The sequence below is a fragment of the Naasia sp. genome, assembly GCF_025465545.1.
GTDB lineage: Bacteria > Actinomycetota > Actinomycetes > Actinomycetales > Microbacteriaceae > Naasia.
In genome coordinates this window covers 1-57,671 of sequence record NZ_JAODMK010000045.1, presented here as the reverse complement: position 1 = coordinate 57,671, position 57,671 = coordinate 1, and the positions used below count along the sequence as shown (strand labels likewise).

48 protein-coding genes and 1 tRNA gene (1 of these 49 running past the window's edge) are annotated in these 57,671 nt (G+C 71.8%); 14 read left to right on the top strand and 35 right to left on the bottom strand.

Features of this window, described 5'->3' with window-relative positions; all coding sequences use genetic code 11:
• The 3 genes from JWR33_RS12065 to JWR33_RS12055 all read left to right on the top strand — a co-directional run.
• On the top strand, positions 1–556 hold the 3' portion of the coding sequence (locus tag JWR33_RS12065) for a serine/threonine-protein kinase (RefSeq protein ID WP_297412165.1). It extends 890 nt beyond the left edge of the window; 556 of the gene's 1,446 nt are visible here — the last part of the coding sequence; its start codon lies off the left edge, out of view; it ends in the stop codon at positions 554–556.
• Complete coding sequence (locus tag JWR33_RS12060; protein ID WP_297412164.1) at positions 553–1,194, top strand: hypothetical protein; 642 nt, start codon at positions 553–555, stop codon at positions 1,192–1,194. Before JWR33_RS12065 ends, JWR33_RS12060 begins: the two co-directional genes overlap by 4 nt.
• 68 nt (positions 1,195–1,262) lie before the next feature.
• Positions 1,263–2,921, top strand: coding sequence for a serine/threonine-protein kinase (locus tag JWR33_RS12055; RefSeq protein WP_297412163.1), 1,659 nt, complete (start codon positions 1,263–1,265; stop codon positions 2,919–2,921).
• Here JWR33_RS12055 and dxr read toward each other — a convergent pair.
• Together dxr and JWR33_RS12045 are read right to left on the bottom strand one after the other, a co-directional pair.
• A complete protein-coding gene (dxr, locus tag JWR33_RS12050) occupies positions 2,918–4,003 on the bottom strand; it encodes a 1-deoxy-D-xylulose-5-phosphate reductoisomerase (protein WP_297412162.1) in 1,086 nt (361 codons plus the stop codon). The genes JWR33_RS12055 and dxr overlap by 4 nt on opposite strands.
• A 139-nt stretch (positions 4,004–4,142) precedes the next feature.
• Entirely contained in the window at positions 4,143–4,610 is a 468-nt protein-coding gene (locus JWR33_RS12045; RefSeq protein WP_297412161.1) for an OsmC family protein, read from the bottom strand.
• Between the two features lie 75 nt (positions 4,611–4,685).
• Between JWR33_RS12045 and gabT the strand changes: the two genes are divergently transcribed.
• The 3 genes from gabT (at position 4,686) to ald (ending at position 8,316) form a co-directional block, all read left to right on the top strand.
• Positions 4,686–6,056, top strand: a complete 1,371-nt coding sequence (gene gabT / locus JWR33_RS12040) for a 4-aminobutyrate--2-oxoglutarate transaminase (RefSeq protein WP_297412160.1) — start codon at positions 4,686–4,688, stop codon at positions 6,054–6,056.
• A 41-nt stretch (positions 6,057–6,097) separates the two neighbouring features.
• Complete coding sequence (locus JWR33_RS12035; RefSeq protein WP_297412159.1) at positions 6,098–7,090, top strand: asparaginase; 993 nt, start codon at positions 6,098–6,100, stop codon at positions 7,088–7,090.
• A 107-nt stretch (positions 7,091–7,197) separates the two neighbouring features.
• Positions 7,198–8,316 (top strand): alanine dehydrogenase, encoded by a 1,119-nt coding sequence (gene ald, locus JWR33_RS12030; protein WP_297412158.1) that lies wholly within the window; start codon positions 7,198–7,200, stop codon positions 8,314–8,316.
• Here the strand turns inward: ald and JWR33_RS12025 are convergent.
• From JWR33_RS12025 to JWR33_RS11985, 9 genes are all read right to left on the bottom strand, one after another.
• Complete coding sequence (locus JWR33_RS12025; RefSeq protein ID WP_297412157.1) at positions 8,283–10,907, bottom strand: FtsK/SpoIIIE domain-containing protein; 2,625 nt, start codon at positions 10,905–10,907, stop codon at positions 8,283–8,285. The two genes, ald and JWR33_RS12025, sit on opposite strands and share 34 nt — an antisense overlap.
• An 88-nt stretch (positions 10,908–10,995) precedes the next feature.
• Positions 10,996–11,646 (bottom strand): zinc-ribbon domain-containing protein, encoded by a 651-nt coding sequence (locus tag JWR33_RS12020; protein WP_297412156.1) that lies wholly within the window; start codon positions 11,644–11,646, stop codon positions 10,996–10,998.
• Complete coding sequence (locus JWR33_RS12015) at positions 11,643–13,955, bottom strand: transglutaminase-like domain-containing protein (RefSeq protein WP_297412155.1); 2,313 nt, start codon at positions 13,953–13,955, stop codon at positions 11,643–11,645. Before JWR33_RS12015 ends, JWR33_RS12020 begins: the two co-directional genes overlap by 4 nt.
• A complete protein-coding gene (locus JWR33_RS12010; protein ID WP_297412154.1) occupies positions 13,952–15,400 on the bottom strand; it encodes a DUF58 domain-containing protein in 1,449 nt (482 codons plus the stop codon). Before JWR33_RS12010 ends, JWR33_RS12015 begins: the two co-directional genes overlap by 4 nt.
• A complete protein-coding gene (locus tag JWR33_RS12005) occupies positions 15,397–16,362 on the bottom strand; it encodes a MoxR family ATPase (protein WP_297412153.1) in 966 nt (321 codons plus the stop codon). Before JWR33_RS12005 ends, JWR33_RS12010 begins: the two co-directional genes overlap by 4 nt.
• A gap of 31 nt (positions 16,363–16,393) precedes the next feature.
• Positions 16,394–22,354 (bottom strand): Ig-like domain-containing protein, encoded by a 5,961-nt coding sequence (locus JWR33_RS12000; protein WP_297412152.1) that lies wholly within the window; start codon positions 22,352–22,354, stop codon positions 16,394–16,396.
• Positions 22,355–23,782 (bottom strand): serine/threonine-protein kinase, encoded by a 1,428-nt coding sequence (locus JWR33_RS11995; protein ID WP_297412151.1) that lies wholly within the window; start codon positions 23,780–23,782, stop codon positions 22,355–22,357.
• Positions 23,783–24,082: 300 nt separating this feature from the next.
• Positions 24,083–24,922: a protein phosphatase 2C domain-containing protein gene (locus JWR33_RS11990; protein WP_297412150.1), complete on the bottom strand. Its 840-nt coding sequence runs from the start codon at positions 24,920–24,922 to the stop codon at positions 24,083–24,085.
• Between the two features lie 55 nt (positions 24,923–24,977).
• Positions 24,978–26,360 (bottom strand): FHA domain-containing protein, encoded by a 1,383-nt coding sequence (locus JWR33_RS11985; RefSeq protein WP_297412149.1) that lies wholly within the window; start codon positions 26,358–26,360, stop codon positions 24,978–24,980.
• Positions 26,361–26,604: 244 nt separating this feature from the next.
• On the opposite strand from JWR33_RS11985, the gene JWR33_RS11980 reads away from it, so the two are divergent.
• The 5 genes from JWR33_RS11980 to JWR33_RS11960 all read left to right on the top strand — a co-directional run bounded on the left by JWR33_RS11980 (position 26,605) and on the right by JWR33_RS11960 (position 31,260).
• Complete coding sequence (locus JWR33_RS11980) at positions 26,605–27,087, top strand: Lrp/AsnC family transcriptional regulator (RefSeq protein ID WP_297412148.1); 483 nt, start codon at positions 26,605–26,607, stop codon at positions 27,085–27,087.
• On the top strand, positions 27,084–28,520 hold the full coding sequence (locus JWR33_RS11975) for an aspartate aminotransferase family protein (protein WP_297412147.1): 1,437 nt from the start codon (positions 27,084–27,086) through the stop codon (positions 28,518–28,520). The genes JWR33_RS11980 and JWR33_RS11975 overlap by 4 nt, the downstream gene beginning before the upstream one ends.
• Complete coding sequence (locus JWR33_RS11970; RefSeq protein ID WP_297412146.1) at positions 28,517–29,878, top strand: FAD-binding oxidoreductase; 1,362 nt, start codon at positions 28,517–28,519, stop codon at positions 29,876–29,878. The genes JWR33_RS11975 and JWR33_RS11970 overlap by 4 nt, the downstream gene beginning before the upstream one ends.
• A 97-nt stretch (positions 29,879–29,975) precedes the next feature.
• A complete protein-coding gene (locus tag JWR33_RS11965) occupies positions 29,976–30,530 on the top strand; it encodes a TspO/MBR family protein (protein WP_297412145.1) in 555 nt (184 codons plus the stop codon).
• A 121-nt stretch (positions 30,531–30,651) separates the two neighbouring features.
• Positions 30,652–31,260, top strand: a complete 609-nt coding sequence (locus tag JWR33_RS11960) for a DNA-3-methyladenine glycosylase I (protein WP_297412144.1) — start codon at positions 30,652–30,654, stop codon at positions 31,258–31,260.
• Positions 31,261–31,339: 79 nt separating this feature from the next.
• On the opposite strand, the gene yaaA is transcribed toward JWR33_RS11960, so the two are convergent.
• The 12 genes from yaaA to JWR33_RS11900 form a co-directional block, all read right to left on the bottom strand.
• A complete protein-coding gene (gene yaaA, locus JWR33_RS11955; RefSeq protein ID WP_366074201.1) occupies positions 31,340–32,077 on the bottom strand; it encodes a peroxide stress protein YaaA in 738 nt (245 codons plus the stop codon).
• Between the two features lie 13 nt (positions 32,078–32,090).
• Positions 32,091–32,351, bottom strand: a complete 261-nt coding sequence (locus tag JWR33_RS11950; protein WP_297412143.1) for a F0F1 ATP synthase subunit epsilon — start codon at positions 32,349–32,351, stop codon at positions 32,091–32,093.
• Positions 32,352–32,355: 4 nt separating this feature from the next.
• Positions 32,356–33,819: a F0F1 ATP synthase subunit beta gene (gene atpD, locus JWR33_RS11945; RefSeq protein WP_297412142.1), complete on the bottom strand. Its 1,464-nt coding sequence runs from the start codon at positions 33,817–33,819 to the stop codon at positions 32,356–32,358.
• A gap of 22 nt (positions 33,820–33,841) precedes the next feature.
• Positions 33,842–34,741: a F0F1 ATP synthase subunit gamma gene (locus JWR33_RS11940; protein ID WP_297412141.1), complete on the bottom strand. Its 900-nt coding sequence runs from the start codon at positions 34,739–34,741 to the stop codon at positions 33,842–33,844.
• 91 nt (positions 34,742–34,832) lie between these two features.
• Positions 34,833–36,470, bottom strand: coding sequence for a F0F1 ATP synthase subunit alpha (gene atpA, locus JWR33_RS11935; RefSeq protein ID WP_297412140.1), 1,638 nt, complete (start codon positions 36,468–36,470; stop codon positions 34,833–34,835).
• A 33-nt stretch (positions 36,471–36,503) separates the two neighbouring features.
• Positions 36,504–37,292: a F0F1 ATP synthase subunit delta gene (locus JWR33_RS11930; RefSeq protein WP_297412139.1), complete on the bottom strand. Its 789-nt coding sequence runs from the start codon at positions 37,290–37,292 to the stop codon at positions 36,504–36,506.
• Positions 37,292–37,864 carry a F0F1 ATP synthase subunit B gene (locus JWR33_RS11925; protein WP_297412138.1) on the bottom strand — a complete coding sequence of 191 codons (573 nt, stop codon included), beginning with the start codon at positions 37,862–37,864 and terminating at the stop codon, positions 37,292–37,294. Before JWR33_RS11925 ends, JWR33_RS11930 begins: the two co-directional genes overlap by 1 nt.
• Before the next feature lie 28 nt (positions 37,865–37,892).
• Entirely contained in the window at positions 37,893–38,132 is a 240-nt protein-coding gene (gene atpE, locus JWR33_RS11920) for an ATP synthase F0 subunit C (RefSeq protein WP_297412137.1), read from the bottom strand.
• 44 nt (positions 38,133–38,176) lie between these two features.
• Entirely contained in the window at positions 38,177–38,956 is a 780-nt protein-coding gene (atpB, locus tag JWR33_RS11915) for a F0F1 ATP synthase subunit A (RefSeq protein ID WP_297412136.1), read from the bottom strand.
• Positions 38,957–39,072: 116 nt separating this feature from the next.
• A complete protein-coding gene (locus tag JWR33_RS11910; RefSeq protein ID WP_297412135.1) occupies positions 39,073–39,531 on the bottom strand; it encodes a hypothetical protein in 459 nt (152 codons plus the stop codon).
• On the bottom strand, positions 39,528–40,781 hold the full coding sequence (locus JWR33_RS11905; RefSeq protein ID WP_297412134.1) for an MraY family glycosyltransferase: 1,254 nt from the start codon (positions 40,779–40,781) through the stop codon (positions 39,528–39,530). Before JWR33_RS11905 ends, JWR33_RS11910 begins: the two co-directional genes overlap by 4 nt.
• Positions 40,778–41,443, bottom strand: coding sequence for an L-threonylcarbamoyladenylate synthase (locus tag JWR33_RS11900; protein ID WP_297412133.1), 666 nt, complete (start codon positions 41,441–41,443; stop codon positions 40,778–40,780). The genes JWR33_RS11905 and JWR33_RS11900 overlap by 4 nt, the downstream gene beginning before the upstream one ends.
• 101 nt (positions 41,444–41,544) lie before the next feature.
• Here JWR33_RS11900 and JWR33_RS11895 point away from each other — a divergent pair, with 101 nt between their 5' ends.
• On the top strand, positions 41,545–42,207 hold the full coding sequence (locus tag JWR33_RS11895; RefSeq protein ID WP_297412132.1) for an HAD family phosphatase: 663 nt from the start codon (positions 41,545–41,547) through the stop codon (positions 42,205–42,207).
• Positions 42,208–42,363: 156 nt separating this feature from the next.
• Here the strand turns inward: JWR33_RS11895 and JWR33_RS11890 are convergent, their stop codons facing one another.
• The 10 genes from JWR33_RS11890 to argS all read right to left on the bottom strand — a co-directional run bounded on the left by JWR33_RS11890 (position 42,364) and on the right by argS (position 55,460).
• Positions 42,364–43,473, bottom strand: a complete 1,110-nt coding sequence (locus JWR33_RS11890) for a FecR family protein (protein WP_297412131.1) — start codon at positions 43,471–43,473, stop codon at positions 42,364–42,366.
• Between the two features lie 107 nt (positions 43,474–43,580).
• Positions 43,581–44,429 (bottom strand): peptide chain release factor N(5)-glutamine methyltransferase, encoded by an 849-nt coding sequence (gene prmC, locus JWR33_RS11885; protein ID WP_297412130.1) that lies wholly within the window; start codon positions 44,427–44,429, stop codon positions 43,581–43,583.
• A 64-nt stretch (positions 44,430–44,493) separates the two neighbouring features.
• Entirely contained in the window at positions 44,494–45,573 is a 1,080-nt protein-coding gene (gene prfA / locus JWR33_RS11880) for a peptide chain release factor 1 (protein ID WP_297412129.1), read from the bottom strand.
• Positions 45,574–45,576: 3 nt separating this feature from the next.
• Positions 45,577–47,961, bottom strand: coding sequence for a transcription termination factor Rho (rho, locus tag JWR33_RS11875; protein WP_297412128.1), 2,385 nt, complete (start codon positions 47,959–47,961; stop codon positions 45,577–45,579).
• Between the two features lie 132 nt (positions 47,962–48,093).
• Entirely contained in the window at positions 48,094–49,035 is a 942-nt protein-coding gene (thrB, locus tag JWR33_RS11870) for a homoserine kinase (protein WP_297412127.1), read from the bottom strand.
• Positions 49,032–50,129 (bottom strand): threonine synthase, encoded by a 1,098-nt coding sequence (gene thrC, locus JWR33_RS11865; RefSeq protein WP_297412126.1) that lies wholly within the window; start codon positions 50,127–50,129, stop codon positions 49,032–49,034. The genes thrB and thrC overlap by 4 nt, the downstream gene beginning before the upstream one ends.
• 2 nt (positions 50,130–50,131) lie before the next feature.
• Positions 50,132–51,454: a homoserine dehydrogenase gene (locus tag JWR33_RS11860; RefSeq protein WP_297412125.1), complete on the bottom strand. Its 1,323-nt coding sequence runs from the start codon at positions 51,452–51,454 to the stop codon at positions 50,132–50,134.
• Entirely contained in the window at positions 51,451–52,896 is a 1,446-nt protein-coding gene (gene lysA / locus JWR33_RS11855) for a diaminopimelate decarboxylase (protein WP_297412124.1), read from the bottom strand. Before lysA ends, JWR33_RS11860 begins: the two co-directional genes overlap by 4 nt.
• 120 nt (positions 52,897–53,016) lie before the next feature.
• On the bottom strand, positions 53,017–53,718 hold the full coding sequence (locus JWR33_RS11850) for a DUF2993 domain-containing protein (RefSeq protein ID WP_297412123.1): 702 nt from the start codon (positions 53,716–53,718) through the stop codon (positions 53,017–53,019).
• Positions 53,719–53,783: 65 nt separating this feature from the next.
• Entirely contained in the window at positions 53,784–55,460 is a 1,677-nt protein-coding gene (gene argS, locus JWR33_RS11845; RefSeq protein WP_297412122.1) for an arginine--tRNA ligase, read from the bottom strand.
• 131 nt (positions 55,461–55,591) lie between these two features.
• Here argS and JWR33_RS11840 point away from each other — a divergent pair, with 131 nt between their 5' ends.
• The gene (locus tag JWR33_RS11840) at positions 55,592–56,188 is read left to right on the top strand and encodes a hypothetical protein (protein WP_297412121.1); all 597 of its coding nucleotides are present in this window, start codon (positions 55,592–55,594) and stop codon (positions 56,186–56,188) included.
• A gap of 7 nt (positions 56,189–56,195) precedes the next feature.
• On the opposite strand, the gene JWR33_RS11835 is transcribed toward JWR33_RS11840, so the two are convergent.
• Positions 56,196–56,993: a transglutaminase family protein gene (locus JWR33_RS11835; RefSeq protein WP_297412120.1), complete on the bottom strand. Its 798-nt coding sequence runs from the start codon at positions 56,991–56,993 to the stop codon at positions 56,196–56,198.
• Positions 56,994–57,207: 214 nt separating this feature from the next.
• Here JWR33_RS11835 and JWR33_RS11830 point away from each other — a divergent pair.
• A tRNA-Arg gene (locus JWR33_RS11830) sits at positions 57,208–57,282 on the top strand.
• 40 nt (positions 57,283–57,322) lie between these two features.
• Here the strand turns inward: JWR33_RS11830 and JWR33_RS11825 are convergent.
• On the bottom strand, positions 57,323–57,671 hold a 349-nt coding region (locus tag JWR33_RS11825; RefSeq protein ID WP_297412119.1), incomplete at its 5' end, for a tyrosine-type recombinase/integrase.

Sequence of the window (57,671 nt, the reverse complement as noted above, 5' to 3'; positions counted from 1 at the left end):
CACGCAGCCGCTGAGCGCGCCGTTCGATCCCCGGACCGCCACCGACGCCACGGCGCGGATCCCCACCGGGGGCATGCCCGCCGCAGCGCCGACGGCGTACCAGGCGCCGGGCGCCTGGACGGGCCAGCAGGATGCCACGGCGCGGCTGGGGACCTCGGACTTCCCCGCGGCGACCGGCTACCCGACGGGCGGCGTCTATCCCACCGGCGGCGTCTATCCCACGGGCGGCGTCTATCCCACCGGCGGCGTCTATCCCACCGGCGGCATCCCCGCGACCGGTGCGCTCGCTGCCCCCGGCTACCCCTCGACGGCCGAACAGTATGCGGTGGCCGGTCCTCCGACCACGGGCTCCATGCGGGTGGCGCGCAAGCGCCGCCGCCGCGGCCTCCTCATCTTCCTGATCGTGCTCGCGGTGCTGCTGCTGGCCGCCGTGCTCGCGGCGCCGTTCCTGATCGACGCCCTCACCGCGTCGAGGGCCGGCGACGTTCCGTACCCGCAGGTGACCGGCGAACTCGGCGACCTGCTCAAGGACCTGCAGAAGAGCGTGGACGGATGAGACGGACAGCCGTGGCGATCGCCCTCGCCCTCACCCTCGGCCTCGCCGGGTGCGCCGGTCAGGGCGACATCGCCGACGCGACCGCGGGCCGCCTGCAGACCGCAGTCCTCGCCGTCAGCACGGCGGCGGCCGGGAACGACCTGACGGACGCCCTCGCCCGACTCGACGACGTCGAGGCCGAGCTGAAGGCGGCCCGCGACCGGGGGGAGATCACCGCCAAGCGCTATGACCAGGTCGAGTCCGCCATCGCGGCGCTGCGGGACAAGCTGAAGGCCGAGATCGAGAAGGCGAAGGACGGCGACCCCAAGGATCAGCCGTCGGCGAGCACCGACTCGAGCGGCGACACGACGGGCGGCACAGAGAGCTCAGCCCCCGCCCCGAGCTCCGACGCTCCGTCCGAGGAGCCGGCCTCGGACGCGCCCTCGAAGGACACGACCGGCGGCGGCGACTCCAGTGGTGACGAGAAGACGCCGGAGCCGTCCAAGTCCCCCGACCCCCAGCCCACCCCGTCCCCGACTCCGGTTCCGTCCGACACCCCGCATCCTTCCACGACCCCCTCACCCACCGCCCCGGCGAAAGCCGAGGGCGACACGACCACAGGCGACCAGCTCACCGCCGCGGACACGAGCACACCGTGACCGGTCTCTGAGGACCATGCCGGGCTCCGCATGGTAGGCATGGTTCTTCGCATAGGGATCGGGATCGCGTGACGGACACCAGGCTCCTCGCCGCGCCCGGCACGCTGCTCGGCGGCAGGTACCGCCTCGGCTCGCTCCTCGGTGCGGGCGGCATGGCCACCGTCTACCGGGCGCACGATGAGCGACTCTCCCGGGACGTCGCACTCAAGCTGTTCCGGCCGGACATCGCCGACGCCCAGGACCTGCGCCGGATCCGCTCCGAGATCCGGATGCTCGCCGGCCTCAATCACGCCTCTCTGGTGACGCTGCACGACGCCAGCGAGGGCGGGACCGGCGAGGCTGCCTACCTCGTGCTCGAGCTCGTCGACGGCCCGACCCTCGCCGACCTCTTCGCCGACGGCGCCCTTTCCCCCGTGGACGTCTCCGCCCTGCTCGAGCAGGTCGCGGACGCGCTGGGCTACATCGCCTCGCGCGGGGTGGTGCACCGCGACATCAAGCCCGAGAACATCCTCGTCACGAGGGACGGCGACGGCGGACTCCGCGCCAAGCTGACCGACCTCGGGATCGCCCGCATCGTCGACGAGTCCCGGCTCACCGTCCCCGGCGCGGTCCTCGGCACGGCAGGCTACCTGAGTCCCGAGCAGGTCACGGGGCGGCCGGTGGGCACTGCCAGCGACGTGTACTCGCTGGGTCTGGTGCTGCTCGAGGGACTCACTGGGCGGGCGCCGTTCGCCGGCTCCGCCAGCGAGTCGGCCGTCGCGCGCACGGTGCGGGCTCCTCGACTGCCCGCCGGCCTCGACCCCGCTGACGCCGAGCTGCTGCGCGGCATGACGGCGGTCGACCCCGAGGACCGGCTCTCCGCCCGGCAGGCCCGCGACGGTCTCCGGGCCTGGCGTTCGCCCGGCCCCTTCCTCCTCTCGCCGACCGAGTTCCCCGGCCCCGGCGACGCCACCCTCCACTTGCCCGCTCTCGAAGACGCCACGCGCCCGCTCGCTCCCGCCGGGAATCCGACCGAGCGGCTCCTCGGCGCGCCCGCCGCCGACCGCACCCGGCGCCTCGTGCCCGCACCGGACGGCGGCACCGAGCTGCTGCCCACGGTCGGGTCGGCCGGCGGCGCATCCCCCGCTCCGGTCTCCGCCCCGCGGCGACGCCGCCGGGGGGCCGGCTGGCTCGCTCTCCTCCTCGTGCTCCTCGTCGGGGCGACCCTCGGAGTCATCGCCGCCTGGCCGGCCATCACCGCCTGGGTGCAACCCGGACCCGCGGAGCCGCCGCCCGCGTACCCGGCGGTCGAAGGCGACCTCGGCACCTCCCTCGGCAGGCTCCAAGGCGCGATCGAGGGCGAGGGGCTCGCCGACGACCTCACCCTGGCGCTCCGCGACGACCTCCTCGCGGTCTCCACCGCCTCGGCCGTCACCGACTACCCGTCCGCCGTGAGCTCGCTCGAGGACACCGCCGCCCACGTCGATGCGGCGGCCCTCGACGATCAGGTCAGCTCCGCCAAGTACAGGGTGATCCTCGCCTCCATCGACGCGGTGCAGGAGGACCTCGACTCGGCACTCGCGGCCGAGCAGGCCGAGCTGGCCCGCCTGCAGGAGCAGCGCCAGCTCCAGCAGCAGGAGGACGCCCAGGGCGGGATCCTCGACGGGCTGCGGGAGCGCCTCGACCGTGTCGGGCGCGAGGTGCAGCGCCAGATCGACAGCTGGACCAACCCCTCGACCACGCCCTAGGCGGCCGCGATCCTCCGGTCCGCCTCGGCTCGCGCCCAGGCCTCCGTCTCCTGCAGCGACTCCACGGTGAGCTCGCCGTCGTCGTCGGGGGCGCTGTCGATCACCGCCGCGAGAAGGTCGAGGATGCCGAGGAACGGCAGCCGACCCGCATGGAAGGCCGCGACCGCCTGCTCGTTGGCCGCGTTGAACACGGCCGGGAGGCTGCCGCCCACCCGACCGACGCTCTTCGCGAGCTCGACCGCGGGGAACGCCGCGGCGTCGAGCGGCTCGAAGGTCCAGGCGGACGCCGTGCTCCAGTCGAGCGGGACGCCGACCCCGGGCACCCGGGCCGGCCAGTCCAGCGCGAGCGAGATGGGCAGGCGCATGTCGGGCGGGGACGCCTGTGCCAGGGTGGAGCCGTCCACGAACTCGACCATGGAGTGCACGATCGACTGCGGGTGCACGGTCACCTCGATGCTCTCGTATGGCACGCCGAAGAGCAGGTGCGCCTCGATCACCTCGAGTCCCTTGTTGACGAGGGTCGCGGAGTTCGTGGTGACGACGAGCCCCATGTCCCAGGTGGGATGGGCGAGCGCCTCGGCCGGAGTGACCTCACGCAGCTGCTCCCGGCTGCGACCCCGGAAGGGCCCGCCGGAGGCGGTGAGGACGAGCCGGCGGACCTCGCCCGCCGCTCCCCCGCGGAGTGCCTGGGCGATGGCGGAGTGCTCGGAGTCGACGGGCACGATCTGCCCCGGCGCGGCGAGGGCGGTGACCAGGGACCCACCGACGATCAGGGACTCCTTGTTCGCGAGGGCGAGCGTCCTGCCTGCGCGCAGGGCCGCGAGCGTGGGACCCAGCCCCACCGATCCGGTGATGCCGTTGACGACGACGTCGCAGTCGACGTCCCGCACCAGCTGGGCGGCCTCCTCCGCGCCGAGCGCTGTGGCGCTCACGCCGAACTCCTCGGCCTGCGCCCGGAGCCCCTCCCGGTCCGAGCCGGCCGCGAGGCCGACCACCTCGAAGCGGTCCGGGTTGGCGCGCACGACGTCGAGCGCCTGAGTGCCGATCGATCCGGTGGATCCGAGCAGGACGAGGCGGCGCACGGCACCATCCTTCCACCCGCCGCCTCGGCACCTCACAGACGCGACCGTCCGGCCAAACTGCCACCGCGTGCCGTCGCGGTGTGGCCGGACCGTTGCGTCCGTCGCGGCGACAGGGCGGGCACCGGCGGGCGAGGGCCGGTCAGGCCAGGATGGTCGGCGAGTGGTGCACCGGGAAGTTCACCGAGGACGCGATGAAGCACTTCGCATTGGCCTGAGCGTGCAGCGACTCGGCGAGCGCCACCTGGGCGGGGTCGGCGATCTCGACGACCGGGGAGAGGGTGACCGAGGTGAAGTGGCCGCCGCCGTCGGCGGTCTGCGTCATGGTCCCGGTCGCCACATCCCGGTAGGCCAGCACCGTGACGCCGTTCTGCACCGCGACGTGCAGATAGGACAGCATGTGGCACTGGCTGAGCGCCGCCACGAGCAGCTCCTCGGGGTTCCAGCGGTCGGCATCGCCGTGGAAGGGTCGATCGGCGGAGCCGGCCAGGTCGGGCTTGCCCTCGACGCGCACGATGTGGTCCCGACCGTATGCGCGATAGTCCGAGGTGCCCGATCCGCGACTGCCGGTCCACTCGACGCTGACCCGGTAGGAGTGGTCGATGATCACTCCGCGATGCTAGCCGCGAACTCCCGGGCAGCACCGGGAGTTCCGTCCGAGGGCGGGCGTAAACTCGGTTGCACCATGACTGACACGCTGCTCGAGAACCTGTCCGCATCCGCTCAGACCCCCCTCCCGCAGCAGCGGGAGATCGTCACCGCGATCCCCGGTCCGAAGTCGCAGGCGCTCCACGAGCGCCGCATGAAGGTCGTCCCGCCGGGCGTGCACTCCACGCTTCCCGTCTACATCGAGCGGGCGAGCGGCGCGGTGCTGCGCGACGTCGACGGCAACCAGTTCATCGACCTCGGCGCCGGGATCGGAGTGACCACGGTCGGTCACACCCGGCAGAGCGTGGTCGACGCCGCCAAGGCGCAGCTCGACTCCTTCCTGCACACCCTCTTCACCATCACCCCCTACGAGTCCTACATCCGGGTGGCAGAGCTGCTGGCGGAGCACACCCCCGGCGACTTCGAGAAGCGCAGCGTGCTCGTCAACTCCGGCGCGGAGGCGGTGGAGAACGGCGTGAAGATCGCCCGCAAGTTCACGGGCCGGCGCGCGGTCGCCGTGCTCGAGCATGCCTACCACGGGCGCACCAACCTCACGATGGCCATGAACTACAAGGCGGCGCCCTACGCGACCGGCTTCGGGCCCTTCGCGGGCGACATCTTCCACGCGCCCAGCTCCTACCCCTACCGGGACGGCCTCACCGGCGAGCAGGCCGCGGCGCGCACCATCGCCTACCTGGAGAAGCGAGTCGGCGCCACCGACCTCGCCGCCCTGGTGGTCGAGCCCATTCAGGGCGAGGGCGGCTTCCAGACCCCCGCCGAGGGCTACCTGCCCGCGCTCCAGCAGTGGGCCACCGCCAACGGCGTCGTGCTCATCGCCGACGAGATCCAGAGCGGCATGGGCCGCACCGGCCGCTACTTCGCGAGCGAGCACTTCGGCCTCGTGCCCGACCTCCTCCTGTCGGCCAAGGGCATCGCGGCAGGGCTCCCCCTCGCCGCCGTCACGGGCCGCGCCGAGATCATGGACGCCGCGCAGCCCGGCGGACTGGGCGGCACCTTCGGCGGCAACCCCGTCGCCGCAGCCGCTTCCGTTGCGGTGTTCGACCTGATCGAGCAGGACTCCCTGCTGAACGAGGCCGTCCGCATCGAGAAGACCCTCACGTCGGGCCTCGGCGCCCTGCAGCAGAAGTACGACATCATCGGTGACATCCGGGGCCGCGGGGCCATGATGGCGATCGAGCTGGTGAAGCCGGGCACCGCGCAGACCACCAAGCAGCCGAACGCGGAGGCGGTCACCGCTCTCGCCGCGCACGCCGCGCAGAACGGCGTGCTCGTGCTGACGGCCGGCACCTGGGGCAACGTCGTCCGGTTCCTGCCGAGCCTCGCCATCACGGACGAGCTCCTCGTGGACGCCCTCGGCGTGCTCGAGGACGGCTTCGCCGCGCTCTGAGTGGGGAGTCGATCCGGACGGCCCGCGGCAGTCCGGCCCTGATGCGCGGCACGTTCGCGGCCGCCGACGCCGTCGAGCTCGCCGTGGTCGAGCGCAGCGGCTTCGTGGAGTCCCGGCATGTCGGCTCGGCGGTCGTGCTCGCGCCGGACGGTGCGGTCCGCCGGGAGCTGGGGGATGTGCGAGCGCCGCTCTTCCCCCGCTCCTCCCTCAAGCCTTTCCAGGCCCTCGCCTCGATGGCGAGCGGAGGCGACCTGAGCGCCGAGGAGCTGGTGCTGTCGACGGCGAGCCACCACGGCACCATCGAGCAGGCGAAGATCGTGCGGGGCATCCTCAAGAAGGCCGGTCTGCCGATCTCCGCGCTCGGCTGCCCCGCTGACTGGCCGAGCGACCGGCACTCGCGGGACGAACTGATCCGAACCGGGCACGGCCCGCTGCCCATCTTCCACAACTGCTCAGGCAAGCACGCCGCCATGCTGCTGGCCTGCGTGCGCAGCGGCTGGGACACCCGCAGCTATCTGGATCCCGCGCATCCCCTGCAGGAACGGGTGCGTGAGGTGATCCAGCGGATGACCGGCGAGCACGTGTCGATCACCGGCGTCGACGGGTGCGGCGCTCCGGTGCACGCGATATCGCTGACCGGCCTCGCCGCCGGCTTCTCCCGCATCCGGACCACCCGCGCGGACTCGCCCTGGCCGCTCTACCGGGACGCGGCGGCCCTCACCCAGGCGGTGCTCGAGCATCCGGCCCTGATCTCAGGAGAGGGCGGCCAGGACGCGGTGCTCATCGAGGAACTCGGGGGGCTGGCCAAGGTGGGCGCCGAGGGGGTGTTCGCGGTGGCGACCCCGGAGGGGCATGCCGTGGCGGTGAAGACGCTGGACGGCAGCCTCCGCGCCGTCGCGGCGGTCGCCGCCGACCTGCTCGCCTCCGTCGGCGCGATCGACGGCCCCGCCCTGGCACGGGTCCGCGCCCGGCTGGACCTCGTCGTCCAGGGCGGCGGCCGCCCGGTCGGCCAGATCCGCGTCACCTGTGTCTGACCTCTCGCAGTGGATTTCGACCGCATGGGCACGCAAACTTTGCGGAATCCGTCGGATCTTCGGCGACGCCTAGCGGATTCCGCCGCTTAGCTCAGTAGGCTGGTCCCATGCGAATCGGAGTCCCCCGCGAGATCAAGAACAACGAGTTCCGGGTGGCGATCACCCCCTCGGGCGTCCACGACCTGACGGCGGCGGGCCACACGGTGCTCGTGCAGGCGGGGGCCGGCGAAGGCTCCTCCATCCCCGACGCGGAGTACACGGCCGCGGGCGCGCGCATCGTGGCCGAGGCCGCCGAGGTGTGGGGCTCCGTGGACCTGCTGCTCAAGGTGAAGGAGCCGATCGCGTCCGAGTACGGGTACTTCCGGAGCGACCTCGTGCTGTTCACCTACCTGCACCTCGCCGCCGAGCCCGAGCTCACCTCCGCCCTCCTCTCCTCGGGGATGACGGCGATCGCCTACGAGACCGTACAGCTGCCCAATCGGGCGCTTCCTCTGCTCGCGCCGATGAGCGAGGTCGCCGGCCGGCTCGCGCCGCTGGTGGGCCAGTCCACGATGCTGCGACCCAACGGGGGGCCCGGGCTTCTTGTCCCTGGCGTGCCCGGCACCCGGCCTGCCCGCATCGTGGTGCTCGGGGGCGGGGTGGCGGGAACCAACTCGGTGTCGATGTCCGTCGGCCTCGGCGCCGACGTGACCGTCCTGGACACCAACCTCACCCGCCTGCGCGACATCGACGCCCTGTATGCCGGCCGCGTCACGACTGTCGCATCGAACGCGTACGAGATCGAGCGCTCCCTGCTCGACGCCGACCTGGTGATCGGCTCGGTGCTCGTCGCCGGTGCGCGCGCCCCCAAGCTGGTCCCCAACGACCTGGTGGCGCGCATGCGGCCGGGCAGCGTGCTCGTCGACATCTCGATCGACCAGGGCGGCTGCTTCGAGGACTCCCACCCGACCACGCACGCCGACCCCACCTTCCGCGTGCACGGCTCGCTGTTCTACTGCGTGGCCAACATGCCGGGTGCAGTCCCCAACACGTCGACCTACGCGCTCACGAACGCGACGCTGCCGTACGTGCGGGCCGTCGCCAACGCGGGCTGGCGCAACGCGCTGAGGGCGGACCCGGCTCTCGCGCTGGGGCTGAATGTGCACGGCGGATCGCTCACCAACAGCGCGGTCGCGACCGCGCACGACCTGCCTCACACCGAGCTCGAGGCGGCACTCGCCGCCTGATCGCCGGTCCAGCGGACCTCGACCCGGCGAGCCGGCTGCTCGGGTGCCACCAGCCAGCCGCGTCCCTCGCGAGGCGCGAGAGGGGGCGGCAGCTCACGGCGCCGGGTGATCGCCCGGAACTCGGCAACGGAGACACCGTCGAGAAGGAGGGTGCGGCGCTCGAGCAGCGCCCACAGCGCCGGCGATGCCTGCCACGCGGCGGGATCGAGCACTACCAGGCTCCCGTCCAGCCCGGCGGCGGGCGGGGCCGCCGACCGCAGGTCCAGCACCCGCCGGTCGCCGACGTGTCCCGCGAGCTGACCGATCCGGAGGGACGGCGACGCCGTGACGAGGACGAGCGGGTCCGCTACCGGGTCGAGGGCGGCGGCGAGGGACGCGTCGAGGAGCACCGGCGCGCACTCCCCGCCTGCCGGGGAAGCCATCGGGCTCTGGGCCGCCTGCAGCCGCAGCCCGTCCCACCAGCCGCCGCCCGGCCGCAGCTCCGGGTCGTGGCGCTCCCCCCGCGACGCGAGCAGGGCGTGCTCGTCCCGATCCAGCCGGAGGAGCAGGGTCCGGGCGAACGCGGGGCGCAGGGACCGCAGCGGCGGCGCGGGCGATCGCGAGGTGGCGGCAAGCCGGGTCCCCGGGCGCCGCAGGGCGAGGCTGAGGCGGGCGGTCAGCTCGGCGGAGTGCTCAGGGCCGAGGGCGGACAGCGCGAGATCGAGGTCGTCGACGAGCAGCATCCCTGCCGCGCCGAGCCCCGCCACGCGATCCCACAGCGTCTCACCGGCATCCGGGCCGGCACCTTCCACGACGGCGCTCCCGACCTGGGCCGCGAGGGTGGCGAGCACCGTGCTGCGGCCGGAGCCGGCGGCGCCCACCACGAGGAGGGACGCGTCCCGGAACGGATCCCACAGCGCGAGAGGCTGCCGCTGGCCCCCCGGGTCGTCGAGGAGACCGAGGACGACCTGCCCGGCGGGCGGCACGGGAAGCCCCGCCAGAGGCAGCGAGGCGGGCAGCGGCGGCAGCCAGACCGGCGGAGCCGGGCTGCGTCCGGGTGGCCGGCGCAGGGCCCGGTCCGTGTCGCCGGGCGCGGCGTGGGCGCTCTGGCAGAGCACGGCCGGCTCCCCCGCACGCGATACCACGCATCGTCCTGGCACATCGGGGGGCAGCCGGCTGGCGTCGTCACCGCCGACCAGCGCCGAGCTGTCGGAGGCCTGCAGCACGCGCAGAGAGATCCGCAGAGGGCAGTTCGCCAGCAGCGCGTCCGACACCAGCCCGGCGGGCCGCTGCGTGCACAGCACGAGGTGCATCCCGAGGGCGCGGCCCCGCGCGGCGATGTCGGTGAGCAGCCCCGCGAGCGCGGGCCTCAGCGCGAGCAGGGCGGCCAGCTCGTCGATCACGATCACCAGCCGCGCGAGACCGGGCGCGGCATCGACATCGCGGGCACGCGCCGCACGAAGCTCGGTCTCCCGCCGCCGCACCTCGGCCCGCAGCCCGTCCGCGAGACGATCCACCGTGTCCCCGTCGAGGTCGGTCACCACCGCCTGGACATGATCGAGGGCCGCGAGCCGGTCGAAGGCTGACCCGCCCTTGAAGTCGAGCAGCAGCATCGAGAGCCGCTCCGGCGGATGAGCGGCGGCGAGCGCGACCACCCAGGCAACGAGGAACTCGCTCTTGCCGCTGCCGGTGGTGCCGCCCACCACGGCGTGCGGCCCATCGCCCACCAGATCGAGGTCCACGGGACCGGCCTCGTCCACGAGGAAGCGCGCCGTCAGTCCTCCGGTGTGCTCGAGCGGCGGCAGCCCCGCCCACGGCACGTCGGACGGCAGGGCGCCGGCGGAGGCGCTCCGCAGCATCCGCGCGCGGAACCGGCGCTCCTGCACGCGGGAGACGAGCTCGGGCCGCAGCTCGACCAGAGCGCGCGGGTCGGGATGCCGGAGCAGGACGGCGCGGCGCGGCCCGAGCACCTCGAGGAGCACAGGGCAGTACTCGGCGAGGGAGTCCGCCGTGTGCCCGACGAGGACGGGGAGATCCTCGCCCGAGTGCCAGAGCGCCTGGACCCGCAGGGCGCGGCCCACCGCCGAGGACAGAGGCTGCGGGCCGACCACGCCGATGCCGTCCCGTGCGTCCGCGCGCACCGGACCGTCGGTCAGTTCCGCCGCCCGCGCCGACGCCGCGCGATCCTCCTCATCGGTCGCGACGAGCTCCAGCCCGCTCGGCACCGGCCCGGCTCCCAGCGCGACCAGCACGGGTCCCGGAGTCCGGCGGACCGGCGGCCCGGTCGCGGAGAGGATCGTCGCCGCGGACGGGGTCGCCGTCCAGAGCGCGGCGAGCAGCCGGCGATGCTCCACGCGCACGTCCTCCTCGAGACGGGCGAGGGCGGTCAGTCTCCGCTCCGTGGCCCGCCGGGTCGCCCTGCGCGCCTGTCGTCCCCCATCGAGCAGGGAGGCCGCGGCGAGGAGGGGACCGAGCGCCGCGAAGGCGAGGGTGATGGGCGACCGAGTGAGGGTGAAGAGCACGCCGGCGGCGAGCACCGGCGCGAGCGCTCCCGCGATGGGGAAGGCCCGCTGCGGCGGCTCTGGGAGCGGCGGCGGGAGCGACAGCTGCACCCGCCCAGGATCGACCCGGTCGGGCGGCCGCAGCGGGGTGCGCTCCGGACCCGCGCACGCCGGTGCGGGCGATCGCCCTGGGGAGGAGTCAGCTCACCACGAAGAACTGCTCGCCGATCTCGACCCGGGAGCCCCGCTGCACCCGGCTGCGCATGCCCGGCACCGACAGCCGGGCGGCCCGGTCCGGTTCGCGCACCACCGTGCCGTTTGCCGAGAAGCGGTCGTTCACCCAGAACGTGCCGCCCTCCTGGCCGAACTCCAGGTGGGTCTTCGAGACCGACCGTCCCGGATCATCCACCGAGACGAGGACGTCGAAGTACTCGCCGGGCTGCGCCTGGGGACGCCGGCCGATCAGGCCGGTCCCCTCCACCGTCACCGACTCCCCGGTGCTGAACTGCAGCACGAAGCGGGCAGCCGGAGCCTTGAGGCGCAGCTGCGGGAGTCTGGTCTGCTCGTCGGGCGCGGATGCCGTCGGGGCGGGTGCCGGTCCGTCCGCCGGGACCGGCTCGGCCCGCGGAGCCTCGAGCAGGGAGTCCTCCGTGTCGGGCTCCTGCGCCTGCGGCACCGGGTCCGAGCCATCCGGCTCCTGGGGTCCGGGTGGCGGCACGACCGGTCGCTCCGCGGCGGGCGACCCCGTGACCGCTCGATCGCCCGCGGTCCGCTCGACCACCGCGCTGCCGCACTCGCCGCAGAACATGGCGCCGTCCCGCAGGTCGGCGCCGCACACCGTGCAGCTCACCCGTTGTCCTTCCGCTTCGAGGATCGCCGCAGCGACCGGAGGGACACGAGTGCCTTGAGCCGCTCCCAGCGGGTGCGACCCTGTCCGAGGTCGGAGCGCAGGTCCGATACTGCGGCCCACACGCGGTCCGCGTCCAGTTGAGCGGGGTCCACCGGGGAGAAGATCGCCCGGTCGACCACCGAGGCGAGGACGAGTGGCTTCCGCCCACCCACTGCGATCGCGAGCTCGTTCCGGGTCGAACTCGGCTGCACCTCCACCCCGGCATCGAGCGCCGCGTCGGCGAACTCGTCCCACCCGCCGCGGATCCGGGCGAGCGGATCCCGGGCGCGCATCCGCCGTCGCCGGCGGGTCCACTTGGCTCCGAGCACGGCCAGGAACGGCGCAAGCAGGATCGCCCCGGCCACGGCCAGCCAGCCGAGCACGCGGAGGACCGTGAGCACGACGGCGAGCCAGGCGGGCGGCTGCGGCTGCTGCGCCTCCTCGGACACGTCGGGCGGGACCTGCTCGTCCTGCTGGAGCTCCTCGTCGGGCGGCGGCTGGACGACCGACTGAGGGCGGCTGACCGAGGTCGACTGGTCGGGCTGGCGCTCGGGGATGTCCCGCACCTCCGGGTTCGGGTCGACGGGCACCCACCCGGACTCGGCCGTGTCCACCTCGATCCACGCGCTCACGTCGGCGCCGGTCAGCGGCACGGCCGTCCCCCCATGGGGCGCGACGAAGCCGAGCACGACCCGGGAGGGAAAGCCGAGGCGGCGTGCCATCAGCGCGGCCGTCGTGGCGTACTGCTCGGCGTCGCCGAGCATCGGCCGGGCCGTCAGCAGATCGGTGATGCGCGCGGCGGAGTGGCCCGACGCGCTGAACGGCTCGCCGTCGCCGCCGTGGCTCACGTAGCCGTCGTGACGGAGGCCGGCGATCGCCGCGGCGAGCCGCCGGCCAGGTGAGTCGGAGGCGTCGGTGTACTCCGCGATGGTCGCATCGAGCTCGCCGGGCACCACCGCCAGGGCCGGCACCGGCGAGGAGCCGGGCTCCAGGCCGTCGAGCGCCTGGGCGTCGGCCTCGGGCGGCAGCACCGCGTCGAGGACGTATTCGTCGCCCTCGCTCAGCCCCCCGAGCACGGCCCCGGTGCCACTGGCGCCGTTGTAGTAGAAGGCGTTCCGCAGCGCGGCCGCGCCCGGCCCCCGGAAATCGACCGAGCGCAGCAGGCCAGCGTCGGGCAGCCACACCCCCCGGTAGCCGGCGATCGTGACCTCGAGGGACGCGTCCCTGCCGTCCACGCCCGACTGGTCGATCGTCGACGGGACGCGGGCGAAGGCTCCCGAAGCGCTCGTGACGGCGGCGCTGCCGACGGTGAAGACGACTCCGTCATAGGTGTCGAGGGTCGCGAGGCGCATGCGCTCCCCCTTCTCCAGTCCGCTCACGGTGAGCAGCGTCGAGCCGGCGACCTCGGGCGAGAAGAACCGCCGGAACCCGGAGAGCGGGCTCGGATAGTCCTGCGGGTCGAACGGGATCTCGATGGCCGAGCGCAGCACGGTCCTCGGCGCGCTGACCGGCACGACGGCACTGGCCGCCACGGCTCCGCCGGCCGCGAGGGCGAGAATCACCGCAGCTCCGGCCGCGGTGCGGGCTCCGGCCACCCGTCGGTCCGCCCGCGCCTCCACCCGCATTCCGGCCTGCTCGTTGAGCAGCCGCAGCGCCTGAGTGCGGCGCCGCTGCCGGCGCCAGAGCAGGAACAGCAGCAGGGTGACGAGGAGGGCGAGGGCGAGGGGGACCGGCAGGCTCTCCTCGTCCGGGCCGAGCAGCACGCCCCCGAGGAAGAGCGCGATCGGAGCGAGCACCGCGAGCTCGCCATGCCGGGTCCGGCGAGCGACGGAGAGCGCCACCACCGTGAGCACGAGGGTGAGGAGGAAGACGGGGACGAGGAGCTCCTGGTAGCTGCCCACCGGGAGCGAGATGGTCAGCAGCTCCTTCCAGCTGAGCGCGGCGGCGGACACGAGCTCGGTGAGCCCCGGCACGGTCGGCGCGACGCCGCCGAGCGCCTGGTCGGGCACCGCCACCGGGACGCCGAGCAGCAGGTAGGCGACGATCGTGGCGAGGCCCACCGCCCAGGCCGGCCAGCGGAACGCGGCCCCGAGCAGGGCGACCGCGCCGCCCGCGGCAAGGGCGGCCGCCACCGCAACGACCAGCGCGCTGGTGCGGTGCACGGGCCAGAAGGAGGCGGCGGCAAGCGCCATCGCGACAACCAGGAAGGCCGTGTCCAGCACGATCGCACCGGCGGGCAGGCGGCGACGCGCCGCGGAACGCGCGCTCATGCCGCCCGGGTCCGGGCGAAGGCCTTCTGCAGGTCCTCGAGGTAGCCGATCGTCAGCACCGAAAGCTCGGCCACCCGCCGGAGACCGGGGGCGAAGCCGGGATCGCAGACGATCGCCACCACCTCGACGCCGGCCGGGAAGACCGCGGAGGCCGCGCGCAGCTGCGCCGGAGTCGGCGGGGAGCCGAGCAGGAGGAAGGCCACCGAGGTGCCCGCCACCTGCTCCGCTGCGACGCGGGCGAGGTCGACGGCGCCGAGCGCCGCATCCGCGCGCTCGACGCGGGCGAGGTCGTCGAGAAGCCGGGTCGGGCTCAGGATGCTGAGGTTGCGCACGGCGAAGACCTTGCGCTTGGCGAACTCCGGCGTCCGCTCGCTCACCACCACGGACACGGTGCGCGCGTCGCGGATGGCGCGGACGCCCAGGGACCCGGCAACGCTCACCGCGAGCTCGAACTGCTCGTCGTTCTCGTAGTCCGCACTCGCCAGGCTCAGCGCGACCATCAGGTGGCTGCGCCGGGTCTCCTCGAACTGTCGCACCATGTGCACGCCCTGCTTCGCGGTGCTCTTCCAGTGGATGTAGCGGCGGTCGTCACCGGGCTGGTACTCGCGGAGCGCGTGGAAGGAGACGTCGCTGGACGTGAGGTCCCGCGTCACCTGGCCCTCCAGGTCGCGCACGAAGCCGGTGCTGGTGGACGGGATGGGCACGGTGCGGGGGTGCACGAACAGCTCAACGCTCGCCGCCCAGACGTGCTCGCGGCGCACCAGGCCGAGGGGGTCGGCCCGAACGGTGCGGACCGGCCCGATGGGGATCACGCCGCGGCGCGAGGTGGGGACCAGGAAGGGATCCTCGTAGGCGCTTCCGCCGGCCAGCGACGGGACGGGCCGCTCGAGGAGCGCCTCGCCGACCGGGATCTCGACGGTGGAGCCGAGGATCCGCCTGCCGGTCGGGTTGCGCACGGCGAGGGCGCCTGCCGCCTTGTCGCCCACCACCACCCGGTTGTGCGGCATCTCGAGCTCCACCTGCTGCGCGTGCGAGCCCAGCAGGAACAGCGATGCGACCGCGATGACCACCGTGCCGGCCCAGGCGACGGCGGCGAGCTCCGCCCAGCCGGCCCCGTAGCCCAGCCAGAATGCGGCGACGACGAGGGCGAGCATGCTCCAGCCGAGCGGGGTCACCACGGACGCCACGGCGCGCGCCGTCCGGACGGCGTGCTCGGCGATCCAGCGCCAGGCCCGCACGGCGACCACGACCGCGTCGGCCGCGATGCCCGTCCTGGTTCCGACGATGCGCGTGCGGGCGTTCGTCAGGCCGCTGGTCGCGGCGGCGCCGAGCGTCTCCGCCCGGGCGGCGGTCAGCCCGCGGGTGCGGGAGTCGGGCACCCGGGTGAGGCCGCGCCCGCGGGTTCCGGCGCCCGGCTGGGTCCGGTGGCGGGAGGGCGTCGTCACACGGCCTGCCGCTCGCTGGGCGGCGGCACCTCGATGAGGAGCTGCGCCATGACGTTCGAGGTGGTGACCCCGTCGAACTCGGCCTCCGGGTCGAGCAGCAGGCGGTGCGCGAGCACGGGCTCGGCGAGCGCCTTGACGTCGTCGGGGATCACGTAGTGGCGGCCGTTCGAGGCGGCGAGCGTCTTGGCCGTGCGCAGCAGCGCGATGGCGGCGCGCACACTGGCGCCGAGTCGGACTTCTGTCGCGGTGCGGGTGGCCTCCACGATCCGGGAGACGTAGTCGGTGACGGACGGGTCCACATGCACGGTGCGGGACAGCTGGCTCATGTCCACCACGACCTCGGCGGGCACGATCGCCGGGATGATGACCTCGTGCGAGCGCACGGTCGACCCCTCCAGGATGCGCAGCGTCGCGGCGTGGTCCGGGTAGCCGATGGAGGTCTTGAGGATGAACCGGTCCAGCTGGGCCTCGGGCAGCCGGTAGGTGCCGGCCTGCTCGATGGGGTTCTGAGTGGCGATGACCATGAACGGGGCACCGACCACGTGCCGGATGCCGTCCACGGTGACCGAGCCCTCCTCCATGACCTCCAGCAGCGCCGACTGCGTCTTGGGGCTCGCCCGGTTGATCTCGTCGGCCAGCACGATGTTGGCGAAGACGGGTCCCTTGTGGAACTCGAACTCGCCCGAGCGCTGGTCGTAGATGCTCACGCCGGTGATGTCCCCCGGGAGCAGGTCGGGGGTGAACTGCACCCGGCTGGCCGAGCCTTGAACGCTCTGCGCCATCGCCCGGGCCAGGGAGGTCTTGCCGGTCCCCGGGAAGTCCTCGAGGAGCAGGTGCCCCTCACTCAGCATGGCGGTGAGGGAGAGCCGGATGACGTGGCTCTTGCCGAGCAGCACCTGCTCGATGTTCGCCGCCAGGCGGCCGAATATCTCACTGAACCAGGCAGCCTGTTCCGGGGTCATCGTCGCTTCCTCTTCCTTCGTTCCGCGCGCATCAGTCGAAGTCCCGCCCGTCGAAGACCGGGCTCGGATAGGTTCCGCTCGACGTCGTCACCCGGACCTGCAGCCCCGCCCCGGCACCCGCCGCGCAGCTGCCGCTCGCCGGCATCCCCGTCCACGTCGCCCCGCCATTGCACGTGTACTCCACCGCAGAGTATCCGGAACCCGACGGAGCGGCGGTCCAGCTCCACGTTCCGCCTGTCGCGTCGCCGGCGAACTGGAGGCCGCCCGGGCGTGTGTCGACCGGGGTGAATGCGGGCGACCTCACCGACCAGTCCGAGCAGAGCGTCTTCTCGGGATGCGCCTCGCAGACCTTCACCTCGACGGCCACGCTCGTGCCGTACAGGTTCCCGTCGCCGACCAGGGCGGAGCCGGGGGCGATGTCCCAGCTGCCCGCCGCACCGCTGACCCGGTAGCTGTAGGACACGTCGGGGTCGCCGCCGCCGCTGGCGTAATCGACCGAGTCGAGCAGGAAGTCGTAGCGCCCGTCGCCGGCCGCCTGCGGGCCGCTGACCTGCACCTGGGTCGGCGTGCCCGGGGCTCGCCGGGTCACGGCCGTGATCTCGCCGCTCGAGGTGCAGCCCTGGCCGTTGTAGGCGAAGACCGCGAAGCGCTGCTCCTGGTTGGCTGGCACGTCGAAGGTCGCTGCAGTGGCCGTGCCCATGTGCCGGAACGCGTCGCTGGGAGGCGGTACCTGGAGGGTGGTGCCGCGGGCCCCGTCATCGGCGGCCGAGCAGGTGGGCGGCGCGCCCGTGTAGGTCGCGGCGAAGTACTCGCGGATGCCCGCGCCGTTGCCGTCGAAGACGCCCGACCAGTCGAGGGCGACCTCTCCGGTGTCCGCTCCCGCATCGGAGACGCCTGCCGCCGGGGCGGACAGCGCGACGGGCGCGCCGGCGGGGGTGCCGGACCCGGACACCGAATTCCAGTTGGTGAGACCGCCGATGGCCCCGTTGCGGGCACTCACCGAGACGTCGACGGCCGAGCCGTTGCCGATCGAGCTGCTGGTCACATCGAGCGAGTACTCCGTGCCCACCGGGTCCGTCGGAGAGACCGGGAGGGTCTCCGTGTCGCCGGCCACGGTCACCTGGTAATAGGTGATGGCGCTGCCGCCCGTCTCGGTCGGCTTCCGCCAGAACACGCGCAGGCCGTGGTCGAGCGATCGGGTGTCGAGGGAGGTGGGTGCGGCCGGCACGATGTCCGACCAGACGTCTTCGTCGAGCTCGGTCGCCGTCGAGGCGCCGACGCCGTTCCGAGCCACGATCGAGAGGCGAACCGCGTTCGCGGGCCCGTTCCCGGTGGTGGGCACCGTGCAGGTGGTCGAGGCGCAGGAGCTCACGCGCGCGGCGCCGTCGGAGACCCGGGTGGCCGTCACCTCGAAGCCGGTGATCTCGGAGTTGTTGAACGCCCCCGGATCGAACACCACGGTGATCGCCCTGTCGCCGAAGCCCGTCGCCCGGATGCCCGTCACGGGATCGGGCTTGTCCTGCACGGACACCTTGACCGATCCCCACGCGGCCCGGTCGAGGTCCCCTGTCGCGTCGAGCACCTGGTACTGCAGAGTCACGTCCCGCGGCTCGGCGCCCTGCGCGACGGCGACGGTGAGCTTGGACTTGTCGGCACTCGGGGTGATGGTGAGCCCCGCGGGCAGGGAGCCCGCCTCGGTGCCGCGGACCGCGACGACGCGGAGCGGGGTGCCGGGGAACGGGTTGGCGGCCTGGTCGTTGGCGAGCACGTCGACGCTCGTCGTGGTGCCGCGGCGGGCGACGGCGGTGTCGGACGCCGGGGTCGCGAGCGGCCGGGTGGAGGCCACAACGCGCAGCCGCAGCCGCCCGGACTCCCCCTGACCCTGGGCGTTCCGGACCGCGACGACCACCGAGCCCGCGTCGCCGGCGCGGGCGTCGTCGGCCACGGAGATGGTCATGACCTGACCGTCGACCGCCACGTCGAAGCCGGACGGCGTTCCCCCCTCGATCGAGTAGGTCAGCGAGGAGAGGTCGTCCGCGTAGGGGTAACTGGTGAGCCGGTCGAGGCTGACGGTGCGGTCTGCGCCGGGCTCGAGCTCGAGGATCGCGCCGTCGAACACGGGCGGCTGGTCGTCTCGTGGGGTGACCGAGATCGGCAGCACGAGGGTGGCGACCCTGCCTTGGGGATCGGTCGCGGAGGTCCCGTCGGTGACCTGGAAGGAGATGGAGGCGGGCCCGAAGTAGCCGGCGGCGCTGCGGTAGGTGAGGGAGCCGCCCTGCACCGTCTCCGTGCCGTCGGAGTGGGTCGCCCGCACCGTCGCCGTGTCGGTGACCCGCACCGTGCCGTCACCGACCGCGACGACGTAGTCGCGGAGCGGGATCGTCAGCTCGTCGCCGCTGCGGACCGTGAGCGGGGCAGCACCTCTGCGCAGCTGGGGGAACGCGTCGTCGAAGCCGGGCACCCGGATGAAGGCGATGGCCGTGACTGTGCGATCCTCCGGGTGCGCCACCTCGAACGGCACGATCTGGCTGCGGTCGCCGAGCCGGACCCGCACCCGCTTGTTCGGCAGGACCTCCGCCCGGCTGCCGTAGCCGGGCAGGACGCGCAGAGCGAGATCGGTCGAGGCGCCCTCGGGGAAGAAGACGCCCGCGAGCACGTTCACGTCCACGCTGTCCCGGCCCAGGATGTCGCTGAGCCCGAGCACAGCGTCCTCGGCGACCGGGCGGGCGAGCGGTGCGTCCGCGTCGACCACCAGAGTGAGGAAGTTGGAGCTCACCCCGCCGCGCTCGTTCTCGATGGAGTACACGAAGCCGTACCGGCCGGGACGGTCAGGGGCCGCGACCCGCACGACCGGGCCGTCCACCTCGGCGGTGCCGCCCTCGCTGGTCGACTCGATCCCGGTGATGGTGAGCTTCTCGCCGTCCGGATCCGAGTCGTTGGCGAGCACCTGGACCGTGACCGTGCGGCCCGGCCGCACGGTGACCTCGTCCTCCACCGCCACCGGATTGCGGGCGCCCTCCAGGCGCGGGCTGATGCCGATCCGCACCGTGCCGACCGCCTGGGCGCCGAGCCCGTCGACCACCCGGTACCGGAACGAGTCGGTGCCAGCGGAGTAGTCGCCCGCCTCGAACTGGATCCAGTCGTCGCCCACCTCGGTGACGGCGCCCTTCTCGGGGTTCGACTCCTGCCCGATCAGCTGGACCGAGTCGCCGTCCGGATCGATTCCCGTGAGCGGAAGGTCGACGCGCACGCTCTCGCCGGCGAGCACGCGCGCCTCCACGGTGGGCGGCACAGGAGGGTTGTTGGAGGCGACGTCGGCCTCGCGCACCGCGATGGCCACCTGGGCGGTCGCCCACTGGCCGTCCGGCCCGTTCACCCGGTACACCGCGGTGAAGTTGCCAGGGGTGCTCGGCGCGAGATAACGGAGCCGGTTCTGCGACGCGAAGAGGAGCCCGGAACCGCCGGGCAGAGGCGTGACGAGGTCGGCGTCCAGGCTCAGCTGCTCGCCGTCAGGCTGCTCGTCGTTCGCGAGGACGGGGATGTCGATGGCGTCGCCGACCCGCACCGACACCTCGTCGGGACGGGCGATGGGCGGCTGGGAGCGCGCCGGGTCGGGGATCTCCACCACGGCGACGGTCCCCTCCGCATCGGTGAGGCCGTTGCTCACCCGGTAGGCGAAGGCGGTGGACCGCTCGAGCGGCGCGGTCAGCGTGATCCGCAGCAGGCTCTGCTGCAGGATCTCGACACGCACGCCCTCGTCCTCCGGCACGTCCGAGACGCCGGTGAGCAGCAGGACGCCGCCCGCGGGATCGATGTCGGTGGCGAGCACGTCGATCGTCTGGCTGCCCCCCTCCCGGACGAATGCCGTGTGCGGCACGGGAATCGGCCGGCTGTTCGGATCGGGCGCGGGCTCCACATCGACGCGGATGGTGCCCGTCCCCGTGGTGCCGCCATCGGTCACGGTGTAGTCGAGGTAGCGGGTGCCCACCTCGGTGCTGCTCAGCCGGAACGAGCCGCCCTCGTAGTCGGGCTGCACGGAGACGCCTGACTTCTCGGGCACGTTGCTCAGCCGCAGGGTGCCGGTTCCGCCGTGCACGTGGGGCAGCGGCTCGACGGTGACCTCCTGGCCGACGTAGGCGAGCACCGAGAACGGGTCGGCCACGATGGGCACTTCGCCGGCGGGGCGGACCGTCACAGCGAGCACGCCGGCCGCGTCGGCGCGGCCGTCCGAGACGGCAAGGGCGACGTCCTTGCGCTCGGCTCCGCTGCCGGCGTCGACGACGACGACCTCGCCGCCCGGCTTCCAGGTGGCGCTGTCCGGTCCTGGCACGCTCGCGCTCGTGAGGTACAGCGCGTCGCCGTCCGGGTCGAGCCAGTCGCCGAGGGTGTCGACGGTCACGCGACCCCCGCTCGCGACGGTGGCGCGCGTCGAGCGCACCTGCGCCGGCGGGGAGTTCTCGCTGTCCTTCCGGACCGCCACCGTCACCGAGGCGGAGGCGGACGCCCCGCGCCCGTCCGAGATCGTGTAGCCGAAGGACACCGATCCGGTCGCGTCGTCGGGCAGCGTGAGGAGCACCTGCTGGCGGTCGCTGACCAGCTCCAGGGTGCCGACGTCGGCGGCGAGCGTCGTCAGCTCGGAGATCACGAGCACGTCGCCGTTCGGGTCGTAGTCGTTGAGCAGCACCGGCAGCACGGTCGCGCGACCGGGGCGGGCGCCGAGCTTGTCGTCCGCGGCCACGGGCGGCGCCTGCTGGTCCTCGTACTGAGGCGGGGTGTCGGCGTCGTTCCGAGGAGCGACGTCGTCGTTCTTCTTCGTGGCGAGCAGCTGAGCCCAGTTGTCGATGAGGGCGTCGCCGTCCTGCACCGCCCAGCTGCCGCCGCCCCGCGCATCGTTGAGCACGACGCTGCCGCCGGCGGCCCGGAACGCGAGCTGCGCGGACGAGGGCATGCCCGACACCTGGCGAAGCGCCGGAGCCGACTCGGCTCCTGCGCACTCGGACCAGACGTCGCCGCTCGTCCACCCCGCGTAGGCGCAGCTCCCGGCGAGCACCGGGGCGGCGGCCGCTCCCGCTCGCCCCTCCGCCGCGAGGTCGACGATCGCCTCGGGCTTCCCGCTGTCCAGCGGCACCCGGACGAGGCCTTCGCTGTGGGCGATGTAGAGGGTCCCGCCGCCGCCGGCCCGCGCGGCCGTGGTGGCCTCTTGAAGGACGGGGCTCGCGTCGGCCCCGATCAGGTCGGAGAGGTCCACCGTCCGACCGTCGAGCGCCAGCGTGCGGGTGGTCGCGTCGAGGACGGCCCACGCCCCGCCCACCGAGGTGACCGAGAAGTCGTCATCCGCGGGTCCCGCGTCGATGTGCTGCGTGCGATCCACCACCTCGCCGGAGGCGGCGTCGACCCGGTACAGATCACCGGTCTCCGGGGAGTAGGCGAAGAGGGTGCCGTCCTGCTCCATCGACGACGCGGATCCGGCTCCGAAGCTGAGGTCGGGCTCCGAGCGGGAGTCGAACGAGTCGAGCGAGGCCAGCGGCTCGATCCACACCTCCCCCGTGCCGGTGGCGTGGATCACGGCACGGCCGTCCGCCACCTCTGCCCCGGTGAGGTGCAGCTCGGTGTCCTCGGGCGGCACCGGCACCGTGCCCTGGATGGTCGAGGTGGCCGTGTCGACGATGTCGACGGTGCTGTTGCCGCGGTCGAAGAGGAGCACCGACTGCCCCTCCTGGTGCACCTCGAGAGAGCTGCTGGCGGTCGCCACCACGGTGTCGAGCTCGTGCACGAGGGTGTTCGCGCGGCCGATCACCTGCCGCGAGCCGTTCGCCACCCACACCGAGCCGTCGTCGAGGTCCATGCGCTGCGCCGTGTACCCCGTCGACACCACGGCGACGGTGGCGATCACTCCGACGACGGCCACTCCGCCGACTGCGGAGATCAGCTGGGAGCGGCGTGCGGCGATCGCCGCGCCGAGCCGTCGCCCGACGGATTCCGAGCCCGCCAACTAGGCGTCCACGCACTTCTCGTTGCTCGGGGTGCCCTGCTTGCCCTGCCGGTTCACCGTCACGCTGATGCAGACGCGTCCGCCGCTGCGCGCATCGGCCAGGAAGACGGTGTCCTTCTGCACGCTGGAGCTGCCGTCCGATGTGGTGATCTCGTAGGCGTCGCCGTCCTCGAGGCCGGGATCGTCCCAGTTGAAGCGGACGGCGCCGTCCTGCAGCACGGCGGAGATGTCCGTCACCCGGGGGATGCCGCTCGAGGCGTCGCGGATCAGCCAGACCATGGCCGTGGCGCCGACCGCGATGACGAGGGTCGAGAGCCCGATCAGGACCCACGCCAGCCATTGCACGCCGCGGGGCTGGGGGGCGCCCGTTGCACTCGCGGCGTCGACTGACCCGCTCTGCGGGCGCATCAGCGTGCCCACCGGCGCGTACGCCGCAGCGGCCGCCTCTGCTCCTCCGCGGGAGCGGCGACGCCGGCGCTCCCCGGTGGGGCTGATCGCGGGCACGCCCCGGATGCGCGTGCGGTCCTCGAGGTCGGCGACGGTGGCGAGCGCCCAGTCGTCCATGGCGACCTCGAGCGGAGTCTGGGGCAGCCCGAGCTCGGTCTCCACCGCCTGCAGCTCCCGGATCAGCTCCAGGACGCTGCGCGGCCGCTGTTCGGGCCGCTTGGCCATCGCCCGCTGCAGGATCAGCTCGAGGCGGGCGGGGACGTCGGCGCGGCCGATCGGTTCCGGCTTGGCCCGGTTGATGCGGCTGATCAGATCGACGGAGCGGTTCTCGGAGCCGGGCACCTCGAACGGGGATCGGCCGGCGAGGAGGCTGTAGACGGTGGCCGCCATCGACCAGACCTCGCTGGCGACCGTGCCTGCGGTCTCGTCCATGAGCACCTCAGGGGCGGACCATGGGATGGAGAGGCCGACCGACTCGGTGCGTTCCGACTCGGCGAGCGTGGCCGCGATGCCGAAGTCGGAGAGCACGGGGTGCCCGTACGCGGTGGTGAGGATGTTGGTGGGCTTGATGTCGCGATGCAGCACGCCGGCGCGGTGGGCGGTCTCGACGGCGCTCGCGATCTGGACCGAGATCCGCAGCACGTCGCCGACCGGCAGGCGCTCGCGCCGGTACCGCTCGGAGAGCGTGGCGGAGCAGAGCTCCATCACGAGGTAGGGCCGGCCGTCCGAGGAGACGCTCGCCTGATAGACGGTGAGGATCGATGGGTGCGCACTCAGCTGAGCCATCAGGTTCGCCTCGGCCTGGAACATCTGACGGACCTGGTCGTTGACCACGTCGGCGAGCATCACCTTGACCGCCACCTGGCGGCGTGGCATGTTCTGCTCGTAGAGGAACACGTCGGCGAATCCGCCCGAGCCGAGGGCGCGGACGTAGCTGAAGCCGGGGAGCGTGGGCGGCGTGGAGGGCAGACGTCGCGTCATGTTCTCCCCTCGGCGGTGATCGGAGTACGACGGCAGGGCGAGGCAGGGCCGCCACCGTGTGCCCGGTCCGATTGTAGGCAGGGTCTGGACCGTTTTCGGGGCCCCCTGCCCGGCGCGGTCGCAGTTCGCATCCCCCAGTGCTGGGGCAGACCCGCTCGTCGCCCCCGCTCGTCGCCCTCGCCCCTGACCCCTCGCGCAGTCCGATCCCGAGGGAACGCAACCGAGCGGCCACGACGCAACCGTGCGCCGTTGCAGTTCGGCCGGAGCGATGCGGTCGTCAGGGCCGCGCGGGCCCGGTCGTCAGGAGTGGCGGCCGGTGCCCCGCCGCGGCACGGTCTGATCGAGGTCGAAGTCGCCGCTCGTCTCGAGCACGTCGATGACGACGACGGTCACGTTGTCTCGTCCGCCGCGGACCAGGGCCGCGTCGAGCAGGTCGTGCGCGGTGTCCCGGGCGGTGCGGCCGGCGACGAGGTGCGAGCGGATGTCGTCGTCACTGAGCTCCTTGGTGAGGCCGTCCGAGCAGATGAGGAGCCGCAGCCCCTCGGTGACGGGGATCATCCAGTAGTCGGGCGCCGGCAGCTCGTTGAATCCGATGGCGCGCGTGATCACGTTGCTGTCGGGGTGGTTCTCCGCCTGCTCGCGGGTGAGCACGCCGGAGTCGACGAGCTCCTGGACGACGGAGTGATCCACGGTGACCTGCTCGAAGAGGCGCCCACGCAGCTGGTAGACCCGCGAGTCGCCCACGTTGAAGACGGCCCAGTACGGATCCGAGCCGACGAGGGTGAGCGCCGCCCCCGTCACGGTGGTGCCGGTGCCGAGGGCGCTCTCCCCCGAGACCCGGGAGATGTCCCGAGCCGCGATCGCCAGCGCGTGCTCGATCACGTCGGGATCGACGAAGTCGGTCTCGATGACCTCGGCGAGTCGGGTGACCACCGCCGTGCTCGCGATGTCGCCCGCCGTGTGCCCGCCCATGCCGTCGGCGACCGCGAAGACGGGGCTCTGCGCGACGAAGCTGTCCTCGTTCACCTGGCGCTTCCGCCCGACGTTGGTCACCGCCGACCAGCCGAGGGTCAGCTGGATGTCGGGACGGCGGGGAACCGTCACCGTATGGCCGGAGTTGCTGCGCCCGATTTGCGTCACGTGTCCTGCCTGGTGCCGGAGTCCGGCGAGGCCGGAGAGGGGGGAAGAGCCGAACTCAGCGGATCGGCAGGATCTCGAGGACGTTGCCGTCCCCGATATCCACGAGTGTGCCGGGCGTGACGACCATCGACTCGCCCTGGCGCAATTTTACGGGAGAGGCCCCCGGCTGCGAAACGAAGGTCCCGTTCGTCGAGCGCATGTCGGTGACGACGACGGACGAGCCCTCCTGGCGCAGCTCCACGTGCGTACTGCTGACCTCCATCGACGGCGACGCCACCCGGAGCAGACGCGGCAGGGTCCCCGTGACGATGCGCGGGCTGCTCGGCTTGCGGCCGATGTACACCGGTGTGTCGAGGCGGTAGACCTGTCCTCCGCCCAGCCGGAAGCAGTAGTACCCCGTCTGGGCACGGGCCTCCTGGCCGGGCGCGAACCGCGGGTCGAACTCCATCCGGGCGGGCGACCAGGTGGTGAGAGGCGGCACGTCAGCGCGGTGCCGACGCCGGGAGGTGACGATCGTGTCCTCGATGTCCGCCCCGGACTCCTCGCCAGCCCGCCCGACCTCGGCCACGCGCTCGGCGTCGCGGACCGACCAGCGGCCGGTGCCGAGCCCCCGCACGGTGTCGTCGAGCTCGGCGGTGTCGCCGGAGTCGCCCATCGCGGCACGGGACGGCGGCATGGGCGGGATGCCGCCGGGCGGAGTGGCGGGGATCACCGGGATCGGAGTCGTGATGGGCGCGCGGTAGGGACCGGGCGCGACCGCCATGTTCTGCACCGGGATGGATCCGGTCACCGGCGCGGACGGCTGGTGCGGCACGGTGGAAGTGGACTGCGCCGCGCGCGCCTGGCCCGCCCCCCGGCCACGAGACCGGACCGGCGCGGCCGCGGGCGCGGGAACCTCGCCGGGCTCCCGCTGCGTCCAGGCGAGCCACGGGGCGCGGACGATGCCGCTGAGCAGCGGGAGGTCCGCCGCGGTGGGGTTGGCGTCCACACCCACCGCACGATCGACGGAGCCGAGCGCGAGACCGTGCACCCCGTCGAACTCGGCGAGATACCAGGGCTGCATGTTGCGCGAGTCGATCCGGCGCTGCCCCGCGGGGGTCTGCACGTCGACGCTGCCCTTGCCGCGCACCACGATGGTGGTGCGCGTGCCGGTCACCACGACGGCGAAGGACTCGATGGCGGAGGGACCACGGGTGGGGACGGCGGCCACCACGGTCTCGATGGAGGCGTCCGGCGCGGTGGCGGTCCGCCACAGCGACATCACGACCTCCAGCGGCGTGGAGGGCTCGAAACCGGCGAGCACCCGGCCCGCGGCGAAGAACAGCCAGTTGAGATTGCCGCCCACGTCTGCGGCGAGAGGCGAGTAGTAGGCGTGGCCCGGGGTCACGAACGACTCGCCCTCCCCCAGCGGTAAGTCCTGGCCGACGCGGCTCAGCACGTTGCTTCCCGTGAGTGTAGTCCTCGACGGCGAGCGTCGAGAGGGCGGCGCCGGGGGCGCGTCCGGACCGACCCGAAGCGGGCGAGGCGCCGCCGCAGCGCGCCGCTGGCCTTTCGCGACGTCGGCGCGGAGTGCGCAGATGCGACGGCAAGGAGACGGTTTTCGACCGATTCCGTTGCCAAAGCGCCGTTGCGACACTGATTCACTTGCCGCGGCGCGTGATCACTGACATCATCGGAGGGTGATGGAGCATCGCAGGGCGACCCTGCCGCCGAAGCCAGTCTCCCTGGACGGCGTCTCGAAAGCCATCATCGAGCAGCTCCAGCATGACGGCCGCCGCTCCTACGCCGAGATCGGCAAAGCGGTCGGGCTGAGCGAGGCGGCCGTGCGCCAGCGGGTGCAGAAGCTCACCGAGTCCGGCGTCATGCAGATCGTCGCCGTGACCGATCCGATGCAGCTCGGCTTCTATCGCCAGGCGATGATCGGCGTCCGCGTCAGCGGCGACACCCGGGTGGTGGCCGACCGGCTGGCCGCGATGCCGTCCGTGGACTACGTCGTGCTCACCGCCGGCAACTTCGACATCCTCGCCGAGGTCGTCTGCGAGAACGACGACGAGCTCATCGACCTGCTCAACTCCGAAATCCGCACCCTCGACGGAGTCTCCTCGACGGAGACCTTCGTCTACCTCCGCCTGCACAAGCAGCTCTATGACTGGGGAACACGATGACGATCACCGAACAAGCCGTTACCGCGCACGCCGAGACCGCCTCCGAGCAGGAGCTGCAGAAGAAGGCGCGCGATCACCTGTGGATGCACTTCTCGCGCCAGTCGGTGCTGGAGGACGGCGGATCCGTCCCCATCATCGTCCGCGGCGAGGGGCACACGATCTGGGACTCGACGGGCAAGAGCTATCTCGACGGCCTCTCCGGCCTCTTCGTCGTCGCGGCCGGCCACGGTCGCCGCCGGCTCGCCCAGGTGGCCGCTCAGCAGGCCGAGCAGCTCGCCTTCTTCCCCATCTGGTCGTACGCGCACCCCGCCGCGATCGAGCTCGCCGACAAGCTCGCCGACCTCGCCCCCGGCGACCTCAACCGCGTCTTCTTCTCCACGGGCGGCGGCGAGGCCGTCGAGACCGCGTTCAAGCTGGCCAAGTACTACTGGAAGCTGCAGGGCAGGCCCACCAAGCACAAGGTCATCTCCCGAGCCGTCGCGTACCACGGCACCCCTCAGGGCGCCCTCGCGATCACCGGCATCCCCGCGATGAAGGAGATGTTCGAGCCGGTCGTCCCGGGCGGCTTCCGGGTGCCGAACACCAACTACTACCGGTCCGCCGAGATGGGCTTCGTCTCCAGCACGCCCGAGGGCCCGGCACGCGAGGCCGAGTTCGGTCTCTGGGCTGCCAACCGGATCGAGGAGATGATCCAGTTCGAGGGGCCCGAGACGGTCGCCGCGGTGTTCCTCGAGCCGGTGCAGAACTCCGGCGGCTGCTTCCCGCCGCCTCCCGGATACTTCCAGCGCGTGCGCGAGATCTGCGACCAGTACGACGTCCTGCTCGTCGCCGACGAGGTGATCACCGCCTTCGGCCGGATCGGAAACTGGTTCGCGAGCACCACCTACGGCTTCGTGCCCGACATGATCACCTGCGCGAAGGCGATGACGAGCGGCTACTCCCCCATCGGCGCCACCATCGTCAGCGAGCGCATCTACGAGCCCTTCAAGCACGGGAGCACCGCGTTCTACCACGGCTACACCTTCGGCGGTCACCCGGTGTCCGCCGCGGTGGCGCTCGAGAACCTCAAGATCTTCGAGGAGGAGAGCCTCAACGAGCGCGTGCGCGAGAAGAGCCCGATCTTCCGGGCGACCCTCGAGAAGCTGCTCGACCTGCCCATCGTCGGCGACGTGCGTGGCGACGGCTACTTCTTCGGCATCGAGCTGGTGAAGGACAAGACCACCAAGGAGACCTTCGACGACGACGAGTCCGAGCGACTGCTGCGCGGGTTCCTCTCCAAGGCGCTGTTCGACGCCGGCCTCTACTGCCGAGCCGACGACCGCGGCGACCCCGTCATCCAGCTCGCCCCGCCGCTCACGGTCGGCGAGAAGGAATTCGATCAGATCGAGCAGATCCTCCGCGGCACGCTCACGGAGGCCTGGAACCGGCTGTGAGCTCCTACCGCGACGTCAGCTTCTGGTTCGACGCGCTGGAGGACGACAGCCTCTCGCCGCGGCCTGCACTCGATGGGGACACCACCGCGGACGTGTGCATCATCGGCGGCGGCCTCACCGGCCTCTGGACGGCGCACTACCTGCTCGGCATCGACCCCCGCCTGCGGATCGTCGTCGTCGAGAAGGAGATCGCCGGCTTCGGCGCCTCCGGCCGGAACGGCGGCTGGTGCTCGGCGCTGTTCCCGCAGAGCACCGCGGCGCTCGAGCGCAGGCACGGGCGCGCGGCGGCGATCGCGATGCGCCAGGCGATGATCGAGACGGTCGACGAGGTCGGTCGCGTCTCCGCCGAGCTCGGCATCGACTGCGACTACGCGAAGGGCGGAACGCTCGCCTTCCACCGGTCCGCCACCCAGCGTGCAGCTGCCGAGGCGGACGTCGCGTCGGCCCGGCGCTACGGCGTCGATCCCCTCGAGCTCCTCGGACCCGAGGCGGTCTCGGTCGCGGGAGCGGCCGGCGCCGTGTTCGATCCGAACTGCGCCCGGCTGCAGCCCGCGAAGCTGGTCCGCGGACTGGCCGCCTCCCTCGAGCGCCGCGGCGTGACCATCCACGAGGGCACCACGGTCACCGACTTCGCCCCGCACCGGGTGCAGACGGACCGGGGCACGATCAGCGCCGACAACGTGGTGATCGCCCTCGAGGGATTCACGGCCACACTCGCCCGCACCAAGCGCCGCCTGCTGCCCCTCTACTCGCTGATGATCGCGACCGAGCCGCTCCCTGACTCGGTCTGGGAGGAGATGGGAATCGGGCACGGGCAGACCTTCACCGACTTCCGCCACCTCATCGTCTACGGGCAGCGCACCGCCGACAACCGCTTCGCGTTCGGCGGCCGTGGCGCCCGGTACCACTGGGGAAGCGCGATGCGGGAGAGCTACGACCGGGTGCCCCGCGTGTTCGAGCATCTTCGCAGGGCGCTCGACGAGCTCTTTCCCGCCGCCGCCGGCGCGGCCGTCACGCACAGCTGGGGCGGCCCCATCGGCGTCCCCCGGGACTGGCACTCCAGCGCCTGGTACAACCCGGCCACGGGCATCGCCTCCGCGGGCGGCTACGTCGGAGATGGGCTGTCCACCACGAACCTGGCCGGCCGCACCCTCGCCGAGCTGATCACCGGGCGGCGCACCGAGCTCTCCCGGCTGCCCTGGGTCAATCACGTCTCGCCCCGCTGGGAGCCGGAGCCGCTGCGCTTCCTCGGCGCCAACGCCGGCCTCGTCGCGATGCAGGCGGCCGACCTCGAGGAGAAGATCACCGGGCGCACCTCGCTCGCCGCTCGCGCGATGCATCCCCTGGTCGGCCACTGAGCCCTCGCGACAGGCTCCAGCGGCAGGCCGACGCTTCCGGCGCCAGGGGTCGGCGCGACCTTAGGATGCGGGTGACCCCTACGGCCGCGGAGCGATGATGACCTACAGCACGCCGTCCCCCACGGACGACCGCCTGGTCCCGTCGCGCCGGGGCCGGTTCGAACGCCGATCGGTCCTCGTCCTCGCGCTCTTCCTCGCCATCTCCTTCGCCGTCGCGGCGTTCGGGTCGCTCACGACCATCGCGAGCAAGGACGGCTGGTACGCCGACGCGTCCAAGGTGGCCTGGACCTCCCCTGGCTGGATGTTCGGCCCGGTCTGGACCGTGCTCTATGTGCTGATGGCCGTGTCCGCCTGGCTTGTCTGGCGGCACCGCAAGTTCGAGGACGTGCGTCCCGCGCTCCTGCTCTACGTTGTCCAGCTGTTCGTGAACTCACTCTGGTCCCCGGTCTTCTTCGCGGGCTATTCGCTGATCGGGGCCGCGTCGCTGTGGATCGCCCTCGCCGTGATCCTGGTGCTCGACGTGTGCGTGATCGCCACGCTCGTGACCTTCTGGCCGATCAGCCGGACGGCCGCGCTCCTGCTCCTGCCCTACCTGGCCTGGATCCTCTACTCGACGACCCTCAATCTCGGCGACGCCTACCTCAACAGCTGAGTCCTCCCCAGGGCGGCCTGCCGCTCGCTCGTTGGCCGCACACCCGCGCAGCGGCAGATGGTGGAAGCGCCTCCGCTAGCCTCCCCGCATGATCCTTCCCGCTCCCCGTACGCTCGCAGCTGTGACCGCGACCGACGACGACGACGGACGCACCCGATGCGGCTGGGCGGGCAGCGACCCCGAGTACCGCCGCTACCACGACGAGGAGTGGGGCACGCCACTGCACGGCGACAGAGCGCTGTTCGAGAAGCTCTGCCTCGAGGGCTTCCAGGCCGGGCTGTCGTGGATCACGATCCTGCGTCGGCGGCCGACCTTCCGCACTGCCTTTGCGGGCTTCGACCCGGCGGTGCTCGCGCACTGGGGCGAGCCCGAGGTGGAGCGCCTCATGCAGGACACCGGCGTCATCCGCAACCGGGCGAAGATCGAGGCCACCCTCGGCAACGCGAGGGCACTCCGGAAGCTGACGGTCGAGGACGGGGAGGGCGCGCTCGACCGGCTGATCTGGAGCTTCGCCCCGGCACCCCGCACCGAGGAGGACCGTCCTCGCTCCCTCGCCGAACTTCCTGCCGTCACGGCCGAGTCCACCGCGCTGAGCAAGGAGCTGCGCCGACGCGGATTCCGCTTCGTCGGACCCACCACGATGTACGCGCTGATGCAGTCGGCCGGCCTCGTCGACGACCACGTGCGGGGCTGCTGGCGGGTGTCCACCGAAGCGGCCGCTCCGGCGTGAGCACAGATCGCCGTCGTCACGCTCGAGAGCAGTCCGATCGGCGGGAGAACCGCGGCAGTCGCGGAGCGGAGCAGATGGCTCAGCCCTCGGTCACGACGAGCGCCAGCTCGCGAGGACCGGCCGCCTCGACGACGAAGCCCGCTCCCGGAGCCCAGTCCAGCAGGTCCTCGAGGGTCTCGGGCGGGTCGGCCGCCGTCAGCAGCGCCCGGGTGAACTCGCCCTTGGCCTTCTTGTTGAAGTGGTTGAGCGCCCGGGTCGTGCCGTCCCCGCCGCGGGCGAGGACGCGCAGGTAGGCGGTGTCGTCGCGGTCCGGCAGCGGGCCGAGCGCGGCATAGCCCGCGCTCCGCAGGTCGAGCAGCGGGCCTGCGTGCCGCAGCTCGCGGGTCACGGTGGCCGCCCAGTGCGCCTTGAGCGGCAGCCCGGGCAGACGGGAGTCGTGCGAGAGCCGGTACGCGGGGATGGGGTCGAGGGCGCCGACCGGCCCGAACAGGGCCGACTGCACGAGCACCGTCTCCGCGGCACGCGCGCGGGCGTCGTCCGGGAGCGAGCCCGCATCGAGCGCGTCATAGAGGACGCCCGTGTAGCGGTCGATCGCGGGCAGCGTCGGCGAGGAGGCGACCATGCGGTTCCGCGGCAGCTCGCCGCGCTGCTTCGGCCCGAGCTTCAGCACCGCGGCGGCCTGCTCGGGATCACGTGCCAGTGCGCGCACCGCGCGCACGACGGCGCGCCGCTTGGCGGTCAGGCGCGAGAAGCGCAGCCGGGCGTAGTCGAGAGGCGCGCCGTCGCCCCCGTCCCGCTTGGTCTCGGACGGGGGCAGCAGCAGGAGCAGGTCAGCTCACCAGTTCCGCGGCGCGCGCCACCACCGTGACGGTGTCGTGGTCGACGGACACGAAGCCGTCCTGGGCGTTCACCACGATCTTCCGCCCGCCGGTCTGGGTCACGCGCACCTCGCCGCCGGCGAGGATCGCCAGCAGCGGGGTGTGGCCGGTGAGGATGCCGATCTCGCCCTCGGTGGTGCGAGCGACGACCATCGAGGCTTCGCCCGCCCAGATCTGCTCGTCGGCGGACACGACGCTCACGTTGAGAGGCACGCGCTTACCCGTTGTCCTTCTGGATCTGCGCCCACTTCTCCTCGACGTCGGTGATCGCGCCGACGTTGAAGAACGCCTGCTCGGCCACGTGGTCGAAGTCGCCCCGCACGATCGCGTCGAAGGACTCGATGGTGTCCTTCAGCGGCACGGTGGAACCCTCGACGCCGGTGAACTTCTTGGCCATGTAGGTGTTCTGCGAGAGGAACAGCTGGATTCGGCGCGCGCGGGAGACGGTGATCTTGTCCTCTTCGGACAGCTCGTCGACACCGAGGATCGCGATGATCTCCTGCAGCTCCTTGTTCTTCTGCAGGATCGACTTGACGGAGATCGCCACCCGGTAGTGGTCCTCGCCCAGGTAGCGGGGGTCGAGGATCCGGCTGGTCGAGGCCAGCGGGTCGACGGCCGGGTACAGCCCGCGCGAGGCGATCTCACGGGACAGCTCGGTCGTGGCGTCGAGGTGCGCGAAGGTGGTGGCCGGCGCCGGGTCGGTGTAGTCGTCGGCGGGGACGTAGATCGCCTGGAGCGAGGTGATGGAGTGGCCGCGGGTGGACGTGATCCGCTCCTGCAGCACGCCCATCTCGTCGGCGAGGTTCGGCTGGTAGCCGACCGCGGACGGCATCCGGCCGAGCAGCGTCGACACCTCGGAGCCCGCCTGGGTGAACCGGAAGATGTTGTCGATGAAGAGCAGCACGTCCTGCTTCTGCACGTCGCGGAAGTACTCGGCCATCGTCAGTGCCGAGAGCGCCACTCGGAGCCGCGTTCCCGGCGGCTCGTCCATCTGGCCGAACACCAGCGCCGTCTTGTCGAAGACGCCGGCATCCTCCATCTCGGCGATGAGGTCGTTGCCCTCGCGGGTGCGCTCCCCGACGCCGGCGAACACGGACACGCCGCCGTGGTTCTGCGCGACGCGCTGGATCATCTCCTGGATGAGGACCGTCTTGCCGACCCCTGCACCGCCGAACAGGCCGATCTTGCCGCCGAGCACGTAGGGCGTGAGCAGGTCGATGACCTTGATGCCGGTCTCGAACAGCTGCGTCTTGCTCTCCAGCTGGTCGAAGGGCGGCGGCTTGCGGTGGATGGGCCACCGCTCGGTGATCTCGAGCGTCTCGCCGGGCGCGAGGTTCAGCACGTCACCGGTGACGTTGAAGACCTTGCCCTTCGTGACGTCGCCGACCGGCACCGAGATGGGGCCGCCGGTGTCGCGGACCTCCTGCCCGCGGACGAGGCCGTCCGTCGGCTTGAGGGCGATGGCACGGACCAGGTCGTCGCCGAGGTGCTGGGCGACCTCGAGGGTGATCTCCTGGCTGTTCTCGCCGATCACGATGGTGGTCTTCAGGGCGTTGTAGATCTCCGGCATCGAGTCGTGGGGGAACTCGATGTCGACGACGGGTCCGGTGACGCGCGCGACTCGGCCGACGCCGGCCGGTGCGGGCGTGGCGTCGGTTCGCTCAGGGGCGGTGATGCTCATGGCTTGCCTTTCTTGGAACTGGCTACTTCGTCGAGGACAGGGCGTCTGCGCCGCCCACGATCTCGGAGATCTGCTGGGTGATCTCGGACTGGCGGGCGTTGTTGGCCAGCCGGGTGTAGGTGCGCACGAGGGTGTCGGCGTTGTCGCTCGCCGACTTCATCGCCCGCTGGCGTGCGGCATGCTCGGACGCTGCCGACTGCAGCATCGCGTTGTAGATGCGGCTCTCGATGTAGACGGGGAGGAGCGCGTCGAGGACGGCGTCCGGGTCGGGCTCGAACTCGTACAGCGGGAGCATCTCGTGCTGCCCGGGCTGCTCGACGCCCTCGACGAACTCGAGGGGCAGCAGGCGGACGACCTCGGGGGTCTGGGTGACCATGCTGACGAAGCGGTTGTAGACGATGTGGATCTCATCCACGCCGCCGTCGGCCGTGTCGCGCACGAAGGCGCCGACGAGCTCCTCGCCGATCTCCTGCGCTGTGGCGAACACGGGCTGGTCGGTGCCGCCGGTCCAGGTGCGTACGGACTCGCGCCGCCGGAACGAGAAGTACGCCACGGCCTTGCGCCCGACCAGGTAGTAGACGACGTCCTTGCCCTGACTGCGGAGCAGGGTGGCGAGCTCCTCGGCCTCCTTGAGGGCGCTGGAGCTGAACGCGCCGGCGAGGCCCCGGTCCGAGGCGAAGATGACGACCGCTGCGCGCTCGACGTTCTCCTTCTCGGTGGTGAGGACGTGCTCGACGTTGGAGTACGCGGCGACCGCGGACACCGCGCGCGTCACCGCGCGGGCGTACGGGGTCGACGCGGCGACCCGCTGCTGCGCCTTCTGGATGCGGGAGGCGGAGATGAGCTCCATCGCCCGGGTGATCTTCTTGGTGGTCTGGGCCGACTTGATCTTCTGCCGGTAGACGCGGAGTTGCGCTCCCACTAGTGGACCTTCGGTGCTGTGTCAGCAGACCTCGCCGTTGCCGGCTCGGCGGCGATGAGCACGAAGGCGCACCGCGCCTTCGTTCCCAGCATCATCGCCGCCCCTTGACGATTCGCTCCTGGTTGACGTCCTCAGGGGCCGCCGCCGTGAACTCCTCGCGGCCGACGGAGGCGAGCGGCTTGCCCTCACCCGTGGCGAACTCGAGCTTGAACTTGTCGACCTCGCGCCCGAGCTCGGCGACCGTGTCGTCATCCAGCACGTTCGTCTCACGGAGACGCGTGAGCACCTGCGTGTTGCGGCCCAGGTAGTCGAGCAGTTCACGCTCGAAGCGGAGCACGTCCTGCACGGGAACCTCGTCGAGCTTTCCGGTCGTGCCTGCCCAGATCGAGACGACCTGCTCCTCCACCGGATACGGCGAGTACTGCGGCTGCTTGAGCAGCTCGGTGAGGCGGGCTCCCCGGGCGAGCTGACGACGGCTCGTGGCATCCAGGTCGGACGCGAACATCGCGAACGCCTCGAGTGACCGGTACTGGGCGAGCTCGAGCTTCAGGGTTCCCGAGACCTTCTTGATGCTCTTCACCTGGGCGTCGCCGCCGACGCGGGACACCGAGATGCCGACGTCCACGGCCGGACGCTGGTTGGAGTTGAACAGGTCGGACTGGAGGAAGATCTGGCCGTCGGTGATCGAGATCACGTTGGTCGGGATGTACGCGGAGACGTCATTGGCCTTCGTCTCGATGATGGGCAGGCCCGTCATCGAGCCGGCACCCAGCTCGTCGGAGAGCTTGGCGCAGCGCTCCAGCAGGCGGGAGTGCAGGTAGAACACGTCGCCGGGGTACGCCTCGCGTCCCGGCGGGCGGCGCAGCAGCAGGGACACGGCGCGGTAGGCCTCTGCCTGCTTCGACAGGTCGTCGAAGATGATCAGGACGTGCTTGCCCGCGTACATCCAGTGCTGGCCGATGGCGGAGCCGGTGTAGGGGGCGAGGTATTTGAAGCCGGCCGCATCGGAGGCGGGGGCCGCGACGATCGTGGTGTACTCCATGGCGCCGGCATCCTCGAGGGCGCCCTTGACGCCCGCGATGGTGGAGCCCTTCTGGCCGATCGCCACGTAGATGCAGCGGACCTGCTTGTTCGCGTCGCCCGACTCCCAGTTGGCCTTCTGGTTGATGATCGTGTCGATCGCGATGGCCGTCTTGCCGGTCTGGCGGTCGCCGATGATCAGCTGACGCTGGCCGCGGCCGATCGGGATCATGGCGTCGATGGCCTTGATGCCGGTCTGCATCGGCTCGTGCACGCTCTTGCGACTCATCACCCCCGGCGCCTGAAGTTCGAGCGCACGGCGTCCTTCGGTGGCGATCTCGCCCAGTCCGTCGATCGGCTCGCCCAGCGGGTTGACCACCCGGCCGAGATAGCCGTCGCCGACGGCGACCGAGAGGACCTCACCCGTGCGGTGCACCTCGAGTCCTTCCTGGATCCCCTGGAAGTCGCCGAGCACGATGACGCCGATCTCGGACTCGTCGAGGTTCTGGGCGAGGCCCAGCGTGCCGTCGCCGAAGCGGAGGAGCTCGTTCGCCATGACGCTCGGGAGGCCCTCGACGTGCGCGATGCCGTCGGCCGCGTCGATGACGTAGCCGACCTCGGTGGTCTGGGCTCCCGCCGGCTCGTAGGAGGCGACGAAGTCCTTGAGGGCGTTGCGGATCTCGTCGGGACTGATCGTCAGTTCTGCCATGGTGTGGTTCCTTCGTTGAAAGGCGGCGCCGGCCTAGCCGACGAGTGAGAGTCGAAGATCGGAGAGACGGGAGGCGACGCTTCCGTCGATCACCTCGTCCCCGATCGTGATGCGGAGCCCACCGATGAGCGTCTCATCGAGAACCTGGTTGATGCTGAGCTTCCGTCCGTAGCGCGCACTGAGGATGCCCTCGAGCCGCTTGAGCTGCGGGGCGGTCAGCGGCCGCGCCGCGCGAACGGTCGCGATGCCGAGGCCCGCCTGATCGGCGACGATGCCCGCGGTGCCCCGGAGCGCCTCGCCGATGCGGCGGCCACGCGGCATGCGCACGAGGTGGCTGACGATCGTGCGGGTCTGCGAGGACGCCGACGCCAGCAGTGCGTCGACCAGCGCGACCCGCGCGTCGGACGCGCCGAGCTTGCTGCTCACCGCGAGCTCCAGCTCGGCGTTCGAGCGGACCGCCTGCTCGAACGCGAACAGCTCGCGCTCGATGGCGGTGCCGTCCGGGGCACTCATCGCCAGGGCGCGGAAGCCGAGTTCCTCGATGCCGGCCACGAACTCGTCCTCGTCCGACCAGCGCTCGGCCACCGTTCCGGCGAGCAGCTGCACGGTGCTCTTGTCGAGCGAGGCGAACAGGCTGCCGACGAAGCGGCCCTTGTCCTCCACCGGCACGCCGGAGTCGGTCAGCAGCGCGCGCAGCTGGCCGGACTCCGCGATGGTTCGCGCGGCGAGCAGCACCTGCTCGCCGGTGCGCTCCGTGACGCCGCCGATCGCCGCGAGCACGTTGCGCGACTGCTCGAGAGCCTCCCGACTGGAGGACCCCATCAGACGCTCGACTTCTGCGCCGGCTCAGCTGCCTCGAGCTCGGCGAGGAAACGGTCGACGAGCGAGCGCGAGCGCTTGTCGTCGAGGCTCTCCCCGACCACGCCGGAGGCGAGGTCGATCGCGAGCGAGCCGACCTCGGAGCGGAGCGACGCGACCGCCGCCTGGCGTTCGGCCTCGATCTGCGCCTGCGCGGAGGCGGTGATCCGAGCCGCATCGGCCTGGGCGTGCTCGCGCATCTCCGCCAGGATCTTGCGGCCGTCCTCGCGGGCCTGCTCGCGGATGCGGCCGGCTTCCGCCCGCGCCTCCGTGAGCTGCGCGTTGTACTTCTCCAGCGCCGCGGCGGCCTGGGCCTGCGCCTCCTCCGCCTTCGCGATGCCGCCCTCGATCTTGGCGGCGCGCTCGTCGAGCAGCTTCTTCACCGAGGGAAGCACCTTCCAGAGGAAGAAGCCGAACACGATCAGGAAGCAGACGAGCGACCAGACGAGGTCGTACACCTCGGGGATCAGCGGATTGCGGGTCTCCCCTGCGGCCGCCGTCAGTGCGGCGACCAGCTGTGCAGGCACTGCTGCCATGCCAGCCTCCTTGTCTGTTGAGGAAGGTCTACTGGCCGGCGGTGAAGATGAAGTACGTGGCGATGCCGATGAAGGCCAGCGCCTCGGTGAAGGCGATGCCGAGGTACATCAGCGTCTGCAGGCGGCCGGCCAGCTCAGGCTGGCGAGCGACGCTCTCGATGGTCTTGCCGACGACGATGCCGACGCCGATGGCGGGGCCGATGGCGGCGAGGCCGTAGCCGACGGTCGCGATGTTTCCGCTGAGCGCAGCGACAACAGTGGTGTCCACTAGTGGATTTCCTTTCGGTGTGTGGTCGGGAACCGCGTGCGCGGTCAGTGCTCTTCGGCCAGCGCCAGCTGGATGTAGACCGTGGTGAGCAGAGTGAAGACGTAGGCCTGCAGCACGGCGACGAGGATCTCGAAGAGCGTGAAGACGAAGCCGAAGGCGAGGGTGCCGATGCCGAGCAGGGAGAAGAGCCCGCCCGCCTCGAAGAAGAAGAAGGCGGTGGCCGAGAAGCAGAGCACCAGGAGCAGGTGACCCGCCACCATGTTCATCAGGAGTCGGAGGGCGAGTGTCACGGGCCGCAGGATGAAGATCGAGACGATCTCGATCGGCGTCACGATGATGTAGATCGCCTTCGGCACCCCGGGCGGGAAGAGGGACCCGCGGATGAAGGTCCAGGGGTGCCTGCGGAGGCCTGCGTAGATGAACGTGAGGTACGCGATCACCGCGAGCACCAGCGGCATGCCGATGACGGATGTGCCGGCCAGGTTGAGGCCGGGGACGATGCCGGCGAGGTTCATCGTGAGCACGAGGAAGAAGATCGTGGTGAGCAGCGGAAGGAACCGCGTCCCGTCCTTCTTGCCGAGGAGGTCCTCGGCGATGCTCACGCGGACGAAGTCGAGGCCCATCTCGATGACGCTCTGGAAGCGTCCGGGCACCAGGCGCATGCGGCGGGTGCCGAAGTAGAACAGCAGGAGGATGACGACGACCGCGAGGAGGCGGATCAGCATGACCCGGTTCAGCTCGAACGGGGTGCCCTCGAACAGGACGACGGGAGGAAAGAATTCGTCGATGGACGGACCGTGGAACCCGCCTTCATCGGCGGCCAAGGGTAGGAAGGGAAGGACGGCGTTCAGCAGCTCGTTCTCCAGTATCGGGGCGCTCGTGGCGCGGCGATGGGACGTGGGTGATTGCTAAGAACCCTATCAACGAACGGGGTACGCACCTAACCGACGCGGGACGACGGGGGCAGGTCGGAGACCACCGGGATGCGGGCGCGCGCGACCACGAGCACGTCCACCACGAGGGATCCGATCACGGCCGCGACGAGGGCGAGGAACAGCGCGACCGGCTCGAGCCAGGACTGATCCTTCAGCAGGAATACGAGGGCAAGGAAGACGAGGAACTTGAGCAGCCAGCCGCCGAGGACGATGCCGAAGAAGGCGGTGAGGTACGCGTCCGTGCCGTAGAACCGGTTGGCGGCGAGGATCGACGCGGCGGTCACGGCGAGGAAGGCGAAGGCCATCGCCGCGCCGAGCAGCGCCCCCACGAGGCCCCGGGAGCCGCCGGTGAACCAGCCGAGCAGACCGCCGACGACGGCCACCGCGAGCGCCAGCAGACCGCCGTAGAGGAGGATCCGCCGAAGGACCGGGTTGGAGCTCGGGGGCGCGGTGGGCTCGGTCATCGGAGGGTGCCCTTCAGGTCGGAGGGGGGAGGCAGGGCAGGAGGCTCGACGCCGGCGGGGAGAGCGTCCGCCGCCTCGTCGAGCGGGTCGAACTGGGCGACCGCGGAGTCCGTCGCCTCGGCCGGCGCCGCCTGCGCCGCCGCCTCGACGGCCTTCCGGCGGGACAGCGGGGCGAGCGTGAGGAGGGTGCAGATGATCAGGCCGACCACGAGGAAGGCGATGGCCCAGGTGTACGGCTTGACCACCCAGAACAGCAGCAGGCCGACCGAGACGACCGCCGTCCAGCTGTAGAAGATGACGACGGCGTGCACGACGCTGTGGCCCATGTCGAGCAGCCGATGGTGCAGGTGCTGACGGTCCGCGCTGAACGGCGACTTGCCGGCGCGGAGCCGGCGGGTGACGGCGAGGGTGAAGTCGAGCAGCGGCACGACGAGGATCGCGATGGGCAGCAGGATCGGCAGGAACGCCGGGAACAGGGAGGCCCGCCCGAACTGCGCCATCTGGCCCGGGTCGACCTGGCCGGTGACCGCGATGGCGGACGTCGCCATCAGGAGCCCGATGAGGTAGGCGCCCGCATCCCCCATGAACAGCCGCGCGGGGTGCCAGTTGAAGGGCAGGAACCCCACGCACGCGCCGATGACGATCACCGAGATGAGCGAGGCGAGGTTGAAGTAGTTGATCGGCGTCGTGACGACCACGAGCAGGTAGCTGTAGAGGAAGAAGACCCCGTTAGCGATGATCGCGACGCCCGCCACCAGCCCGTCGAGCCCGTCGATGAAGTTGACGGCGTTCATCACGAACACCACGGCGAACACGGTGAGGATGAGCGACATCTGGCCGGAGCCGACCGTGAGGCCGCCGATCGGCAGCGAGGTGATGGCGACGCCCTGCCAGGCGAGCACTCCGCCGGCGAGGATCTGGCCGGCGAGCTTGATCATCCAGTCGAGATCGAGCAGGTCGTCAGCCACCCCGATCAGCACGATGATCAGCGCGGCGAGGACGATCGCCCAGATCTTGCCCGGCTCGGCGAACACCAGGCGGAAGAAGGGGATCTGCGACGCGATCGCCAGCGCGATGGTCACTCCCCCGAACATCGCGATGCCGCCGAGGCGCGGCGTGGGCCGGGTGTGCACGTCGCGCTCGCGGATCGGCGGGTGCAGCCGGAAGCGCAGGCCCAGCTTGAGCACGAGGAAGGAGAGCCCGAAGGTCACGACGGCCGCCGCGAGCGCCATCAGCAGGTAGAGGGTCACGTCGGCTCCTCCAGTGCATCGCCGGCGATGTCCCGCAGGCGCTCAGCGGGCAGCGCGCCCAAGCGGACGATGCGGATGCCTCCTGTGCCGGCCACCAGGCCCGTCGCGTCGAGAATGGTGGACGGCAGCGACCCCGGGGTCGGACCGCCGTCGAGGTAGACCTCGACCGAGTCGCCGAGCTGCGCGGACGCCTGCGCAGCCGTGGTGGCGGCGGGCTGCCCGGTGAGGTTGGCGGAGGACACGGCGAGCGGGCCGGTCTCGGCCAGGAGCTCGAGGGCGATCCGCGAGTCCGGCATGCGCAGCGCGACGGTTCCGCCGGTCTCGCCCAGATCCCAGACGAGCGAGCTCCGCGCAGGCAGGATGACCGTCAGCGGTCCGGGCCAGAACTCGGTCACCAGCCGCCGCACGACGTCGGGAACCTGCTCGGCGAGCGCGTCAAGGGTCGGGATGCCGGCGATCAGCACCGGCGGCGGCGACTGCCTGCCTCGGCCCTTCGCGTCGAGGAGGCGCTGGACCGCGGCGGGGTCGAAGGCGTCGGCGGCCACCCCGTAGACCGTGTCGGTCGGAAGGACCACCAGCTCCCCGCGCCCGATCGCTCCTCGCGCCGCGCGCATGCCGGGCAGGAGTTCGGATTCGGCGGAGCAGTCGAAGATGCGCGCCATGACGGATCGAGTCTAGGCTCTGGGCCTTTCGCCCCGCCTCGGGGCCCGCCCGCGTTCCCTGTGGATCCGGAGCGAACCTCGGCTGCGGCAGACTCGCACGAGTGAGCGCCGCGCCCCTGTTCCTCTTCGACTGCGACAAGACGCTGTACGCGCACGACTCGAAGCGGCGCCTGCCGGCGCTGGCGCGGCTCGGCGGGGAGAGCGAGTACCGGATCGCGAAGGACTGGTGGGAGGGCGGCTTCGAGGAGCGCGCCGAGGCGGGCGAGTGGCCCACCGCGGAGGCGTACCTGGCCGAGTTCGCGCGGGTGACCGGCGCCCGGCTGACCCTCCCCGAGTGGGCGGAGGCGCGCCGGGCGACCATGACGCCGATCCCGGGCGCGATCGAGGCGCTGAGGATCGCAGCAACGCTCGGCACGGTGGGACTGCTCTCGAACAATCCGGCACCGATGGCCGCCGCGTTTCCCCTGCTGGCCCCCGAGGCCGCCGCCCTGCTCGGCGACAACGTGCTGGTCAGCGCGGATCTCGGCGCCAAGAAGCCCAGCGAGGAGATCTTCGAGCGGGCGCTGGACCGGCTGGGCGGGGTTCCCTCCCGAACGTTCTTCGCGGACGACCTCGCGGAGAACGTCGACGGCGCGGCCGCGGTGGGCATCACCGCATTCCACTTCACCGGGGACACGGACGCGCTTCAGTCGGCCGTCCGGGCCTTCGGCGCCCGCTGGCCGGGCGGCGCCGGGCCGGCCCCCACCGGCGTCGTCACCGCGTAGAGCGAATCTCCCGCCACCAGCTTCTGCCGCCCGGTGCCAGGTCTCGCCCTCGGGCCGGAGGTGCAGACCGAGAGCACGGTCCCCACGAGGACGGAGAGGAGCAGGAGCGGGACGCTACGCATGGACCGCCGCTGCGGACGGGCCCGAGAGGAAGGATCAGGCGCGGACCAGGGACACGGACCAGGTGGTGTCCGCCGTCGTGTATGCCGCGTCGCAGATCGGGTCGACATCCGCACGCAGCTTGAGGTGCTCCGACTCCTCGCCCTCGATCTTGGTGGCGGTCGGGACGCCGTCGATCACCTTGGTCTCAGTCACCTTGAGGCGCCAGGTGAACGTGTCGTCGAAGCCGTCGGGGTCGCGGATCTCCTCGGGGTTGTCGAGGTTCACGCAGGACACCGTGCTCGTGTCCGAGAAGACGAGGTCCTCCCCGTCGTAGGTCAGGGGCCAGCTGTTTCCCGAGCTCGAGGTCATCGTGGTGGTGCAGGTGGCCCCGTCGCACTCGGTGGGCGCCAGGTTCCAATCCCGCTTCTCCACATCCCCGACGGCGTAGCCCTGCCTGCCGTCGGTGGACACCACCGTCACTTCGAGCTTCCAGTCCCCCGCGAGGCTCGCCGAGGAGCTGGGCGCGTCCAGCGGAACGCTGTCCTCGTCGATGTTCGCGCTCAGCCACGGGTCGGTGAGCATCGCATCGATCGGCAGCGCGGTCGCCGCGGGAGTGCCGCCGTCCGCCGCCGGCACCACCAGGCGCTGGAACGGCTCGATGGTGACCACCGTGCCGTCCTTCGTCGTGAACTCCACGACCCCCTCGACGACCGTGATCGTGCAGACCTTCTCCGGCGTGCACGTCACGCCGAAGGCCGTGCCCTTCACCGAGGCGACCCCGACCGGGGTCTTCACCGCGTAGAGCGGGTCCTCGGCCACCAGCTTCTGCACCCGATGCCAGGTCTCGCCGACGTCGAGCGTCATGGCAGAGCGCTGCAGCTCCGCCGTGGACAGCTCCGTCACCGTCAGCTTGGTGGACGCACCCAGCCGGGCGAGGGAACCGTCCGCGAAGACGACCTGCGCCTGGCCCTTCGCGTCCGTCTCGACGACATCGCCCTTCTGCGCGGACCCCTTCTTCTCGAGGACCGCGGGCTTGTTGTCACCGGACGCGAGGGTGACCACGGCGTCCCGCGCACTCACCTCGGCTACGGGGCCGGAGGTGCAGGCGCAGAGCCCGGCCACGACGAGGATCGAGAGGACGGAGAAAGCGATGCGACGAGGCATGGAATGCCCTTCGGGACAGGCACGCGGGGAACGGCGAGGGCTGCGCTGAGGGGTTCGGCCGGAGCGTAAGCGAACAGTAGCGGCTGCCCGCACGAGGTCGCAAGGAATCAGCGGCGGGCGGTGGTGGTGCGGGGCCGACCGGTGAGGTCCGGCAGAGTCGCGGCGTCATGCCAGCCGTCCGCACGGAGGAGCTCTCTGATCTCTTCGCCCTGCGCCTCGCCGTGTTCGAGCACGAGCACGCCGTCCGGGTGCACGAGGCGGAGCCCCGTGACAGACACGCTGCGCACGACGTCGAGCCCGTCCGCGCCGCCGTAGAGCGCCGCCTCCGGGTCGTGCAGCCGCACCTCCGGGTCGCGAGGGATCGCGCCGATCGGGATGTAGGGCGGATTGGAGACGACGACGGCGACGGTGCCCTCGAGCTCGGGCAGCGCACCCGCGAGGTCGGCGAACACCATCCGGACGTTTCCGAGGCCGGTCTCCCGCAAGTTCCGGGTCGCCCAGACGAACGCCTGCGGTGAGTTCTCGACGCCGACGACTCGCGAGTGGGGCACCTCGGCGGCGAGGGCGAGGGCGAGGGCGCCGCTGCCCATGCCCAGGTCGACCGCGATGGGCTCAGCCGCCGGATCGGCACGGAGCGCCTCGATGGCCACCTGCGCGACCGACTCGGTCTCGGGACGCGGCACGAAGACGCCGGGCCCGACCGAGAGCTCGAGGGTGCGGAACGCTGCGCGACCGGTCAGGTGCTGCAGCGGCTCTCGAGCGGCGCGGCGATCGATCAGCCGCATGATCGCCTCCGCCGCCTCCTGCGACACCGCCGCGCCGGTGAGGGCACGGGCCTGGACGGCGCCGCGGGAGAGGCCCAGCACGTGCCCGATCAGGAGCTCCGCATCGACCTCCGCCGAGGGCACCCGTGCGCGAGTGAGCAGCTCGACCGCATGCCGGCGGAGAACGCCCACCGAGCTGCCGACTTCTGCCGCGACTGGGGGCCGAGTTGCGGCAGAACTGGGCAGGTCAGCGGGGTCAGGCATCGTCGCCGAGGGAGCGGAGCCGCGCCTCCTCGTCGGCCGCGATGGCGGACTGCACGATCGGCTCGAGCGCGCCGTCCATCACCTGGTCGAGGTTGTACGCCTTGTAGCCGGTGCGATGGTCGGCGATCCGGTTCTCGGGATAGTTGTAGGTGCGGATGCGCTCCGACCGGTCCACCGTGCGGATCTGGCTGCGCCTCGCCGCGCTCGCCTCGGCGTCGATCGCTTCCTGCTGGACCGCGAGGATGCGCGCCCGGAGCACCCGCATCGCGGCCTCGCGGTTCTGCAGCTGGCTCTTCTCGTTCTGCATGGAGACGACGATGCCGGTGGGGAGGTGCGTGATGCGCACCGCCGAGTCGGTGGTGTTGACGGACTGCCCGCCGGGACCGGAGGAGCGGAACACGTCGATCTTGAGGTCGTTGGGGTTGATCCCGACCTCCTCCGGAGCGTCCACCTCGGGGAAGACGAGCACGCCGGCCGCGGAGGTGTGGATGCGTCCCTGGGACTCGGTCGCCGGCACCCGCTGGACGCGGTGCACGCCGCCCTCGTACTTGAGGTGCGCCCACACGCCCTGCGCCGGATCGGACGAGCTGCCCTTGATCGCGAGCTGCACGTCCTTGTAGCCGCCGAGGTCGCTCTCGGTGCGGTCGAGCAGCTCCGTCTTCCAGCGCTTCGCCTCGGCGTAGTGCAGGTACATCCGCAGGAGGTCGGCCGCGAACAGGGCGGACTCCTCGCCGCCCTCGCCCGCCTTGATCTCCATGATCACGTCGCGCCCGTCGTCCGGGTCGCGCGGGATCAGCAGCCGGCGGAGCCGCTCGGCGGCGGTCGCCGCCTTCGCCTCCAGGACGGGCACCTCTGCTGCGAAGGACTCGTCCTCGCTGCCGAGCTCACGAGCGGCCTCGAGGTCGCTCTCCAGATCCTGCCACTCGCTGTGCGCGGCGACGATCCGGCTCAGCTCGGCGTAGCGCCGGTTGACCCGCTTGGATCGCGCCGCGTCCGCATGCAGGGCCGGGTCCGAGAGCTGCTGCTGCAGATCCTCATGCTCGGCCAGCAGCGTCGCCACCGACTCGAACACGGCCTAGTCCTCGCTGCGGTGGCCGTTGCCGTTCGTGGCGGGCAGCGACTTCTGGATCTGCATGAGGAACTCGACGTTCGACTGCGTCTCCTTGAGCTTGCCGAGCACGATCTCGAGGGCCTGCTGCTCGCCGAGGCCGGCGAGGGCGCGGCGGAGCTTCCAGGTGACCTTGACCTCGTCGGTGCCGAGCAGCATCTCCTCGCGGCGGGTGCCGGAGGCGCTGACGTCGACGGCGGGGAAGATGCGCTTGTCGGCGAGGCCGCGCGAGAGGCGCAGCTCCATGTTGCCGGTGCCCTTGAACTCCTCGAAGATGACCTCGTCCATCTTGGAGCCGGTCTCGACGAGTGCCGTCGCGAGGATCGTCAGGGATCCGCCGTTCTCGATGTTCCGCGCGGCGCCGAAGAAGCGCTTGGGCGGGTAGAGAGCGGCCGAGTCGACGCCGCCGGAGAGGATGCGGCCGGAGGCCGGCGCCGTGATGTTGTAGGCGCGGCCGAGGCGGGTGATCGAGTCGAGCAGCACGACCACGTCGTAGCCCAGCTCCACGAGGCGCTTCGCGCGCTCGATGGCGAGCTCGGCGACCGTCGTGTGGTCCTCGGCGGGACGGTCGAAGGTCGAGGCGATGACCTCGCCCTTCACCGTGCGCTGCATGTCGGTGACCTCTTCGGGACGCTCGTCGACGAGCACGACCATGAGGTGGACCTCGGGGTTGTTCTTGGCGATGGCGCCGGCGATGGCCTGCAGGATCAGCGTCTTGCCGGCCTTGGGCGGCGAGACGATGAGACCGCGCTGGCCCTTGCCGATGGGAGCCACCAGATCGATGATCCGGGTCGACAGCTTGGCCGAGTCCGTCTCGAGGCGCAGGCGCTCCTGCGGGTAGAGCGGCGTCAGCTTGCTGAACTCGACGCGACCGGCCGCCTCCTCGACGGGGAGGCCGTTGATGGAGTCGATCTTGACGATGGCGTTGTACTTCTGTCGGCCTGCCTCGCCGTCGTGCGGCTGCCGGATCGCGCCGACCACGGCGTCGCCCTTGCGCAGGTTGTACTTCTTGACCTGGCCGAGCGAGACGTAGACGTCGCTCGCGCCGGGCAGGTAGCCGGTGGTGCGCACGAACGCGTAGTTGTCGAGCACATCGAGGATGCCGGCGACCGGGATGAGGACGTCGTCCTCGCTGATCTCGGGCTCGAAGTCGTCTCCGACCGGGCCGCGGCGCTTGCGGTCGCGGTAGCGGCTGCGACCGCCGCGCTCGGCGTCCTGAGCCTGACGGTCACCCTGCTGGGCGGCGGCCTGCTGCTGACGGTCACCCTGCTGCTGGCGGTCACCCTGCTGGCGATCGCCCTGCTGCTGGCGCTCGCCCTGCTGGCGCTCGCCCTGCTGCTGACGGTCCCCCTGTGCGTTCTGGCGGCGGTCGCCCTGCTGACGGTCACCCTGAGAGCGCTCGCCCTCCTGGGCGGCGTCGCCCTGGGTGGCGCGGTCGTTCTGCTGGCCGCGCTCGCCCTGCTGGCGATCGCCCTGCTGACGGTTGCGATCGCGGCCGCGGCCACGGCGTCCCTGACGGGGCTCGCCCTCGGCGGCGACGGACTCGTCCTGCGCCTCCGGGTGGGTGCCGTCGTGCTGGCCCTCCTCGGGTGCCTCGTCGGTCTCGACGCTGCTCCCCTCGAGATCCTCGGTGATGCCGGTCTCGCCGTGGTTGACGTGGTCTGCGGCGCTCTTCGGCGCGGCGGCCGGAGCGTCCTCGGGAACCGGCACGAGAAGCGCGGAGGGATCGGCGGCGGTCACCCGGCGCGACGGACGGCGCTTGCGCTCGGGTGCCACCGGCGCCTCGATGACTGCGTCGGGGATCTCGGCCGCAGGAGTCTCGGGGGTGACCTCAGCGGCGGCGGGCTCGGTCGATGCGTCGTCGGCGGGAGCCTCAGCTGCCGGAGCCGCCTCGGCGGCGGTCCGGGCGGGGGCATCCTCGGCGGGCTCGGCGTCCGCAACCGGCGCGGCGGTCTGCTCGGCCCCGACCGGGGCCTCGGTCACCGGGACCTCCTCGGCCTCGGCGGGCTGCGATGCCTGCTCGGGTTCGGCGGCCTGAGCGCTTTCGGCGGGCTGCTCGGGCTCGGCGGGCTGCTCGGGCTCGGCCGGCTGTGAGGCCTCGGCCGGCTGCTCTGCCGCGTCCTGGGCCGGGGCGTCCTGGCCGGCGTCGGCGGGGGTGTTCTGCGCAGTGTCGGAGTCGAGCACCTCGGTGCTTGAGTCGGTCTGCGCGTCGGAGATTGCGTCCACGAGTTCTCCCTTTCGGAGTCGGGCTGCGTTCCTGATGCCGAGCGCACCGGCGATCGCCTGCAGTTCGGCAAGGCGGAGGGCCGTCAGTGAGGCCGCACGCGCGGCGCTGATGTCGGCATCAGTCACGAAAAAGGTTTCCTTGTCCCCAAGATCTGGGTTACCGCACCGGTCGTGCCGATCGCGTGCGACCGGGGAACCAGGGGTTCTGAACATTTGCCGATGTTGCGGCCACCTGCACGAGCACGGGGCCGGACGTCGCTAAGACCGCGACGATTCCATCGGATTCGGCACAACAGTAGCACCTTTGAAGTCGACGGCCAGCATGAGCGCCTGCCACGGGGTGTCTGACGAGGCCGCCACCAGCTCGGCCGCGGCGAGCCGCTGGGAGGGGTCGCTGCCAAGCACCAGGATCGATGGGCCCGCCCCCGAGACGACGGCGGCGTAGCCGTGTTCGCGGAGCAGCAGCACCAGCCGGTTGGTCTCCGGCATCGCCGCAGCTCGGTAGCTCTGGTGCAGCCGGTCCTCGGTGGCCGCGAGCAGCAGCTCCGGGCTCTGCACGAGCGCGGCCACGAGGAGCGCCGACCGGGAGACGTTGAAGATGGCGTCCTGGTGCGGCACGGACTCCGGCTGCAGGCTGCGGGCGAGAGCAGTCGACATGGTGTGCTCGGGCACGAACACGAGTGGGGCGACGCCCCGATGCACGATGAGCTTCTTGTGCTGCGGACCGTTCTCGGTGACCCAGGCGATGGTGAGACCGCCGAACAGTGCGGGGGCGACGTTGTCGGGGTGCCCCTCGAGCTCGGTGGCCAGGGCGAGCAGCCGGTCGGAGTCGAACTCGACGACGCCCTCGAGCAGGCCCTTCGCCGCCATCACGCCGGACACGATTGCCGCGCCGGACGAGCCCATGCCGCGCCCGTGCGGGATGGAGTTGCGGGCAACGAGGCGGAGGCCGGGCAGCTCCTGCCCGGCGGCGGCGAAGGTGTGGGCGATCGCGCGCACCACGAGGTTGGTCTCGTCGGTGGGAACCTCCCCCTCCCCCACCCCGTGGACCTCGACGACGGCGCCCGGCGTGTCCACCGCGGTCACGGTGAGCTCGTCGTAGAGGGAGAGCGCGAGGCCCAGGGTGTCGAAGCCCGGGCCGAGGTTGGCGCTCGTGGCCGGCACCCGGACCGTGACGGACCGGCCGGTGAGCCCGCTCACGCGTTTCCCGCCGCGCCGCCGTCGGCGGTCAGCCCGAGGAGGTCGGCGATCTGAGCCGCGTCGACAGGGACGACCGTGGGCGTGATGTCGGAGCCGTCGGCCGTGCGCAGCGCCCACTGCGGGTCCTTGAGGCCATGCCCGGTCACCGTGAGGACGACCTTCGCGCCGGCGGGGATCTCTCCGGCCTCGGCCCGCTCGAGGAGGCCTGCGACGCTGATCGCCGAGGCGGGCTCAACGAAGATGCCGACCTCGGCGGAGAGGATGCGGTGCGCCTCGAGGATCTTGGCGTCGTCGATGGCGCCGAAGTAGCCGTCGCTGTCGTCGCGGGCGGCGAGGGCGAGCTCCCACGAGGCGGGATTGCCGATGCGGATCGCGCTCGCGATGGTCTCCGGATTGCGCACGGGCTTGCCGAGCACGATGGGGGCGCTGCCGGCGGCCTGGAAGCCGAACATCCGCGGCAGCGTGGTGGTCGCGCCCCGGTCCAGCTCTTCCCGGTAGCCGCGGTGGTACGCGGTGTAGTTGCCCGCGTTGCCCACCGGGATGAAGTGGAAGTCGGGAGCGTCGCCGAGCGTCTCGACGACCTCGAAGGCGGCGGTCTTCTGCCCCTCGATGCGGTCCGGGTTGACCGAGTTGACGAGGTGCACCGGGTAGTGGGCGGCCAGCTCACGGGCCAGGTCCAGGCAGTCGTCGAAGTTGCCCTGCACCTGCAGGAGTTCCGCGTTGTGCGCGATGGCCTGGCTGAGCTTGCCCATCGCGATCTTGCCCTCGGGCACCAGCACCGCGGCGGTGATGCCGGCATGCGTGGCGTAGGCCGCGGCAGAAGCGGACGTGTTGCCGGTCGAAGCGCAGATGACGGCCTTCGCGCCGTGCTCGAGAGCCTTCGAGATGGCCATCGTCATGCCGCGGTCCTTGAACGAGCCCGTGGGGTTCATCCCCTCGTACTTCACCCAGACCTCGGCGCCGGTGCGCCGGGAGAGGGCGGCCGCGGGGAGCAGCGGCGTGCCGCCCTCGCCGAGCGTCACGATCGGAGTCGCCTCGCTGACATCGAGCCGGTCTGCGTATTCACGGATGACGCCGCGCCACTGATGGGCCACGCTCACTCCCCTTCGATTCGGAGGACGGATCTCACGGCCACGACGGCCTCGGTGTCGCTCAGAGCGGCGACGGTGGCCGCCAGCGCTGCCTCGGGGGCGCGGTGCGTGCCGATCACCAGGCTAGCGGTGCCCTCGTCGGCGGCACCGCCGGCCGTGCCGATCGACTGCTCGACGGCCTCGACGCTGACGCCGTGCTCACTGAAGGCGCTCGCGATGCCGGCCAGCACGCCTGGCTTGTCGAGCACGGTCAGGGTGACCCGGTACTGAGTGGTGACCTGGCCGATGCCGAGCACCGGGAGCCCGCCGGAGGTGGACTCGGCGACGCCCGGGCCGCCGGCGACGTGCCGCCGTGCGGCCGACACGAGGTCCCCGAGCACGGCGGATGCGGTCTCGATGCCGCCGGCCCCGGCACCGTAGAACATGAGGCTGCCCGCGGCCTCGGCCTCCACGAACACGGCGTTGTTGGCGCCGCGCACCGCGGCGAGCGGATGCTCCCGGGGGACGAGGGCCGGGTACACCCGCGCGCTCACGCCGTCCGTGCCGGTCGCTGGGTCGGTGAGCCGTTCGCAGATCGCGAGCAGCTTCACCACGTAGCCCGCCTTGCGGGCGCCCTCGACGTCTTCCGCAGTGATCCCGCTGATCCCCTCCCGGTGCACGGCCTCGACGGGCACCCGGGTGTGGAAGGCGAGGCTGGCGAGGATCGCGGCCTTCTGCGCGGCGTCGTAGCCGTCGATGTCGCCCGACGGGTCGGCCTCCGCATAGCCGAGCGCGGTGGCGGTGGCCAGCGCGGTGGCGAAGTCCTCCCCCGCCGAGTCCATCCGATCGAGCACGAAGTTGGTGGTGCCGTTGACGATGCCGAGGATGCGCTTGACGCGGTCACCGGCGAGGCTGTCGCGGAGCGGGCGGATGATGGGGATCGCGCCGCCCACCGCGGCCTCGTAGTAGAGCTGCGCGCCCACCTGCTCGGCCAGCTCGAACAGCTCGGGGCCGTGGGTGGCGAGGAGCGCCTTGTTTCCGGTGATGACGTCCGCGCCGGAGCCGAGCGCGAGCAGCACGTACTCGCGCGCCGGCTCCAGTCCCCCCATCAGCTCGATCACGATGTCGGCGCCGAGGATGAGTTCCCGCGCGTCGGTGGTGAGCAGCTCGGGGGGCAGGGCGGTGTCCCGGGGGGCGTCGAGGTCGCGCACGGCGATGCCGGTGAGGGTGAGGCGGGCTCCGGCCCGGGCCGCCAGCTCGTCACCGTGCTCGAGGAGGAGGGCGGCCACCTGGCTGCCGACGCTGCCTGCGCCGAGCAGGGCGATGCGGAGAGTGCGGTACTCGATCATGACCGGGCCTCCGAGAGGGGAACGGATGTGGGGTCGGGCGCCTCGGCGTCGCGGCGCAGCAGGTCGGCGATCGTCTCGCCGTGCACGAGGATCCGGGCGGCGCCGTTCCGCACGGCGACCACGGCCGGCCGTCCGACATGGTTGTAGTTGCTCGAGAGCGACCAGCAGTAGGCCCCGGTCGCCGGAACGGCGAGCAGGTCGCCGGGGGCGATGTCGCCGGGCAGGTAGTCGGAGTTCACCACGATGTCGCCGCTCTCGCAGTGCTTGCCTGCGACCCGCACGAGCACCGGCGCGGCCGGGGAGACCCGGGAGGCGATGCGGGCCGCGTACTCGGCCCCGTAGAGCTCCGGGCGAGGGTTGTCGCTCATTCCCCCGTCCACGCTGACGTACCGCCGGACGGCTGCTCCCTCGCCGGCCTCGACACGGACGTCCTTGATGGTGCCGACCTCGTAGAGGGTCACGCCGGCCGGCCCGATGATCGCCCGGCCCGGCTCGATCGCGACGACCGGGACGGGGATGCCGAGTCGCGCGCACTCGGTGGAGACGATCTCGGCCATCTGCGCCGCGATCTCTGCGAGGGGCGTCGGGTCGTCAGCGCTGGTGTAGGCGATGCCGAAGCCGCCGCCGAGGTTGAGTTCCGGGATCGGGCCGCCCTGGAGCAGCTCCTTCTGCAGGGCGAGCAGCCGGCGGGCCGCCTCGCCGAAGCCGCCGGTGTCGAAGATCTGCGAGCCGATGTGGGAGTGCAGGCCGAGGAGCTCCAGCGACGGCTTCGCCCGGACTGCCGCGACCGTCTCGGCGATGTCGGGCAGGGCGATCCCGAACTTCTGGTCCTCGCGCGCGGTCGCCAGATACTCGTGGGTGGAGGCGTGCACGCCGCTGTTGGTGCGCACCCGCACCCTCTGCCGGACCCCGCGGGCGGCGGCGGCGGCGGCCACGCGCTCGAGCTCCCAGCGGCTGTCGAGCACGAGAGCCCCGACTCCGGCCTCGACCGCGGTCTCGATCTCGGCCAGCGACTTGTTGTTGCCGTGGTAGCCGATCCGTGCCGGGTCGAACCCGGCGGCGAGCGCCACGGCCAGCTCTCCCCCGCTGCAGACGTCGAGGTGCAGGCCCTCCTCCTGCATCCAGCGCACCACGCCGACCGAGAGGAACGCCTTGCCCGCGTAGTAGACCTTCACGCTCGAGCCGACCGCGCCGAACGCCTGGCCGAAGTCGCGCAGGATGCCGCGGGCGCGGCGCCGCGCGTCCTCCTCATCGACGACGTAGAGGGGCGTGCCGTACTGGGCGGCGAGGGCGCCGGCGGTGACGCCGCCGAGCACCAGTTCCCCGTTCGAGCGCTCGGCTCCGGCGGGCCAGATGGCGGGGTCGAGCGCGTTCGCGTCCTCTGGCGGCGAGAGCCAGGCAGGGGCGAGCGGGTTCGCGGACGTGGTGCCGCTGGCGGTCACGGAAACTCCCAGGAGATCTGCTGGGGCGAGCGAACCCGGATTGGTCCCTGAAGCCGTCGAAATACGCCGGGAAGCCTATCGAATGCGCGGGGAGCCCCGGGACGCGCGCCGGGCGCCGGGTCAGGAGCAGGCACCGCGGCGCGCGAGGCCCTCCTCGGTGACGAGCACGCTGCGCCCGGAGAACCGGGCGGCGACGGCGCCGTTGCCGACCACGAGGGAGTCGACGGCGAGAGTGTCCGGCAGGTTCTCGGCGAGGCAGATCGAGAGTCCGCCCGGCGCGACGACCGGCAGGAGCGCCGTGATGTCGATGTCGATGGCGCCGTTGCCGAGCCGGGCCTTCAGCGGGCTGAGCTCGAGGCGCCCGCCGCTGAGCTCCGGGCGGGTGATGACCAGGTAGTCCACATCGACGAGGCCGAGGATCTGTGTGGTGCCGGTGTACTCGACGTTGCCGCCCGTGAGCCGGACGTGCCCGGGGTTCCCCTGAGCGGCGATCAGCGCGTCGAGGTCCTCCTCGTCGAGCAGGACCTTTCCGCTCACCGAGCGGATGGGCCGGGTCTGGTCGACCGGGACACCCTCGAGATGCACGTCCGCCTGCAGGGGGATGCCGCCGACGGTGAGGGCCGTGCTGGCGAGGTCGACCTCGTCGAACCGGCCGCTCAGGTACTGGGCGATCACCGAGAGGCCGCCGATCTGCACGTCCACGTTCCCCTGAACGCCCTCGGGGAGGCTCGACTCGATGCGATCCTCCACATACTGCTCGGCGAAGGGGCGTGAGGCGAGGTCGATCGCCACCGCGAGCGCCGCCAGCACTGCAAGGACCACGAGGAGGACGATCCAGAGGCGACGGAAGCGCCTCCTCGGCCTCCCTGGGGCGTCGATCACTGGGGCTACATCCGCTCCGGGGCGGAGACCCCGAGCAGCCCGAGGCCCGAGCGGAGCACCTGGCCGGTCGCGTCGTTCAGCCACAGGCGGGTGCGGTGCACCGGCTCGATCGGCGCGTCGCCGATCGGGATCACGCGGCAGCTGTCGTACCAGCGGTGATACGTGCCCGCGAGTTCCTCGAGGTAGCGGGCGACCCGGTGCGGCTCGCGCAGCTCCGACGCCTGGGCGAGGATGCGCGGGAACTCCTGGAGGGCGCCGAGCAGCGCCGTCTCGCTCTCGTGGCCGAGCAGCTCGCCCGAGAAGGCCTCGGCTCCGTCCAGGTCCCGGGTGACGCCCGACGCGGCCGCGTTGCGGTCGACCGCGCAGGTGCGGGCGTGGGCGTACTGAACGTAGAAGACGGGGTTGTCGTTGCTGTGCTTGGTGAGCAGGTCCAGGTCGACGTCGAGCTGGGAGTCGGCGGACGACCGGACCAGGGCGTACCGGGCGGCATCGACGCCCACCGCCTCGACGAGGTCCTCCATGGTCACCACGGTGCCGGCGCGCTTGCTCATCCGGACCGGCGAACCGTCCTTGACGAGGTTCACCATCTGCCCGATGAGGATCTCGAGGTTCACCCAGGGGGTGTCGCCGAAGGCGGCGACGGCGGCCATCAGGCGGCCGATGTAGCCGTGGTGATCCGCGCCCAGCATGATCAGGTTGCGCTCGAAGCCGCGCTCCCTCTTGTTGAGGTAGTAGGCGAGGTCGCCCGCGATGTAGGCGGCCTCCCCGTCGCTCTTGATGACCACCCGGTCCCGGTCGTCGCCGAACTCGGTGGTGCGCAGCCACACCGCGCCCTCCGACTCGTAGATGTGGCCGAGCTCCCGCAGCCGCGCGATCGCGTGCTCGACGGCTCCGGTCTCGTGCAGCGAGTTCTCGTGGAAGTACACGTCGAAGTCGACGCCGAAGTCGTGCAGCTGGCCCCGGATGTCGCCGAACATCAGCTCGACTCCCACCGCCCGGAAGACCTCCTGCGCCTCGGCGCGGGGCAGGGCGGTGAGGTCGCCGGGATGAGCGGCGACGACGCGGGCGGCGATATCGGCGATGTAGCCGCCGGCGTAGCCGTCCTCGGGGGTCGGCTCGCCGAGGAAGCTCGCCAGGAGACTGCGGCTGAAGCGGTCGATCTGGGCGCCGTGGTCGTTGAAGTAGTACTCGCGGGTGACCTCGGCGCCCTGCGCCTGCAGGATGCGTGCGAGGCTGTCGCCGACCGCGGCCCAGCGGGTGCCGCCCAGGTGGATCGGTCCTGTCGGGTTGGCCGAGACGAACTCGAGGTTCATCTTCACGCCCTCGAGGGCGTTGCCACGGCCGAAGCTGCCCTCGCCGATCACGATGTCGCGCACCAGGGCGGCGGCGGCCGCCGTGTCGAGCGTGATGTTGAGGAAGCCCGGCCCGGCGATGTCGACCCGGCGGACGCCGTCCAGAGCGGCGATGCCGTCGGCGAGCTCGGCGGCGAGTTCCCGGGGAGTGGTGCCGAACCGCTTGCCGAAGCGCATCGCCACGTTGCTCGCCCAGTCGCCGTGCTCGCGGTTGCGGGGGCGCTCCAGGGCCACGTCGGAGGCGGTCGGGCGGATGTCGTCGAGGCCGCGCCGAGAGGCCGCCTCCGTCACGAGCCGCGCGACGGTGTCGGCGAGATCGGCGGGAGTCACGGCGATCAAGCCTAGCCGGGACTCGCCTGGCGCGATCCCGGCCACTCTCCCCGCGGTTGGTACTCTGCGACCCTGCCCGCGGCTCGTCCCTGCCTTTCTCAGCGGACTCCGGCGGCGGAGGGGGAGATCCGGTGACGAGACGGTCCATCGCGGGGGTGCTGGCACTGCTCGGCATGCTGTCGCTGGCCGCCTGCACGTCGAATCCGGTGCAGCCCGTGCCCGAGGAGCCGGCTTCCTCGGCCGAGCCGGCCCCGGAGCCGACCACCCCCGCCGAGCCGACGCCCGCCGTCCCGACGCCCGCCCCACCCGTCGGGATCCCGGTCGAGCAGTCCTGCGACGAGCTGGTGACGGCCGAGGAGCTCTCCGCCGTTCACCCGGACTTCGCGGCCGACCCGGGCTATGCACCCTCTCCCGGCAGCGACGCGGAGGTGATCGCGACGCTCGAGGGCGTCACCTGCGGCTGGATCGATCCCGCCACCGGCCAGACCATCGAGATCGCGGTCGCCCACCTGGTCCCCGACGACATCGAGGCGCTGCAGAACCGGCTGGTGCTGACCAGCCACTCCGTGCCCACCTACGGCGGCGTCGACTACTTCGAGAAGTCCGGCACGACCGGCATCGCCAACGTGTTCGAGGGCGACTACTGGATCGTCGCCGACTCACCGACCTTCTACGAGCCGGGGGACGCCGCACCGCTGATCAGCGCGGTGAAGGCGGCCCTGCAGTAGGAGAGGGTCAGCCGAGCGTCACGAACGACGTGACGTCGTCGCGGGGCAGCTCGTCCACGATCGCGAGCACCGAGAGTCGCTCGAGCACCACGTTGCCGCGGTGGGTGTTGAGGAACGCCGTGTCCGCCGCGTCCCTGCCCGTCCCGATCCGCACCAGGGACTGGCGCGGTGCGAGGGTGGTCGCGTCGACGACGTGCCACGCGCCGTCGACGAAGGCCTCGCAGACGGCGTGGAAGTCCATCGGGAAGAGCCCCGGGGCATACACCGAGACGAGCCGCGCCGGCACGTCCAGCGCGCGGAGCAGCGCGACGCAGAGATGCGCGTAGTCGCGGCAGACTCCCCTGCGGTCCAGGAGGGTCTGGGTCGCGCCGTCGGTGGGGGCGCTCGAGCCCGGGACGTAGCTGAGATGAGAGCCGACCCAGCTGCTCACCGAGGCGAGGAGCTGGCGCCCCTCGAGCCCGCCGAACTCCGACTGGGCGGTGGGCAGCAGCGAGTCCGACTCGGCGTAGCGGCTCGGTCTCAGGTAGGTGATGAGGTCCAGGTCATCGACGGGCGCAGGCTCGGCGCGCCCCGAGACCTCCGCCTCGTAGCGGATGCTGACCCGTCCGGGACCCGATTCGAAGCGGTGCAGCCGGGTGCCGTGCAGGTCGGCGACTTCGGCAGGCTCGACCCGGCCGTCGGGGCCGAGGATGGTCAGCTCCTCCGACACCTCGAGTCCGGGCAGGCGGGCGACGGCGACCGAGAGGACGAGGGTGGCGGAGCGGTCGACTCCCAGCTCCAGGGAGGCCGACACGCTGCGCTTCATGCCGGAATCCTCGCACGGGGAATGGCGCCCCGGCACGCCGGTTGGCGGCGCCATGACGGTCTCCGGAGTACCCACCATCGGTCTCATCGGCGCGGGCCCAGATCGGCGCGCAACTCGCCCGCCTCGCGATCGGCCGCGGCGACCGCGACATCGACCGGCGGACCGGGCGGCGGGTGCCCCTTCGGCCTCCTGCTAGTCTGGATCGGTTCCCTTTGCCCCCATAGCTCAGGGGATAGAGCACTGCCCTCCGGAGGCAGGGGCGCAAGTTCGAATCTTGCTGGGGGCACCACGTAAAAGGCCAGGTCAGGCCCGCAGCCCGTGCAGCTGAGTCAGTCGACCAGGGCAAGCAGTGGACGCGGTTTGGACACAACCGCAGTTGCGATCGCCGCGTCTAGTGCCGCGGAAACGGCGTCGAGGTCCGAATCGAACAGGTCCGAGTACACGTCGAGAGTGACTGCAGCCGAGGCGTGCCCAAGCATGCGCTGGACCGCCTTGACGTTCGCGCCGGCGCTGATCGCAAGCGAGGCCGCGGTGTGCCGGAGCTCGTGCGGGGTAAGCCCGTCGGCTCCGATCGCAGTAGCAGCGGCGGTCAGGTAGCCGCGCCGGAACGCCCGGTTCCGCAGCCAGGATCCGGACCGCCTTCCGGGGAAGACGGGCGCGTCGGCCGTCTTGCCCTCC

Coding starts and splice junctions, on each gene's coding strand:
- JWR33_RS11965 (WP_297412145.1), top strand. CDS start 29,976: ATGACCTACAGCACGCCGTCCCCCACGGACGACCGCCTGGTCCCGTCG.
- JWR33_RS12005 (WP_297412153.1), bottom strand. CDS start 16,362: ATGACCCCGGAACAGGCTGCCTGGTTCAGTGAGATATTCGGCCGCCTG.
- JWR33_RS12060 (WP_297412164.1), top strand. CDS start 553: ATGAGACGGACAGCCGTGGCGATCGCCCTCGCCCTCACCCTCGGCCTC.
- JWR33_RS12015 (WP_297412155.1), bottom strand. CDS start 13,955: ATGAGCGCGCGTTCCGCGGCGCGTCGCCGCCTGCCCGCCGGTGCGATC.
- JWR33_RS11925 (WP_297412138.1), bottom strand. CDS start 37,864: ATGGCAGCAGTGCCTGCACAGCTGGTCGCCGCACTGACGGCGGCCGCA.
- atpD (WP_297412142.1), bottom strand. CDS start 33,819: ATGAGCATCACCGCCCCTGAGCGAACCGACGCCACGCCCGCACCGGCC.
- JWR33_RS11995 (WP_297412151.1), bottom strand. CDS start 23,782: ATGACGCGACGTCTGCCCTCCACGCCGCCCACGCTCCCCGGCTTCAGC.
- ald (WP_297412158.1), top strand. CDS start 7,198: ATGCGAATCGGAGTCCCCCGCGAGATCAAGAACAACGAGTTCCGGGTG.
- JWR33_RS11900 (WP_297412133.1), bottom strand. CDS start 41,443: ATGGCGCGCATCTTCGACTGCTCCGCCGAATCCGAACTCCTGCCCGGC.
- JWR33_RS12035 (WP_297412159.1), top strand. CDS start 6,098: ATGCGCGGCACGTTCGCGGCCGCCGACGCCGTCGAGCTCGCCGTGGTC.
- JWR33_RS11930 (WP_297412139.1), bottom strand. CDS start 37,292: ATGGGGTCCTCCAGTCGGGAGGCTCTCGAGCAGTCGCGCAACGTGCTC.
- JWR33_RS11890 (WP_297412131.1), bottom strand. CDS start 43,473: ATGCCTCGTCGCATCGCTTTCTCCGTCCTCTCGATCCTCGTCGTGGCC.
- JWR33_RS11910 (WP_297412135.1), bottom strand. CDS start 39,531: ATGACCGAGCCCACCGCGCCCCCGAGCTCCAACCCGGTCCTTCGGCGG.
- gabT (WP_297412160.1), top strand. CDS start 4,686: ATGACTGACACGCTGCTCGAGAACCTGTCCGCATCCGCTCAGACCCCC.
- JWR33_RS11835 (WP_297412120.1), bottom strand. CDS start 56,993: ATGAAGCGCAGCGTGTCGGCCTCCCTGGAGCTGGGAGTCGACCGCTCC.
- atpA (WP_297412140.1), bottom strand. CDS start 36,470: ATGGCAGAACTGACGATCAGTCCCGACGAGATCCGCAACGCCCTCAAG.
- JWR33_RS11860 (WP_297412125.1), bottom strand. CDS start 51,454: ATGATCGAGTACCGCACTCTCCGCATCGCCCTGCTCGGCGCAGGCAGC.
- JWR33_RS11975 (WP_297412147.1), top strand. CDS start 27,084: ATGACGATCACCGAACAAGCCGTTACCGCGCACGCCGAGACCGCCTCC.
- JWR33_RS11980 (WP_297412148.1), top strand. CDS start 26,605: ATGGAGCATCGCAGGGCGACCCTGCCGCCGAAGCCAGTCTCCCTGGAC.